This is a genomic window from Pseudomonas sp. FG86 (assembly GCF_057808775.1).
In genome coordinates, this window is record NZ_JBMDIS010000010.1 from 1 (window position 1) to 57,671 (window position 57,671).

General features: G+C 62.2%; 46 protein-coding genes and 3 pseudogenes (1 of these 49 running past the window's edge). 18 read left to right on the forward strand and 31 right to left on the reverse strand.

The genetic code is table 11. The features are described 5' to 3' along the window. Positions 1–43: 43 nt before the first annotated feature. Positions 44–2,506: a penicillin-binding protein 1A gene (locus tag ACODSV_RS09265; RefSeq protein ID WP_370531104.1), complete on the reverse strand. Its 2,463-nt coding sequence runs from the start codon at positions 2,504–2,506 to the stop codon at positions 44–46. Between the two features lie 221 nt (positions 2,507–2,727). Here ACODSV_RS09265 and pilM point away from each other — a divergent pair, with 221 nt between their 5' ends. The 11 genes and pseudogenes from pilM to ACODSV_RS09320 form a co-directional block, all read left to right on the forward strand. After that, positions 2,728–3,384 carry a type IV pilus biogenesis protein PilM gene (gene pilM / locus ACODSV_RS09270; RefSeq protein ID WP_150054585.1) on the forward strand — a complete coding sequence of 219 codons (657 nt, stop codon included), beginning with the start codon at positions 2,728–2,730 and terminating at the stop codon, positions 3,382–3,384. After that, positions 3,381–3,932 carry a PilN domain-containing protein gene (locus ACODSV_RS09275; RefSeq protein ID WP_150054586.1) on the forward strand — a complete coding sequence of 184 codons (552 nt, stop codon included), beginning with the start codon at positions 3,381–3,383 and terminating at the stop codon, positions 3,930–3,932. Before pilM ends, ACODSV_RS09275 begins: the two co-directional genes overlap by 4 nt. Further along, positions 3,929–4,909, forward strand: a complete 981-nt coding sequence (locus ACODSV_RS09280; RefSeq protein ID WP_102625308.1) for a pilus assembly protein PilP — start codon at positions 3,929–3,931, stop codon at positions 4,907–4,909. Before ACODSV_RS09275 ends, ACODSV_RS09280 begins: the two co-directional genes overlap by 4 nt. A gap of 135 nt (positions 4,910–5,044) precedes the next feature. Beyond that, positions 5,045–6,301 (forward strand): annotated as a pseudogene (locus ACODSV_RS09285) (type IV pilus secretin PilQ); the annotation flags it as partial. A 4-nt stretch (positions 6,302–6,305) separates the two neighbouring features. Next, positions 6,306–6,824: a shikimate kinase AroK gene (gene aroK, locus ACODSV_RS09290; protein WP_024072964.1), complete on the forward strand. Its 519-nt coding sequence runs from the start codon at positions 6,306–6,308 to the stop codon at positions 6,822–6,824. A gap of 125 nt (positions 6,825–6,949) precedes the next feature. Continuing rightward, entirely contained in the window at positions 6,950–8,050 is a 1,101-nt protein-coding gene (gene aroB, locus ACODSV_RS09295) for a 3-dehydroquinate synthase (RefSeq protein ID WP_024072965.1), read from the forward strand. Between the two features lie 10 nt (positions 8,051–8,060). Beyond that, positions 8,061–9,617, forward strand: coding sequence for an SPOR domain-containing protein (locus tag ACODSV_RS09300; RefSeq protein WP_102625307.1), 1,557 nt, complete (start codon positions 8,061–8,063; stop codon positions 9,615–9,617). A gap of 349 nt (positions 9,618–9,966) precedes the next feature. Next, positions 9,967–14,412 carry a glutamate synthase large subunit gene (gltB, locus tag ACODSV_RS09305; RefSeq protein ID WP_024072967.1) on the forward strand — a complete coding sequence of 1,482 codons (4,446 nt, stop codon included), beginning with the start codon at positions 9,967–9,969 and terminating at the stop codon, positions 14,410–14,412. 32 nt (positions 14,413–14,444) lie between these two features. After that, positions 14,445–15,863 carry an FAD-dependent oxidoreductase gene (locus ACODSV_RS09310; RefSeq protein ID WP_024072968.1) on the forward strand — a complete coding sequence of 473 codons (1,419 nt, stop codon included), beginning with the start codon at positions 14,445–14,447 and terminating at the stop codon, positions 15,861–15,863. Positions 15,864–16,103: 240 nt separating this feature from the next. Beyond that, positions 16,104–17,171: a uroporphyrinogen decarboxylase gene (gene hemE, locus ACODSV_RS09315; protein WP_069075057.1), complete on the forward strand. Its 1,068-nt coding sequence runs from the start codon at positions 16,104–16,106 to the stop codon at positions 17,169–17,171. Positions 17,172–17,366: 195 nt separating this feature from the next. Beyond that, positions 17,367–17,855: pseudogene (locus tag ACODSV_RS09320) on the forward strand (cytochrome b/b6 domain-containing protein); the annotation flags it as partial. A 32-nt stretch (positions 17,856–17,887) separates the two neighbouring features. Here ACODSV_RS09320 and ACODSV_RS09325 read toward each other — a convergent pair. Beyond that, complete coding sequence (locus ACODSV_RS09325) at positions 17,888–19,156, reverse strand: MFS transporter (RefSeq protein WP_041161085.1); 1,269 nt, start codon at positions 19,154–19,156, stop codon at positions 17,888–17,890. Between the two features lie 124 nt (positions 19,157–19,280). On the opposite strand from ACODSV_RS09325, the gene ACODSV_RS09330 reads away from it, so the two are divergent. Continuing rightward, a complete protein-coding gene (locus tag ACODSV_RS09330; RefSeq protein ID WP_024072985.1) occupies positions 19,281–20,174 on the forward strand; it encodes a LysR family transcriptional regulator in 894 nt (297 codons plus the stop codon). A 248-nt stretch (positions 20,175–20,422) separates the two neighbouring features. Here the strand turns inward: ACODSV_RS09330 and ACODSV_RS09335 are convergent, their stop codons facing one another. From ACODSV_RS09335 to ACODSV_RS09430, 20 genes are all read right to left on the reverse strand, one after another. After that, positions 20,423–20,839 (reverse strand): hypothetical protein, encoded by a 417-nt coding sequence (locus ACODSV_RS09335; RefSeq protein WP_150095486.1) that lies wholly within the window; start codon positions 20,837–20,839, stop codon positions 20,423–20,425. A 26-nt stretch (positions 20,840–20,865) separates the two neighbouring features. Then, positions 20,866–22,092, reverse strand: a complete 1,227-nt coding sequence (locus ACODSV_RS09340; RefSeq protein ID WP_024072987.1) for a beta-ketoacyl-ACP synthase — start codon at positions 22,090–22,092, stop codon at positions 20,866–20,868. Beyond that, a complete protein-coding gene (fabG, locus tag ACODSV_RS09345) occupies positions 22,092–22,820 on the reverse strand; it encodes a 3-oxoacyl-ACP reductase FabG (RefSeq protein WP_024072988.1) in 729 nt (242 codons plus the stop codon). The genes ACODSV_RS09340 and fabG overlap by 1 nt, the downstream gene beginning before the upstream one ends. Continuing rightward, positions 22,817–23,278, reverse strand: a complete 462-nt coding sequence (locus ACODSV_RS09350) for a hotdog family protein (protein ID WP_024072989.1) — start codon at positions 23,276–23,278, stop codon at positions 22,817–22,819. The genes fabG and ACODSV_RS09350 overlap by 4 nt, the downstream gene beginning before the upstream one ends. Continuing rightward, positions 23,275–24,441 (reverse strand): beta-ketoacyl-[acyl-carrier-protein] synthase family protein, encoded by a 1,167-nt coding sequence (locus ACODSV_RS09355; protein ID WP_024072990.1) that lies wholly within the window; start codon positions 24,439–24,441, stop codon positions 23,275–23,277. The genes ACODSV_RS09350 and ACODSV_RS09355 overlap by 4 nt, the downstream gene beginning before the upstream one ends. Beyond that, the gene (locus tag ACODSV_RS09360; protein ID WP_150054005.1) at positions 24,438–24,920 is read right to left on the reverse strand and encodes a hypothetical protein; all 483 of its coding nucleotides are present in this window, start codon (positions 24,918–24,920) and stop codon (positions 24,438–24,440) included. The genes ACODSV_RS09355 and ACODSV_RS09360 overlap by 4 nt, the downstream gene beginning before the upstream one ends. Beyond that, complete coding sequence (locus ACODSV_RS09365; RefSeq protein ID WP_150054006.1) at positions 24,917–25,651, reverse strand: class I SAM-dependent methyltransferase; 735 nt, start codon at positions 25,649–25,651, stop codon at positions 24,917–24,919. The genes ACODSV_RS09360 and ACODSV_RS09365 overlap by 4 nt, the downstream gene beginning before the upstream one ends. Then, positions 25,648–26,895 (reverse strand): NAD(P)/FAD-dependent oxidoreductase, encoded by a 1,248-nt coding sequence (locus ACODSV_RS09370; RefSeq protein WP_150054007.1) that lies wholly within the window; start codon positions 26,893–26,895, stop codon positions 25,648–25,650. Before ACODSV_RS09370 ends, ACODSV_RS09365 begins: the two co-directional genes overlap by 4 nt. Positions 26,896–26,928: 33 nt before the next feature. Next, on the reverse strand, positions 26,929–29,241 hold the full coding sequence (locus tag ACODSV_RS09375) for an MMPL family transporter (protein WP_024072994.1): 2,313 nt from the start codon (positions 29,239–29,241) through the stop codon (positions 26,929–26,931). Then, positions 29,231–29,914, reverse strand: a complete 684-nt coding sequence (locus tag ACODSV_RS09380; RefSeq protein WP_411741571.1) for an outer membrane lipoprotein carrier protein LolA — start codon at positions 29,912–29,914, stop codon at positions 29,231–29,233. Before ACODSV_RS09380 ends, ACODSV_RS09375 begins: the two co-directional genes overlap by 11 nt. Then, the gene (locus ACODSV_RS09385; RefSeq protein WP_024072996.1) at positions 29,911–30,336 is read right to left on the reverse strand and encodes an acyl-CoA thioesterase; all 426 of its coding nucleotides are present in this window, start codon (positions 30,334–30,336) and stop codon (positions 29,911–29,913) included. Before ACODSV_RS09385 ends, ACODSV_RS09380 begins: the two co-directional genes overlap by 4 nt. Then, complete coding sequence (locus ACODSV_RS09390; RefSeq protein WP_150054008.1) at positions 30,329–31,870, reverse strand: HAL/PAL/TAL family ammonia-lyase; 1,542 nt, start codon at positions 31,868–31,870, stop codon at positions 30,329–30,331. Before ACODSV_RS09390 ends, ACODSV_RS09385 begins: the two co-directional genes overlap by 8 nt. Beyond that, complete coding sequence (locus ACODSV_RS09395) at positions 31,854–32,789, reverse strand: lysophospholipid acyltransferase family protein (protein WP_069075109.1); 936 nt, start codon at positions 32,787–32,789, stop codon at positions 31,854–31,856. Before ACODSV_RS09395 ends, ACODSV_RS09390 begins: the two co-directional genes overlap by 17 nt. After that, entirely contained in the window at positions 32,786–33,520 is a 735-nt protein-coding gene (locus ACODSV_RS09400; protein WP_150054009.1) for a glycosyltransferase family 2 protein, read from the reverse strand. Before ACODSV_RS09400 ends, ACODSV_RS09395 begins: the two co-directional genes overlap by 4 nt. 89 nt (positions 33,521–33,609) lie before the next feature. Next, on the reverse strand, positions 33,610–35,280 hold the full coding sequence (locus tag ACODSV_RS09405) for an ApeI family dehydratase (RefSeq protein ID WP_150054010.1): 1,671 nt from the start codon (positions 35,278–35,280) through the stop codon (positions 33,610–33,612). Then, entirely contained in the window at positions 35,277–35,822 is a 546-nt protein-coding gene (locus ACODSV_RS09410) for a COG4648 family protein (RefSeq protein ID WP_024073001.1), read from the reverse strand. The genes ACODSV_RS09405 and ACODSV_RS09410 overlap by 4 nt, the downstream gene beginning before the upstream one ends. Continuing rightward, positions 35,819–36,073 carry an acyl carrier protein gene (locus ACODSV_RS09415; protein ID WP_003187949.1) on the reverse strand — a complete coding sequence of 85 codons (255 nt, stop codon included), beginning with the start codon at positions 36,071–36,073 and terminating at the stop codon, positions 35,819–35,821. The genes ACODSV_RS09410 and ACODSV_RS09415 overlap by 4 nt, the downstream gene beginning before the upstream one ends. A gap of 9 nt (positions 36,074–36,082) precedes the next feature. Continuing rightward, positions 36,083–36,352, reverse strand: coding sequence for a phosphopantetheine-binding protein (locus tag ACODSV_RS09420; RefSeq protein ID WP_024073002.1), 270 nt, complete (start codon positions 36,350–36,352; stop codon positions 36,083–36,085). Beyond that, entirely contained in the window at positions 36,330–37,142 is an 813-nt protein-coding gene (locus tag ACODSV_RS09425; RefSeq protein ID WP_150054011.1) for a lysophospholipid acyltransferase family protein, read from the reverse strand. The genes ACODSV_RS09420 and ACODSV_RS09425 overlap by 23 nt, the downstream gene beginning before the upstream one ends. Further along, positions 37,118–37,837 (reverse strand): beta-ketoacyl synthase chain length factor, encoded by a 720-nt coding sequence (locus ACODSV_RS09430; protein ID WP_024073004.1) that lies wholly within the window; start codon positions 37,835–37,837, stop codon positions 37,118–37,120. The genes ACODSV_RS09425 and ACODSV_RS09430 overlap by 25 nt, the downstream gene beginning before the upstream one ends. Positions 37,838–38,174: 337 nt before the next feature. Here ACODSV_RS09430 and ACODSV_RS09435 point away from each other — a divergent pair, with 337 nt between their 5' ends. Then, complete coding sequence (locus ACODSV_RS09435) at positions 38,175–38,945, forward strand: ParA family protein (protein WP_489045142.1); 771 nt, start codon at positions 38,175–38,177, stop codon at positions 38,943–38,945. A 215-nt stretch (positions 38,946–39,160) separates the two neighbouring features. On the opposite strand, the gene trxC is transcribed toward ACODSV_RS09435, so the two are convergent. Continuing rightward, positions 39,161–39,595 (reverse strand): thioredoxin TrxC, encoded by a 435-nt coding sequence (trxC, locus tag ACODSV_RS09440; RefSeq protein WP_024073006.1) that lies wholly within the window; start codon positions 39,593–39,595, stop codon positions 39,161–39,163. Between the two features lie 236 nt (positions 39,596–39,831). On the opposite strand from trxC, the gene ACODSV_RS09445 reads away from it, so the two are divergent. Both ACODSV_RS09445 and ACODSV_RS09450 read left to right on the forward strand, forming a co-directional pair. Then, positions 39,832–40,119 (forward strand): type II toxin-antitoxin system HigB family toxin, encoded by a 288-nt coding sequence (locus tag ACODSV_RS09445; RefSeq protein WP_024073007.1) that lies wholly within the window; start codon positions 39,832–39,834, stop codon positions 40,117–40,119. Between the two features lie 6 nt (positions 40,120–40,125). Beyond that, entirely contained in the window at positions 40,126–40,527 is a 402-nt protein-coding gene (locus ACODSV_RS09450; RefSeq protein WP_024073008.1) for a helix-turn-helix domain-containing protein, read from the forward strand. 18 nt (positions 40,528–40,545) lie between these two features. Here the strand turns inward: ACODSV_RS09450 and selO are convergent, their stop codons facing one another. The 5 genes and pseudogenes from selO to ACODSV_RS09475 all read right to left on the reverse strand — a co-directional run. Further along, the gene (gene selO / locus ACODSV_RS09455; RefSeq protein ID WP_150054340.1) at positions 40,546–42,009 is read right to left on the reverse strand and encodes a protein adenylyltransferase SelO; all 1,464 of its coding nucleotides are present in this window, start codon (positions 42,007–42,009) and stop codon (positions 40,546–40,548) included. 48 nt (positions 42,010–42,057) lie between these two features. Further along, the gene (gene mscK / locus ACODSV_RS09460; protein WP_024073010.1) at positions 42,058–45,441 is read right to left on the reverse strand and encodes a mechanosensitive channel MscK; all 3,384 of its coding nucleotides are present in this window, start codon (positions 45,439–45,441) and stop codon (positions 42,058–42,060) included. Between the two features lie 50 nt (positions 45,442–45,491). Beyond that, positions 45,492–47,234, reverse strand: a complete 1,743-nt coding sequence (locus ACODSV_RS09465; RefSeq protein WP_024073011.1) for a potassium/proton antiporter — start codon at positions 47,232–47,234, stop codon at positions 45,492–45,494. A gap of 232 nt (positions 47,235–47,466) precedes the next feature. Beyond that, positions 47,467–48,339: a methyl-accepting chemotaxis protein gene (locus tag ACODSV_RS09470; RefSeq protein ID WP_404940606.1), complete on the reverse strand. Its 873-nt coding sequence runs from the start codon at positions 48,337–48,339 to the stop codon at positions 47,467–47,469. Then, positions 48,322–49,314, reverse strand: a pseudogene (locus ACODSV_RS09475) (MCP four helix bundle domain-containing protein); the annotation flags it as partial. The pseudogene ACODSV_RS09475 and the gene ACODSV_RS09470, both read right to left, overlap by 18 nt. 55 nt (positions 49,315–49,369) lie before the next feature. On the opposite strand from ACODSV_RS09475, the gene ACODSV_RS09480 reads away from it, so the two are divergent. After that, positions 49,370–49,600 (forward strand): hypothetical protein, encoded by a 231-nt coding sequence (locus ACODSV_RS09480; protein WP_024073014.1) that lies wholly within the window; start codon positions 49,370–49,372, stop codon positions 49,598–49,600. After that, positions 49,597–49,890, forward strand: coding sequence for a cell division protein ZapA (locus tag ACODSV_RS09485; protein WP_024073015.1), 294 nt, complete (start codon positions 49,597–49,599; stop codon positions 49,888–49,890). Before ACODSV_RS09480 ends, ACODSV_RS09485 begins: the two co-directional genes overlap by 4 nt. Before the next feature lie 123 nt (positions 49,891–50,013). Here the strand turns inward: ACODSV_RS09485 and ACODSV_RS09490 are convergent, their stop codons facing one another. From ACODSV_RS09490 to putA, 3 genes are all read right to left on the reverse strand, one after another. Then, on the reverse strand, positions 50,014–50,445 hold the full coding sequence (locus ACODSV_RS09490; RefSeq protein WP_150056273.1) for a hypothetical protein: 432 nt from the start codon (positions 50,443–50,445) through the stop codon (positions 50,014–50,016). Positions 50,446–50,576: 131 nt separating this feature from the next. Continuing rightward, positions 50,577–52,379: an acyl-CoA dehydrogenase gene (locus tag ACODSV_RS09495; protein WP_069075115.1), complete on the reverse strand. Its 1,803-nt coding sequence runs from the start codon at positions 52,377–52,379 to the stop codon at positions 50,577–50,579. Between the two features lie 229 nt (positions 52,380–52,608). Further along, on the reverse strand, positions 52,609–56,562 hold the full coding sequence (gene putA / locus ACODSV_RS09500; protein ID WP_150056166.1) for a trifunctional transcriptional regulator/proline dehydrogenase/L-glutamate gamma-semialdehyde dehydrogenase: 3,954 nt from the start codon (positions 56,560–56,562) through the stop codon (positions 52,609–52,611). Positions 56,563–57,023: 461 nt separating this feature from the next. On the opposite strand from putA, the gene putP reads away from it, so the two are divergent. Then, positions 57,024–57,671, forward strand: the beginning of a protein-coding gene (gene putP / locus ACODSV_RS09505; RefSeq protein ID WP_024073019.1) for a sodium/proline symporter PutP. Its footprint extends 837 nt past the window's final position; the window shows 648 of its 1,485 coding nt (coding positions 1–648); the start codon lies at positions 57,024–57,026; the stop codon falls past the right edge of the window.

Consider the following 57,671-nt stretch of genomic DNA (forward strand, 5'->3'; position numbering starts at 1 on the left):
AGCCCCCTCCCACATTGGGTTCTGCGTAGGCTTGAGGCCCAGGTCAGAACAAATCGATCGGCGCCGCCTCATCCGCTGGCAGCGGGCTGCCCGGTGCAACGCCATTGCCCAGCTCGTTGACCGAGGGCGGGGTGTCTTCGCTCTTGAACAGCTCGAAGTACGCATTCGGGGTGCTCGGCGATGCCGCACGGCCACTCACCGGGTCGATCCGCAGGCTCAGGATGCCTTCAGGTTCCGGTTGGGTATGCAGCGGTTTGTCCTTCAATGCCGCGCCCATGTAGCTCATCCAGATCGGCAATGCGACGGTGCCACCGAACTCGCGGCGGCCAAGGCTTTCCGGTTGGTCGAAGCCCGTCCAGACGGTGGTCACGTAGTCGCCGTTGTAGCCGGAGAACCAGGCATCCTTGGATTCGTTGGTCGTACCGGTCTTGCCTGCGATATCCGCGCGGCCCAGGGCCAGGGCGCGGCGGCCGGTACCCTTCTTGATCACGTCTTCGAGGATGCTGTTGAGGATATAAGTGGTGCGACCGTCGACCACGCGCTCGGCCACGGCGGGTACCTGTGGGTCGGTGGCGGCGGCGCCCGGTGCTACGGGGGCGGTGCCTGGGGTCGGCTCGATGGTGATACCACCGTGGCTCGGCGCCGCAATGCCATCGCTGGCTGCCACGCCGTTGACCACGTCACCCGGCACGCGTGGCGGGTTGGCGGTGAACAGGGTATCGCCATTGCGGCTTTCGATCTTGTCGATCAGGTAGGGCGTGATCTTGTAGCCGCCGTTGGCGAAGGTGCTCCAGCCGGTGGCGATTTCCATCGGCGTGAGGGTCGCGGTACCCAGGGCCAGGGACAAGTTGGGTGGCAGGTCCGACTTGGCGAAACCAAAGCGGGTGATGTAGTCGATGGTCTTGCCTACGCCCATCGCCTGCAGCAGGCGGATCGACACCAGGTTGCGCGACTTATACAGCGCCTCGCGGATACGAATCGGGCCGAGGAACGTGTTGGTGTCGTTCTTGGGGCGCCAGACCTTGTCCAGGTACTCATCGACAAACACGATCGGCGCGTCGTTGACCAGGCTGGCGGCGGTGTAGCCGTTATCCAGTGCGGCGCTGTAGATGAACGGCTTGAAGCTCGAACCCGGTTGGCGCTTGGCCTGGGTCGCGCGGTTGTAGTTGCTCTGCTCGAAGGCAAAGCCGCCGACCAGGGAGCGGATTGCGCCGTTCTGTGGGTCGAGGGACACCAGGGCGCCCTGGGCCACGGGGAGCTGGCTGAATTTGAGGCTGTCGTCTTTCTGGCGTTGCACGCGGATCAGGTCACCCACCTGCGCCACGTCTGACGGCTGCTTGGGCATTGGGCCCATGCTGTTGGTATTCAGGAATGGGCGTGCCCATTTCATGCTGTCCCACGCGACATGGGCTTCGCCGGTACGGGTCAGTACCTGCAGGCCATCCTTTTGCACCTGGATGACGATGGCCGGCTCCAGGCCGCTGATCGCGCGCTGCTTGCCCAGCTCGGCGGTCCAGGCGCTCAGGGTCTTGCCCGGCAGGCGCGACTCAGGGCCGCGATAGCCGTGGCGCTGATCGTAGGTGATCAGGCCGGAATGCAACGAGGTATTCGCAATTTCCTGCAAGTCGCTCGACACCGTGGTCGTGACGCGGAAACCTTCGGTATAGGCATCGCTGCCATAGCGGCCGACCATCTCGGCCCGCGCCATCTCGGCGATATACGGGGCGTTCACTTCCGGCGTCGGCACGTGGTAGCTGGCGTTCAGCGGCTCGGCAACCGCACTTTCATAGGCGGCCTGGTCGATCTTGCCCAGCTTGTACATGCGGCCCAGGATCCAGTCGCGGCGTTCTTTACTGCGCGCCGGATTGGCCAGGGGGTTAAAACGCGATGGCGCCTTGGGCAGGCCGGCAATCATCGCCATCTGCGCCAGGCTGGCGTCACGAATCGACTTGCCGTAGTACACCTGGGATGCGGCTTCGATGCCGTAGGCGCGGTTGCCCAGGTAGATCTTGTTGACGTACAGCTCGAGGATTTCGTCCTTGGTCAGCTGACGTTCGATCTGCAAGGCCAGGAGAATCTCGGTGGCTTTACGCGAAAAACTGCGTTCGCTGGTGAGGAAGAAGTTCTTCGCCACCTGCATGGTGATGGTGCTGCCGCCGGATTGAATGTGTCCGCTTTTGACCAACTGCGTGGCGGCCCGTACCAGGCTGCTGGGGTCGACACCGTAGTGGTTGGCGAAATTATCGTCTTCAGCCGACAGCAATGCGCTGATGAAATTGGGCGGGATGTCGGCGAAACGGATCGGGGTACGGCGCATTTCGCCGAACTCCGCGATCAGTTTTTCATCGCTGCTGTAGACCCGCAAAGGAATCTGCAACTGGATGCTTCTCAGGGCCTCTACAGAGGGCAAACCCGGACTAAGGTAGAGGTAGGCCCCGCTGAGTACGAGCAGCAGCCCGCAGACGATCGCGATGATGGAGTACCCGAAAAACTTCAGCAGACGAATCAAGGCTTTTGGATTTCCAGAGAAAAGAATGAGTTAGGCGCCGGGGTATGCATGGGAAACGATGGATCGACCCGACCTGCAGATAAAAAGCGGGAAAAAACGCTGGGCATTAAAGCATTTTTCGCCTTGGGGCGTCATTCGCGCCTCTTAAACAAGCCGACCGAATGCAGGGTGCCCGGCCACAATCAGGCGGTATGACAGGGAAAGCAATGAGGAGTTTTATGGTAAAGGGATTTTTCAGGCGAAAAGTCGACACCGTCCTGGGGGTCGATATCAATGAAGCGGGGATCAAACTGGTCGAGCTGGGGCGTTCAGCCAGCGGCTACACCGTTCAAGGCTATGCCACGCAGGCCCTGCCGGCCCGCGCGGTGGTCGATGGCACGTTGCTCGACCTTGAGGGCATCGGGCTGGCGCTGCAGCAGGCGTTGTCCCGGCTGCATACGTCGTCCCGGCAGGCGGCGATTGCCGTGTCTGGGTCCTCGGTGATCACGCGGGTGATCGAAATGGAGGCAGGGCTCAGTGACGATGAAATGGCCAGCATGATCCTGGTGGAGGCAGACCAATACATTCCCTACCCATTGGAGGAGATGGCCCTGGACTTTCAGGTGCGCGGTCCATCGGCCGCGGACCCGAAGCGGGTCGAGGTGTTGCTGGCGGCATGCCTCAAGGAGCAGGTCGAGGCGCGTGAGGCGGTTCTGGCCTTGGCCGGGTTGGTGCCGCGAGTGGTCGATGTGGAAGGGTTTGCATTGGCGCGCGCAAGCAGTCAGGATTTCGCCAGCTTCACGCCGGGCCGTCGAGTCGATGGCGCACAGTGGGCCGTGGATGCCCAAGGGATGGGAGTAGCCTGCGGGTTGGCCCTGAGGAGTTTCGCTGGATGACACGAATCAATCTTTTGCCCTGGCGCCAGGCACTGGCGGAGCGGCGGCGCAAGTATCTCCTGATGCTGTTGCTGGCGTTTGCCTGCGTGGCTCTGGCGGCGGTATGGCTGGCGGACCAGGTTATCGACCAGGCGATCGACCGGCAGGTGACGCGTAACAATCACCTGGGCAAGGAAATCACTGTCCAGGACGCGCGCATCAAGACCATCGACGACCTGCAGGTGCAAAGCCAGCAACTGGCGGAGCGCATGAAAGTCGTGCAGGACCTGCATGACGCCCGTTCCGGCAGCGCGCGGTTGTTGGATCAACTGGCCCGTGCGGTGCCTGATGGCGTACATCTGCATGAGGTCGTGGCAAAGGGCAATACGGTGAGCATCAGCGGCAGCGCTGATTCGAGCCAGGATATCGCCCAGTTGATGCGCCGCCTGGACGCCTCCGAAGGCGCCCACGCGACGCGTCTGCAACAGGTGCGGTCGGAAGGCGAGCGGGGCAGCAACGGGTTTCAATTGATGGTACGCCAGGGAGCGTCCACCGAGGCCCAGCCATGAGCCTGCCCAGGCTCGACTTTTTTGCACTCTCTCACCACGCTGCGAAATGGCCCTTGCCTGGCAAGGTCCTGCTCGGCTGCGCGCTCGCCGGCCTGGTGCTGGTAGTGGGCGAGGCTGCATGCCTGAGTCCGTCGCGGGACCGGTTGAAGGTACTCGAGGTGCAGGAAGGAGGCTTGCGGCAGCAGCTCGCCGAGAAGGTTGGGCTGGTCGCCGCGCTTGAACAGCAAACCCAACAGTTCCAGGCGATGCAACAGCGCTTCGCCGGGCTTTTGCAGGCGTTGTCCCAAGAGGCTGAAGTGCCAAGGCTGCTTGAAGACATAGCCCGGTTGGGCGTCGCCAATGGCTTGGCAGTCGAGGGCATCGTCCTGTTGGATGAGCAGGCGCACGCCTTGTATATCGAGCAGCCCGTGCAAATGGCTGTCACCGGGGGGTATCACGACCTGGCGACATTCCTGAGCGCTCTGGCCGGGTTGTCGCGAATCGTCACGGTACACGATCTGGCGCTGCGATCTGATGGGCCACTGCTGCGCCTCGACCTGCAGGCCAGGACCTATCGGCGTACGTCGCCAGGTGTCCGGTCGGTAGAGCTCGGCCAGGGCGTCGAGCCGCGGCCGCACTTTGTCTACGACGCTTCGTCCTTGCGCGATCCCTTCCAGCCGCCCGCGTTGCAGGTACATCACACGCCAGGCCGGCCAACCCAGGCCCCCGACTTCGCGCGGCCACGAGGCGCGCTCGAAGCTATCGCTATCGACCAGTTCGAAATGGTCGGCACGCTGTCCCGTGGTGTGCAGCGCTTTGCCCTGCTGCGGGCGGCCTCCGCGGTGCATCGGCTCGCAGTGGGTGACTACCTGGGGCCCGACCATGGTCGGGTGACCGCCATTCATGATGGTCATGTCGAACTGGTCGAGCTTTTCCCGAATGAACAGGGTGCCTGGCTGGAGCGCCCGCGAACCCTCGTACTCAACGTCAACTCATAACGGAATCAAACAATGAAAAGGACTTTCTCGTCCTTCGGTGTGGCGCTATGGATAGCGTTCACGGCACCGATGGTTTTCGCTGTGCCCAATCGTGTGGACCTGATCCAGCTGCCGCCACCTGAAAGCGCGTCGCCGAGCTACTCCGGCGACAAGCTGAGCCTCAATTTCCAGAACATCGAGCTACGCGCGGTGCTGCAACATATCGCCGATGTGGCGGGCCTCAATCTGGTGGCCAGCGACGAAGTGCAGGGCGCGATCACCCTGCGGCTCAGGGACGTGCCCTGGGATCAAGCCCTGGACCTGGTGTTGCAAAGCAAGGGCTTGGACAAGCGCATCAAGGCCGGTGTCTTGCTGGTGGCGCCTGCCGACGAGCTGGCCGCCCGCGAACTGCTGACCCTGGAGTCGCGGCGGCAGATGGCCGAACTCGCGCCACTGCGCCGCGAACTGTTACAGGTCAACTACGCCAAGGCAGCGGACCTGGCCAAGCTGTTCCAGTCGGTGACGGGGCACGAGGGCGCGACCGATGAGCGCGGTTCGGTGGCGGTGGATGATCGCACCAATAACATCATCGCCTACCAGACCGGCGAGCGCTTGGAGGAGCTGCGGCGGATCGTGGCGCAGTTGGACATCCCGGTGCGCCAGGTGATGATCGAGGCGCGGATTGTTGAGGCCAACGTTGACTATGACAAAAGCCTGGGCGCGCGTTGGGGCGGTCGATTGAGTCACGGCAAGTGGGGCGCAGGGGGTATCAGCAAACCCTTGGCGAGCGGCGAGGAACTGCCGGATAACCCGCCCAGTTCGCCCTTTGTCGACCTGGGCGCGGTTACGGGCACCTCAGGGCTGGGCGTCGCGTTTATCACCGATAACCTGCTGCTGGACTTGGAACTGACGGCCATGGAGAAGACCGGCAATGGCGAAATCGTCTCGCAACCCAAGGTAGTGACGTCCGACAAGGAAACCGCGCGCATCCTCAAGGGCACCGAGATCCCCTACCAGGAATCCAGCTCCAGTGGCGCCACCTCGGTGTCCTTCAAGGAGGCCTCGCTGTCACTGGAGGTCACCCCGCAAATCACGCCTGACGACCGCGTGATCATGGAGGTCAAGGTCACCAAGGACGAGCCCGACTACCTGAACAAGCTCAACGACGTACCGCCGATCAAGAAAAACGAGGTGAACGCGAAGGTGCTGGTCAAGGATGGCGAGACCATCGTCATCGGCGGGGTTTTCTCGAATACCCAAAGCAAAGTGGTAGATAAAGTGCCATTTTTCGGCGATGTGCCGTATCTTGGCCGCCTTTTCCGGCGCGATGTGCTGGCGGAGAAAAAATCCGAGCTGCTGGTATTCCTGACTCCGCGTATTATGAATAACCAGGCGATTGCTGTGAGTCGTTGATTCTGTGCGAAATTTGATTCTTGTAGGACCGATGGGCGCTGGCAAAAGCACCATCGGCCGTTTGCTGGCCAAAGAGCTGCGCCTGCCATTCAAAGATTCCGACAAGGAAATTGAATTGCGCACGGGCGCCAATATCCCATGGATCTTCGATAAGGAAGGCGAGCTGGGCTTTCGCGACCGCGAGCAGGCGATGATTGCCGAGCTGTGCGGCTGCGATGGCGTGGTATTGGCGACCGGCGGTGGCGCGGTGATGCGCGAGGAAAATCGCCGGGCCCTGCATGCCGGTGGTCGGGTGGTCTATCTGCATGCGTCGGTCGAGCAGCAGGTGGGCCGCACTGCTCGCGATCGCAATCGCCCATTGCTGCGCACCGCCGACCCGGCGAAAACCTTGCGGGATCTGCTGGCGCTGCGCGATCCGTTGTATCGGGAAATCGCCGATCTGGTGGTGGAAACCGATGAGCGGCCGCCTCGTATGGTGGTCCTCGACATTCTTGAGCGCCTGCAACGGTTGCCACCCCGTTAAAGCCAGGCCCGAAATGCGTTATTCTCGGCGGCGCGTTATCACCCTGCGGGGTGTGGCGTAGAGCCATCAGGTGGCGTCGGATTTCGACGTTACCGGTCGTCAAAACATCTTCAACGCGGGGACACATGCAGACACTTAAGGTCGATCTAGGCGAGCGCAGCTACCCGATCCATATTGGCGAAGGTCTGCTGGACCAGCCCGAGTTGCTCGCACCGCACATTGCCGGGCGGCAAGTGGCGATCATCTCCAACGAAACGGTCGCGCCGCTGTATCTTGAGCGTCTGAGCCGCAGCCTGGCGGCTTATTCGGTGATCTCCGTGGTATTGCCCGACGGCGAAGCCCACAAGAACTGGGAAACCCTGCAACTGATCTTCGATGGTCTGCTCACCGCACGCCATGACCGCCGCACCACCGTGGTCGCCCTTGGCGGCGGCGTGATCGGTGACATGGCCGGCTTTGCGGCCGCCTGTTACCAGCGTGGCGTGGACTTTATCCAGGTGCCCACCACCCTGTTGTCCCAGGTTGATTCGTCGGTGGGCGGCAAGACTGGCATCAACCACCCGCTGGGCAAGAACATGGTGGGTGCGTTTTATCAGCCTCAAGCCGTGCTGATCGACACCGCGACCCTCAACACATTGCCACCGCGCGAGCTGTCGGCGGGGCTGGCCGAAGTCATCAAGTACGGGCTGATCTGCGACGAACCGTTCCTGACCTGGCTGGAAGAACACGTCGACGCCCTGCGCGCCCTCGACCAGGTGGCGCTGACCGAAGCGATTTCCCGCTCCTGCGCCGCCAAGGCGCTGGTGGTGAACGCCGACGAACGGGAGTCCGGCGTACGGGCCACCTTGAACCTCGGGCACACCTTCGGCCATGCGATCGAAACCCACATGGGCTATGGTGTGTGGTTGCATGGAGAGGCCGTAGCGGCTGGCACAGTGATGGCATTGGAGATGTCGCAACGCCTGGGCTGGATCAGCGCCCAGGAGCGTGATCGCGGTATCCGCCTGTTCCAGCGCGCCGGCTTGCCGGTTATCCCGCCTACCGAGATGACCGAGGCAGACTTCCTCGAACATATGGCGATAGACAAGAAAGTGATCGACGGTCGACTGCGACTGGTGCTGCTGCGCCACATGGGTGAAGCGGTAGTGACCGACGATTATCCGAAAGAGATTTTACAGGCCACGCTGGGAGCGGATTACCGCGCCCTGGCCCAGCTTAAAGGTTAATAAGATCCCGATGACTAGTTTGCATGCCGACGAGGCGTTCCTCGGCCATTACCAGTTAAGCCACGACCCTTTTGCTCCACGGGTGCCTGGTTTCAAATTTTTCCCGGCCCAGCGCAAGCCGGTGCTCGGCCAGTTGCACCATCTCGCGCGCTACAGCCAGTTGCTGCTGGTGGTCACCGGCCCGCTGGGCAGTGGCAAGACCCTGTTGCGCCAGGCGCTGGTCGCCAGTACCAACAAGCAATCGGTACAGAGCGTCGTAGTATCGGCTCGCGGTGCCGGTGATGCGGCGGGTGTACTGCGCCAGGTGGCCCAGGCTCTTGATGTGCCCACTGCCGAGCCGAACGCGATTCTCAAGCAGGTGGTGCAACTGGGCCTGACCGGCCAGGAGGTCTACCTGCTGGTGGATGACGCCGAGCAGCTTGACGAATCCGCCCTGGAAGCGCTGTTGGCGCTCGCCGCCGGTACGCCTGAAGGTCGCCCGCATGTGTTCCTGTTCGGTGAGTCGTCGCTGATCGCCGATCTGGAGCAGATCAGTGGCGAACAGGAGCTGTTCCACGTCATTGAGTTGCAGCCTTACGAAGAGGAAGAAACCCGTGAATATCTGGCCCAACGCCTCGAAGGCGCCGGGCAAGGCATCGAACTTTTCTCCGCTCAACAGATCTCTGATATTCACGAAAGCTCCGACGGCTGGCCTGGCACCATCAATCAGGTCGCCCGCGATGCAATGATCGAAGCCATGATTGCCAGCCGCTCTGCGGTCAAGCGTCCAAAGATGGGGTTCACTATGCCTAAGAAGCACGTATTGGCCATTTCCGCCGTGGTCGTGGTCGCCGTTGCCGCCGCCTGGTTGATCCCGGGCCGCAGCAAGGCACCGACGACCGCCGGCGCGCCAACCGAACAGGCGCAGTTGCCACTGGGCAAGCCCACGCCAAACGTAGAATTCGCCAACTCCGGTCAACCGACCAGCCTGCCGATGGTGGGCCAGCCGGTCATGCGCGGCCCGCTTGCCGAAGAAGCCGGTGGCATCTCCGAAGGCGACGACGGCGTGCCGGTAGAAGGCTCCAGCGCCACGCCGCCGACCGTGACCACCACCGCGCCACCTGCGGGCGTGCCAGCCGGTCAGCCGGCGGCAAAACCGACACCAGCGCCGACGGTCGCGACCGCCAAGCCTGCGCCTGTCACCAAGCCCGTCGCAGCTGCACCGGTCGCCAAGCCAGCCCCGGCGCCGGCCGCCAAGCCTGCTGAAAAACCCGTGACCGTTGCCAAGGCCGGTGCCGCCGGCAGCAGCTGGTACAGCAGCCAGCCTACCGGTAACTTCGTGGTGCAGATTCTCGGCACCAGTTCCGAAGCCAACGCCCAGGCGTTCGTGAAAGAGCAGGGCGGCGAGTACCGTTATTTCAAGAAAGTGCTCAACGGCAAGCCTCTCTACGTGATCACTTACGGCAACTTCTCCAGCCGCGCAGCAGCTGAATCCGCTATCAAGGCCTTGCCAGCGAAGGTTCAGGCTGGTAAACCTTGGCCTCGCACTGTCGCCAGCGTTCAACAAGAACTGGCAACAACTCGCTGAAGATCCGGCGGCCTTACCCAGGCCGCCCTCTCGGCACCTCAAAAAAACAACAAAGCGTGCAGCCCTGAAGGCCGCGCGCTTTGTGGTGTCTGCGTCACAGTAGCTTTTGAGTCGTAGCGGTCAGAATTAAAAAAGTTTTGACTAGCACAGCATATCGCTTTAAACCTTTCATAAATGCGACATAGATTTGCGACATTTCGTCGCTAAATTTGTGGGCGTCTGTGTCGGTGTGTACAATGACCTCCCTTTTGCCCCCGCAAAGCCGGCGTACGTTCGGCGTGGAAGGTAACCGGTTGAATTGAAAAGAAATTTGCCTCGATATAAGAGGCAGCCTGGTGAGAAAGTGTCTATGAAAGCAGGTCTGTACCAACCCGATGAATTCAAGGATAACTGCGGTTTCGGCCTGATTGCCCATATGCAGGGCGAGCCCAGTCATACCCTTTTGCAAACGGCCATCGAGGCCCTGACCTGCATGACCCACCGCGGTGGGATCAACGCCGACGGCAAGACCGGTGACGGTTGTGGCTTGCTGATTCAAAAGCCCGACCTGTTCCTGCGCGCCGTCGCCAAACAGCATTTCGCTGTCGACCTGCCCAAGCAGTACGCCGTGGGCATGGTGTTTTTCAACCAGGACCCGGTCAAAGCCGAAGCCGCTCGCGAGAACATGAACCGCGAAATCCTGGCTGCCGGCCTGCAACTCGTCGGCTGGCGCAAAGTGCCGATCGACACCAGCGTGCTCGGCCGCCTGGCCTTGGAGCGCCTGCCGCAGATCGAACAAGTGTTTATCGCGGGCGATGGCCTGAGCGACCAGGACATGGCGATCAAGCTGTTCACGTCCCGTCGTCGTTCGTCCGTGGCCAACGCTGCCGACACCGATCACTACATCTGCAGCTTTTCCCACAAGACCATCATTTATAAAGGCCTGATGATGCCGGCGGACCTCACCGCCTTCTATCCAGACCTGAGCGATGAGCGCCTGCAAACCGCAATCTGCGTGTTCCACCAGCGCTTCTCCACCAACACCCTGCCGAAATGGCCGCTGGCCCAGCCATTCCGCTTCCTCGCCCACAACGGCGAGATCAACACCATCACTGGCAACCGTAACTGGGCCGTGGCCCGTCGCACCAAGTTCGCCAACGATTTGATGGACCTCGAAGAGCTCGGCCCGCTGGTCAACCGCGTCGGTTCCGACTCCTCCAGCATGGACAACATGCTCGAGCTGATGGTCACCGGCGGCATCGACCTGTTCCGTGGCGTGCGTATGATCATTCCGCCAGCGTGGCAGAACGTCGAGACCATGGACCCCGATCTGCGGGCGTTCTATGAGTACAACTCGATGCACATGGAACCCTGGGACGGCCCGGCCGGCGTGGTGATGACCGACGGCCGCTACGCGGTGTGCCTGCTCGACCGTAACGGCCTGCGCCCGGCGCGTTGGGTGACCACTACCAACGGTTTCATCACCCTGGCGTCGGAAATCGGCGTGTGGAACTACCAGCCGCAAGACGTGATCGCCAAAGGCCGCGTCGGCCCTGGCCAGATCCTGGCCGTGGACACCGAAACCGGGCAGATCCTCGACACCGATGCGATCGACAACCGCCTGAAGTCCCGTCACCCGTACAAGCAATGGCTGCGCAAGAACGCCCTGCGCATCCAGGCGACCATGGAAGACAACGACCACGGCTCGGCGTTCTACGACATCGACCAGCTCAAGCAGTACATGAAGATGTACCAGGTCACGTTCGAAGAGCGCGACCAGGTGCTGCGCCCGCTTGGCGAGCAAGGCTACGAAGCCGTCGGCTCCATGGGTGACGACACGCCGATGGCCGTGCTGTCCCAGCGTGTGCGCACGCCGTACGACTATTTCCGCCAGCAGTTCGCCCAGGTGACCAACCCACCGATCGACCCGCTGCGCGAAGCCATCGTGATGTCCCTGGAAGTCTGCCTCGGTGCCGAGCGCAACATCTTCCAGGAGTCACCTGAGCACGCCTCCCGCGTGATCCTCAGCTCGCCGGTCATTTCCCCGGCCAAGTGGCGCTCGTTGATGACCCTGGAGCGTCCGGGCTTCGACCGCCAGATCATCGACCTGAACTACGACGAGAGCCTCGGCCTTGAAGCCGCTGTGCGCAACGTCGCCGACCAGGCCGAAGAAGCTGTGCGCGCCGGGCGTACCCAGATCGTGCTGACCGACCGCCATATCGCGCCGGGCAAGTTGCCGATCCACGCCTCCCTGGCCACTGGTGCAGTACACCATCGCCTGACCGAAAAAGGCCTGCGCTGCGACTCCAACATCCTCGTGGAAACCGCCACCGCCCGTGACCCGCACCACTTTGCGGTGTTGATCGGCTTCGGCGCCTCGGCGGTGTACCCGTTCCTTGCTTATGAAGTGTTGGGCGACCTGATCCGTACCGGTGAAGTACTGGGCGACCTCTATGAGGTGTTCAAGAACTACCGCAAGGGCATCACCAAGGGCCTGTTGAAGATCCTGTCGAAGATGGGCATCTCCACCGTCACCTCGTACCGCGGTGCTCAATTGTTCGAAGCGATCGGCCTGTCCGAAGAAGTCTGCGAACTGAGCTTCCGTGGCGTGCCGAGCCGCATCAAGGGTGCGCGTTTCGTCGATATCGAAGCCGAACAGAAAGCCCTGGCCGCCGAAGCCTGGAGCGCGCGCAAGCCGATCCAGCAAGGTGGCCTGCTCAAGTTCGTCCACGGTGGCGAATACCACGCCTACAACCCGGACGTGGTCAGCACCCTGCAAGCCGCCGTGCAGCAGGGCGATTACGCCAAGTTCAAGGAATACACCGCGCTGGTGGATAACCGCCCGGTGTCGATGATCCGCGACCTGTTCAAGGTCAAGACCCTGGACACGCCGCTGGCCATCAGCGACATCGAACCGCTGGAATCGATCCTCAAGCGCTTCGACTCCGCCGGTATCTCCCTGGGCGCCTTGTCGCCTGAGGCCCACGAAGCCCTGGCCGAAGCCATGAACCGCCTGGGTGCGCGTTCCAACTCCGGTGAAGGCGGTGAAGACCCGGCGCGCTACGGCACCATCAAGAGCTCGAAAATCAAGCAAGTGGCGACGGGCCGTTTCGGGGTGACCCCGGAATACCTGGTCAACGCCGAAGTGCTGCAGATCAAGGTTGCCCAGGGCGCCAAGCCCGGCGAAGGCGGCCAGCTGCCAGGCGGCAAGGTCAACGGTTTGATCGCCAAGCTGCGTTACGCAGTGCCGGGCGTGACCCTGATTTCGCCGCCGCCGCACCACGACATCTACTCGATTGAAGACTTGTCGCAGCTGATTTTCGACTTGAAACAAGTCAACCCGCAGGCGCTGGTCTCGGTGAAACTGGTAGCAGAAGCGGGCGTCGGTACCATCGCCGCTGGCGTGGCCAAGGCCTATGCCGACCTGATCACCATCTCCGGCTACGACGGCGGCACCGGTGCTTCACCGCTGACCTCCATCAAGTACGCCGGTGCGCCGTGGGAACTGGGCCTGGCTGAAACCCACCAGACCCTGCGCGGCAACGACCTGCGTGGCAAAGTGCGCGTGCAGACCGACGGCGGCCTGAAAACCGGCCTCGACGTGATCAAGGCCGCGATCCTCGGCGCCGAAAGCTTCGGCTTCGGCACCGCGCCAATGATCGCCCTGGGCTGCAAATACCTGCGCATCTGCCACCTGAACAACTGCGCCACCGGCGTCGCCACTCAGAACGAGAAGCTGCGCAAGGATCACTACATCGGCACCGTCGACATGGTGGTGAATTTCTTCACCTACGTCGCCGAAGAAACCCGTGAGTGGCTGGCCAAGCTGGGCGTGCGCTCCCTCGAAGAGCTGATCGGTCGTACCGATCTGCTGGACGTCCTCGAAGGCCAGACCGCCAAGCAACAGCACCTGGACCTGACGCCACTGTTGGGCAGCGATCACATCCCGGCAGACAAGCCTCAATTCTGCCAGGTGGACCGCAACCCACCGTTCGACAAGGGCCTGCTGGCCGAGAAGATGGTCGAGATGGCTGCTTCCTCGATCAACGATGCCAGCGGTGGCGAATTCGCTTTGGATATCTGCAACTGCGACCGTTCCATTGGCGCCCGCATCTCCGGCGAAATCGCGCGCAAGCACGGCAACCAGGGCATGGCGAAAGCGCCGATCACCTTCCGCTTCAAGGGCACTGCGGGCCAGAGCTTCGGCGTGTGGAACGCCGGTGGCCTGCACATGTACCTGGAAGGTGACGCCAACGACTACGTGGGCAAGGGCATGACCGGCGGCAAGCTGGTCATCGTTCCGCCCAAAGGCAGCGTCTACAAGACCCAGGACAGTGCCATCATCGGCAACACCTGCTTGTATGGCGCCACGGGCGGCAAGCTGTTCGCCGCCGGTACGGCCGGTGAGCGTTTCGCCGTGCGTAACTCCGGTGCCCACACCGTGGTGGAAGGCACTGGCGATCACTGCTGCGAGTACATGACCGGGGGCTTTGTCGCGGTACTGGGCAAGACCGGCTACAACTTCGGTTCGGGCATGACCGGCGGTTTCGCCTACGTGCTGGACCAGGACAACACCTTCGTCGACCGGGTCAACCACGAGTTGGTCGAGATCCAGCGGATCAGCGGCGAAGCGATGGAATCCTACCGTAACCACTTGCAGCACGTGCTGGACGAGTACGTCGAGGAAACCGGCAGCGAATGGGGTCGTAACCTCGCCGAGAACCTCGATGATTACCTGCGTCGTTTCTGGCTGGTCAAGCCCAAGGCTGCCAACCTGAAATCGTTGCTTTCCAGCATCCGTGCCAACCCGCAGTGATATGCGCCTGAAGAGTTTGATGAGGTTTTAACATGGCTGAACGTCTGAATAACGACTTCCAGTTCATCGATGTCGGGCGCAAAGATCCGAAGAAGAAACTGTTGCGTCAACGCAAGAAAGAGTTCGTGGAAATCTACGAACCCTTCAAACCCCAGCAGTCGGCCGACCAGGCCCACCGCTGCCTGGGTTGCGGTAACCCGTATTGCGAATGGAAGTGCCCGGTGCACAACTTCATTCCCAACTGGCTCAAGCTGGTGGCCGAGGGCAACATCCTCGCCGCCGCCGAGCTGTCGCACCAGACCAACACCTTGCCGGAAGTCTGCGGCCGGGTGTGCCCGCAAGACCGTCTGTGCGAGGGTGCCTGCACCCTTAACGACGGCTTCGGCGCGGTGACCATCGGTTCGGTGGAGAAGTACATCACCGACACCGCGTTCGCCATGGGCTGGCGTCCGGACATGTCCAAGGTCAAGCCGACTGGCAAGCGCGTGGCGATCATCGGTGCGGGCCCGGCGGGCCTGGGCTGCGCCGACGTGCTGGTGCGTGGCGGCGTGACCCCGGTGGTGTTCGACAAGAACCCGGAAATCGGCGGCCTGCTGACCTTCGGTATCCCCGAGTTCAAGCTGGAAAAAACCGTACTGAGCAACCGTCGTGAAGTGTTCACCGGCATGGGCATCGAGTTCCGCCTGAACACCGAAATCGGTAAAGACGTGACCATGGAGCAACTGCTCGCCGAATACGATGCCGTGTTCATGGGCATGGGCACCTACACCTACATGAAGGGCGGCTTTGCCGGTGAGGACCTGCCGGGCGTGTATGACGCCTTGGATTTCCTGATCGCCAACGTCAACCGCAACCTGGGCTTTGAAAAGTCGCCGGAAGATTTCGTCGACATGAAGGGCAAGAAGGTCGTGGTGCTGGGTGGTGGTGACACCGCGATGGACTGCAACCGCACCTCGATTCGCCAGGGCGCCAAGTCGGTGACCTGTGCCTACCGTCGTGACGAAGCCAACATGCCTGGCTCGCGCAAAGAGGTGAAGAACGCCAAGGAAGAAGGCGTGAAGTTCCTCTACAACCGCCAGCCGATCGCCATCGTGGGTGAAGACCGTGTCGAAGGCGTGAAGGTGGTCGAGACCCGTCTCGGCGAACCGGACGCCCGTGGCCGTCGCAGCCCCGAGCCGATCCCGGGCTCCGAAGAGATCATCCCGGCCGACGCCGTGGTCATTGCGTTCGGCTTCCGCCCAAGCCCGGCCCCCTGGTTCGAGCAGTTCGAAATCCAGACCGACAGCCAGGGCCGCGTCGTCGCCCCGGAACAAGGCCAGTACAAGCACCAGACCAGCAACCCGAAAATCTTCGCCGGTGGCGATATGGTGCGCGGCTCTGACCTGGTGGTAACCGCGATCTTCGAAGGCCGTAACGCCGCCGAAGGGATCCTGGACTACCTGAACGTCTAACCCATTTCAGGCTGAAATGCGGTCAAAAATGTGGGAGGGGGCTTGCCCCCGATAGCGGTGGTTCAGTTACAGATACTGAGACTGACACACTGCAATCGGGGCAAGCCCCCTCCCACATTTGATTTGCGCAGGTTCAAGAGATTGTCGTAAATCAACCCGATAGATAAAAGGCACGCCTCATCCCGTGCCTTTTGCGTCGCGCTCTGAGAAAATGCCCGCACTTTTTTTGCGGATGCCGACATGACTGCCCTCAAGAACGACCGTTTCCTTCGTGCCCTGCTCAAGCAACCTGTAGACGTGACCCCTGTGTGGATGATGCGTCAAGCCGGTCGCTACCTGCCGGAATACCGCGCCAGCCGCGCCCACGCCGGTGACTTCATGAGCCTGTGCATGAACCCGGAGTTCGCCTGCGAAGTCACGATGCAGCCGCTGGACCGCTACCCGCAACTGGACGCGGCCATCCTGTTCTCCGATATCCTCACCATCCCCGACGCCATGGGCCAAGGCCTGTACTTTGAAACCGGCGAAGGCCCGCGTTTCAAGAAAGTCATCAGTACCCTGGCCGATATCGAAGCCCTGCCGATTCCCGATCCCCACAAAGACCTCGGCTATGTGATGGACGCCGTCAGCACCATCCGCCGTGAGCTCAATGGCCGCGTGCCGCTGATCGGCTTCTCCGGCAGCCCCTGGACCCTGGCTACCTACATGGTCGAAGGCGGCTCGTCGAAAGACTTCCGCAAGACCAAGGCCATGCTCTACGACAACCCGCAGGCCATGCACCTGCTGCTGGACAAGCTGGCGCAGTCGGTCACTTCTTACCTCAATGGCCAGATCATGGCCGGCGCCCAAGCGGTACAGATCTTCGATACCTGGGGTGGCAACCTGTCGGCGGCGGCGTACCAGGAGTTTTCCCTGGCCTACATGCGCAAGATCGTCAGCGGCCTGATCCGTGAACACGAAGGCCGTAAAGTGCCGGTGATCCTGTTCACCAAGGGCGGCGGCCTGTGGCTGGAAAGCATCGCCGACGCCGGCGCCGATGCACTGGGCCTGGACTGGACCTGCGACATCGGCGAAGCCCGCCGTCGTGTCGGTGGTAAGGTCGCGCTGCAAGGCAACATGGACCCGACCGTGCTCTACGCCAAGCCGGAAGCGATCCGCAGCGAAGTCGGCCGCATCCTGGCCAGCTACGGCAAAGGCACCGGGCATGTGTTCAACCTCGGCCATGGCATCACCCCGGAAGTGAACCCGGACCATGCCGGCGCGTTCCTGCAAGCCGTGCACGAGCTGTCTGCGCAATATCATCAGTAATACTCCCGCCTGAATCGAATCCCCCTTTGCCTGGCAAAGGGGGATTCGCTGCGCTTCAGCGTTCGTTAAGTCCTGCCTTGGTAGCTTGGGCGCCTTGGGATTTCTCCTACAGCCTTCGGTAACTCGCCTCGGTAAAAATCCTACCCGACTCTTCCTCTCGCCAGTGCATGGCGTTCATTGTCAGGTGATATCAGGATGAACACTTCAGCGTATTCAACGAGCCAGAAACTGCTGCATTGGGTTTCGGCTGTCATTATTGTGTGGGCGTTACTCTCAGGCTTTTTTGTGGCCGTATTCAGCGTGCCTGCGTCGGTCAAGGCGTGGGTGGCGTTCTTCAATGTATCGTTGACCACCCTCTATATCCCGGTGTTTGTCTTGCGGGTTTATTGTTCCTTTGCCCACGGCCTGGACTTTTCCATCAAGCGAACACCGCAGGAATACATGGCGTTGCTGGTCCACAAAGCCATGTACCTGGTGCTTGCCTTGGTATTGGCGACGGGCGTGCTGATGATGGATCGTCCGATCAATGTTTTTAACCTGGTCTCCTTCGGCCCGTTTGAGAGCGATCCGGCCCGCATCGCCTTGTATACCCGTACGCATGTGCTGTCCTGCGTAGGGTTGTTGCTGATGCTGGTCCTGCATATCGGCGCCGTAGTCATGCACGAGCGCCGGGGTAAGCGGGTGCTGGCGCGAATGTCGTTCAAGGTGGCGGCCCCTCAAGCCGAGGCCAGTGGCGGCAGCTTCGCCAGCTTCAACGCCACCAGCAGCGCGCCGACCAACAGCGCCACGATGAAGGCACCGATGCCGTTCCACCCGGCAAAGTGCCAAAAGAACCCGCCCGCCGTACCGGCGATACTCGACCCTACGTAGTAGCAGAACAGGTACAACGACGACGCTTGCCCCTTGGCCTTCACCGCGCGGCGCCCGATCCAGCTGCTGGCCACCGAGTGGGCGCCGAAGAAGCCGAAGGTGAAGATCAGCATGCCGGGCACCACCAGCCAGAGTGGGGTGAACAGGGTCAGGGCCATGCCGGCGAGCATCAGTACGATGGTGCCCCACAGCACACGGCGGCGGCCGAGGCGGTCGGCCAGGGAGCCGATCTTGGCCGAGCTGTAGATGCCCGACAGGTACACCAGCGACAGCAGGCCGACCACGGCCTGGCTCAGGTCATACGGGTCGGCCAGCAGGCGGTAGCCGATGTAGTTGAACATCGTCACGAATGCACCCATCAGCAGGAAGGCTTCAAGGAATAACCACGGCAGGCCCGCGTCCTTGAAGTGCATGACAAAGCCGTTCACCAGGCTACGCGGCTTGAGGCTGCTGGCGCGGAAGTTGCGCGATTCGGGGAGGATCTTCCAGAACACGGTCGCGGCGATCAGGGCCAGGCCGCCGATGATCAGCATTGCGGTGTGCCAGCTGACGAAGTCGATCAGCACGCCGATGATCAGGCGCCCGCTCATGCCGCCAATCGCGTTGCCGCCGATATACAGGCCCATGGCCAGGCCGATGTGTTGGGGGTGGATCTCTTCACTCAGGTAAGTCATGGCCACGGCGGCCAGGCCGCTCAAGGACAGCCCCACCAGCGCGCGCATCAACAGGATCCCTTGCCAGGTCGGCATCAAGCCGCTGGCGATGGTGGCCAGGGCTGCGCAGAACAACGCCGCGACCATCACCGGCTTGCGCCCCAGGGTGTCGGAGATCGGCCCGGTAATCAGCAGGCCCAGGGCCAACATGGCGGTGGACACCGACAGGATCAGGCTGCTCTGGGCCGCGTTGATGGAAAATTCCTGGGACAGCGCCGGCATCATGGGCTGCACGCAATACAACAGGGCAAAGGTGGCGAAGCCACCGGAGAACAGCGCCAGCACCGTGCGCATGAACATCGGCGTGCCTTTTTCGATGTACGCGTCGTTGAGCTGGGCTACCACCTCATCCAGGGCGGTCGGCGGGGCTTCTTGAGGGAGTGGAGCGACAGCAGATTTCACGGGGACCTCGGGGAGCAAGAGCGTGCCAGGACCGGCAATGCAAAAAAGCATATAGCTGCCTAATGATTCTTTCCAATATATTGTTCGACCTGTTTGATAGCTTTTACGACCTAATGAGGTTTGCATGGAATTACGTCACCTGCGGTACTTCATCGCCGTCGCCGAGGAACTGCATTTTGGCCGTGCGGCGCAGGTGCTGGGCATCTCGCAGCCGCCGCTGAGCCAGCAGATCCAGGCGCTGGAGCAGGAGGTGGGGGCGCGGTTGTTTGAGCGGACCAATCGTCGGGTCGAACTGAGTGAGGCGGGGCGCCTGTTCCTGCACGAGGCGCGGTTGGTGCTGGCCCAGGTCGACAAGGCGGCGGATGTGGCGCGACGGGCGCAGTTGGGTGAGCTGGGGGAGTTGAAGATCGGCTTTACCTCGTCGGCCCCCTTCAACTCCAGCATCCCCCAGGCCATCTTTGCCTTTCGCCAGGCGTTCCCGGCCGTGCACTTGAATCTGCAGGAAATGAGTAGCACCGAGGTGGCGGAGTCGCTGGTGGACGAGTCGATCCAGGTGGGTTTGATGCGCCCGCTGCCTTTGCCCGATTCGTTGAGTGTCATCGAGCTGATGCGTGAGCCCCTGGTCGCGGTACTCAACGCCGGACACCCGTTGGTGGACGGCAGCGAGCGCGGCCTGCACCTGGCGCAACTGGCGCAGGAACCGTTTGTGTTTTTCCCGCGCACCTACGGCAGCGGTCTGTATGCGCAACTGCTCAACCTGGCCCGCGACGCCGGTTTCAGCCCGCACTTCGCCCAGGAGGCGGGGGAGGCGATGACGATCATCGGCTTGGTGGCGGCGGGGCTGGGGGTGTCGGTGCTACCGGCGTCGTACCAGCGCATACGTATCGATGGCGTGGTCTATCGCACCTTGCTTGATCAGGAAGCGGTGACAGCGGTGTGGCTGGTGCAGCGCAAGGGCGCGCAAACACCGATGGCGAAGGCGTTTGTGGCGTTGTTGGTGGCGAGCGGCTTGCCCTGATGCCAGTCAGTTCAGGAGGAACACTGCAACCGTGGCGAGCGGGCCGGTCTGTGGCGAGCGGGCTTACTGTGGCGCGCGGGCTTGCCCCGCGTTGGGGCGCGAAGCGGCCCCATTACAGGCGATGTGTTTTTAACTGACACACCGCGGTGCCTGGTTTTGGGGCTGCTGCGCAGCCCAACGCGGGGCAAGCCCGCTCGCCACAACAAGCCCCCTCGCCACAGGTTACTGTTGCCCGTTCTATCTCTTAACTACTGTCCGGTCGTATTCGCTTCATTTACGCCATACACCCGCAACCCCGCCAGGATATCGCGGTCCAGCATGCTCACCCAACGGTTGTAGTTGCGGTGGATCTTGCCGTCCTTGTAGCCCAAGTCGCGGCTGTCGCGGTAGGTGATGGCGTAGCTGTTGCGGGTGTAGCGGATGTCGATGGCGGCATAGAACTGGTTACGCACGGTGATCTCTGCCTGTACCAGTTGCGGGCTCAAGCGTTGTACGCTCCATTCGCGTTTTTGCAGGGCGGCAACGATCACCTGCTTGATTTTTTCTTCGCTGACCTGGGCATTCGCCGGGAGGTCGTGCTGGGTGTTGAGCACCGGTTTGCTGGTGCAACCGGCAGTGGTCAGCAGGGCCAGGGTGATCAGGGTCGCGCGTAGCAAAGAAGACATTCCGTTTTCTCCAGTCGATTAAAAAGTCAGGACCAGCGGCGGAAGATCAACGAGGTGTTGACGCCGCCAAAGGCAAAGTTGTTGTTCATCACGTAGTCGTGGTGCATCTCGCGGAATCCACCTTGCAGGTAGTCCAGCTCGCCACACTGTGGGTCGACATGGTCGAGGTTGAAGGTGTGCACGTACTGGTCGCGGTTCATCATCTCGATGCTGAACCACGACTCCAGCGCGCCACAGGCGCCCAGGGTGTGGCCGAGGAAGCTTTTCTGCGAACTGATGGGCATGCGGCTGCCGAACAGGCTGCTGGTGGCCAGGGTCTCGGCGATGTCGCCCTGGTCGGTGGCGGTGCCGTGGCCATTCACGTAACCGATGGCCGCTGGCTCAAGCCCGGCGTCTTCCAGGGCCAGCTCCATGGCGCGGCGCATGGTTTTCTGTTCCGGGCGGGTGGTGTGCTGGCCGTCGGCGTTGCTGCCAAAGCCGACAATCTCGGCGTGGATATGTGCACCCCGCGCCAGGGCGTGTTCCAGCTCTTCGAGCACCAGCATGCCGCCGCCTTCGCCGATCACCAGGCCGTCGCGGGCGCTGTCATACGGGCGCGGGCTGGTCTGCGGTGCGTCGTTCTTCAGGCTCGTGGCGTACAGCGCATCGAACACCATGGCCTCGGTGGGGCACAGTTCTTCAGCGCCGCCGGCCAGCATCAACGGCAGGCGCCCGAATTTGATCGCCTCGTAGGCATACCCAATGCCCTGGCTGCCGCTGGTGCAGGCGCTGGACGTGGGGATCAAGCGCCCGGTGAGGCCAAAGAAGATGCTGATATTCGCCGCCGTGGTGTGGGGCATCATTCGCACGTAGGAGTTGGCGTTGAGCCCTTCGGCCACCGAGTTGAGCAGCATATTGCCGAACGCCTTGATCTCGTCGGTGCTGCCGGTGGACGAACCGCAGGCCACACCCATGCGTCCGTCCTTGATCGACTCATCGCCGAGCAGGCCCGCGTCCTTCAAGGCCTGCTCCGCCGCCCACACGGCCAGGCGCGACACGCGGCCCATGCTGCGCAACTGCTTACGGGTCCAATGGGCAGGCACGACGAAATCATCGATCGGCCCGGCCAGGCGCGTGTTCAGTTCGGTGAAGCGGTTCCACTCGTCCATGCGACGGATACCGCTGCGGTTGGCGCGAAAGTTGGCGGCGATGGTCTCCCAATCGCTGCCCAGGGAGGTCATGCCGGCCATGCCGGTGACTACGACGCGCTTCATCAGCACAGGCCCCCATTCACGGCCAGGACCTGGCGCGTGATATAGCCGGCTTCGGCCGACATCAGGAAATTCACCGCGCTGGCCACCTCTTCCGGGGTCCCCATGCGCTGCGCCGGGATCATTTTCATCAGTTCTTCGACCGGTACGTTCTCATCGAGCATGGCGGTGTCGATCAAGCCGGGGGCGACGCAGTTGACGGTGATCTTGCGCTTGCCCAATTCGATGGCCAATGCCTTGGCCGCGCCGATCAGGCCGGCTTTCGAGGCACTGTAGTTGACCTGCCCGCGATTGCCGATCAGGCCCGATACCGAAGTGATGCACACGATACGCCCGGCCGCGCGCCGCCGAATCATCGGCATCATCACCGGGTGCAGTACGTTGTAGAAACCATCGAGGTTGGTACGCATCACCACGTCCCAGTCCTCTTCGGACAAGGCCGGGAACGCACCGTCACGGGTCAGGCCGGCGTTGAGCACCACGCCGTAGTAGGCACCCTGTTGCTCCACATCTGCCTCAAGGATGGCCTTGCACGCCGCGCGGTCCGCCACGTCGAATTGCAGCACCCGCGCCTTGCGGCCCAGGGCTTCGATCTCGACCTGCACTGCGTCGGCTTCAGCGCGACCACTGCGGCAATGCAGCACGATGTCATGGCCGGCCTGGGCCAGGCGCAGGGCAATGGCGCGGCCGATACCACGGCTGGAGCCGGTGACCAGTACGGATTCAGTCATGGCGTTTCGTCCTTCGATTCTTCTAAATAGTTGGCCGCCTGGGGCGGTCGAAATACGTTCAGGCGCGCGGTGGCCTGGATACCGTCACCGGTGAGGTGGCATTCGAACACACCCATGCCGTTGTCGTCTTCCAGGGAGCGCAGGCCGTGGATGCGTAACTCGGCGCCTGCCGGGAAATGCGCCACGTTGCACTCGAACTTGCGTGTGCCCAACAGGAAACCCAGTTCCACGGCCTGGCCTTTTTGGCGGGCACGACAGCCGGCATAGGCGGCGACACTCTGCGCCATCAATTCGATGCCGACCCAGGCCGGCAGGCTGCCGTCGGGGCGATTGAACAGGCCGCCTGGCTTGACGGTGGCGCGGGTGTGTATCTGCTCTTCATCGAACGACAGCACCTGGTCGATCAGGATCATGTCGCCCGCATGGGGCAGCAGTTCGGCGAGTGGCCAATCGATCATGGGGCCTCTGCGATAATCAGGCTGACGTTATTACCGCCGAAAGCAAACGAGTTGCTCATCAGGCAGCGTTTTTCCAAGGCGTCACCGGCCTGCGCCCAGTGCAAGGCCGGCAGCGTCGGGTCGGCCTGGCCGTCCCACACGTGCGGCGGCACCCGGCCATGGGCCAGGCTCAGCCAGCAGAACGCCGCTTCCAGTGCGCCGGCGGCGCCCAGGGTGTGGCCGCTCATGGGTTTGGTCGAGGAGCAGGCCACCCCGGCAGGGAACAGGCTGGCGACGGCCAGGCTTTCCATGGCGTCGTTGTGTTGGGTGGCGGTGCCGTGCAGGTTCAGGTAACCGATCTGCTCGGGCTGCAACCCGGCACTGGCCAGCGCCTTGCGCATCGCCTGCAACGCGCCTTTGCCCGTCGGCTCCGGCGCAGAAATATGGTGCGCATCGCAACTGGCGCCGCTGCCCAACAGGGCGATCGGGGCGGTCTCGCGACTCATCAGGAACAGCACCGCCGCTTCGCCGATATTGATGCCGTTGCGGTTCACTGAAAAGGGGTTGCAACGTTCGTTGGATACCGCCTCCAGCGCCGTAAAGCCGTTAAGCGTCAACTTGCACAGGCTGTCGACGCCGCCGCAGATCACCGCGTCGCACACGCCCAGATCCAACAGGCGCCGAGCACTCATCAGCGCGCGTGCGCTGGAGGTGCAGGCGGTGGAGATCACGTAGGCCGGGCCGCTCAGTTGCAGCCAGTCGGCGAGGAAGTTCGCCGGGGCGCTGAGTTCCTGTTGCTGGTAGTCGTAGTCCCTGGGGAAGTGCTTGTCGCGCAGGTAATGGGCGATGCTGCGGCTGGCCTCGTCAATGCCCGAGGTGCTGGTGCCCAGCACGATGCCGACCCGTGAGGCGCCGTAGGTCAGGATCGCCTGGCGGATATCCGCTTCGATCTGCAACGCGGCTTCCAGCAACAGTTGGTTATTGCGGCTGTTCTGCCGGCCCAGTTGCGCAGGGATGCTCGCCAATTCGCCGGGTACGCTGCCCACCGGCAACACTCGTTCCGGCACCCAGCCGCTTTCGGCGCGCATCCCTGTGCAGTCGCCGGCAAACAGGCTGCGGCTGACTGCGTCCTGGCCGCGCCCCAGGGCGCAGATCACGCCGAGGGCATTGAGGTAGGCGGTCATCGGGCGGCCCCAAGCGGTGTGATGCGATAACTCAACGGCTGCCCGCTGATGTTCACACTGAACACTTCTGAAGACTGATAGACGATTTGCCAATGGCCCGGAAGCGTGCGTGTCAGGTCCATCGCCTGGGCGTTGGGGTAAAGGCTGCGCACGTCATCCGCCGAAGCCAGGGCAAACAGCAACGCGGCAAACAGCTCGCGCGCCTGGGGGTTGGGCGGCAGCAAGCCGTCGGCCTGCCACTGGCCATCGATGAGTTTCTGCCGGGCCAGGGGGATGCCCAGCGGGTCCATCATCGACCAGCGGATGGCGTTGCCCTCGCGTTGGATCACCAACAGCCAATCCTGGCTCTGGCCACGTTCCATGCGCTGCACATGCAATTGCAGCGGCAACGCCAGGGTCGGGGTTTTCTCCGGCAGCGGTGGCTGGCTGGCGCAGGCGCTCAGCAGCAACAGGCAACCGATCAACAACAGGCGCATCATGCCGCGACGCTCGCCAAGGGTTTGCGCGCCACGCAGTTGACCAGGGTTTCTTCCCGCTGGCCCACCGGGGGCGCCTTGCGCAGGCCCCAGCGCTCGAGCAGGCCGAAATCGCGGGCACGGCTCCACCACAAGTACGGGTAAGAGACATTCCGTGCGTCGAATTCAAAGCCCTGCTCGCGGAGCATGTCCAGGTACTGCTCGGCGCTTTTTTGCACGTGCATCGGGTGGCGGAACAGCCAGCGAATGACCCAGGTGTCGATATAGGCTTCGGTGGACTCGGCAAACAGCAGGTAGCCACCGGGCTTGAGGACCCGGTAGAACTCGTTCAGCGCGCGATGCTGCTCGACCAGATGATGGAAGGTCTGGTGGCAGAACAGGATGTCGACGCTGGCATCCGCCACATCGAGGGTGGCGCAGTCGCTGCCGATCAACTCGACGGCCAGGCCCTGGCGCGTGGCTTCTTCACGGCTCCGTTCCAGGCTATGGGGGTCGGCGTCCAGGCCGATCAGGCGCGAGGGCGCGAACACCTGCTGCAACAGCTTGAAGGATTTCCCCTGGCCGCAACCGGCGTCGAGCAATACCGGCGCGACGGGCAACGGCTCGCTGAACAGGCTGCGCAGGTCGTTGATGGCCACGCGCAACACATGATGCTGCCAGGTGTGGCTGCGCAGGAACCAGAAGCCGAACCTGGTTTCTTCGACGTAGTGCTTACTTAAGTACTGACTGCTCACGCGGCATCCCCCGCACAAATCTCCGACAACATCCGCAGCCGCCGCTTGGGTTCGCTGACGAATGGGTTGCGCTCATCCCAGGCATAACCGGCGAGGATCGAGCTGATCATCCGACGAATCTCTGGCGAGCTGCCCGCATGGAAAATCACATCCTGGAAGGTCCCGGCGTACCAACCTTCGACGTAGCAACGGAAGGTGTCGACACCGCGCTTGAGCGGCTCGGCAAACTCAGTTTGCCAATCCACCGTCTCGCCCTTGAGCTGGCGGTGCAGCACACCGGCCGCCATGCTCGCCGAACGCATGGCGATGGTCACGCCGGACGAGAACACCGGGTCGAGGAATTCCGCAGCGTTGCCCAGCAGCGCAAAGCCCGGGCCATGCAGGGTTTTGACGTTGGCCGAATAACCGCCGATGGTCCGTGCAGGTGTATCCCATACCGCATTTTTCAGCACGCCGGACAGGCTTGGCGTCTCGTCGATAAAACCGCGCAGGCAGGCATCGAGGTCACTGTCGCGGCCGTCGAAATGCGCCTTGGCCGCGACCACGCCCACCGAGCAGCGGCCGTTGCTGAACGGGATGGTCCAGAACCAGATATCGCGCTGGGTCGGGTGGGTGGTCACGAGGATCTTGGTGCGGTCAAAGCCCGGGTGTTCGATGCGGTCTTCGACATGGGTGAACACCGCCTGGCGCAGTGGGAAGTTCGACGGCGCTTCCAGGTCCAGCAGGCGCGGCAGCACGCGGCCGTAGCCGCTGGCATCGAGCACGAACTTGGCTTTGACGTGGTACTCGCTGCCATTCTCGCGGCGCACATGCAGGTAGCGACACTCGCCGGAAAAATCCACGCCGACGATGGTTTGGCCGTAGCGGATGTCCACCCCTTGCAACGCCGCCTGGTCTGCCAGCAGCTTATCGAACTCGCCGCGCTGCACCTGGAAGGTGGTCGGCTTGCCCTGGCTGAAGGTATCGCCAAAATCGAACGCGCTGTAGCGCTCGCCCCAGGCAAACGCGGCACCGGTTTTCACCTGGAAACCCGCCGCCTGCACAGCGTCGAGCATGCCCGCTTCTTCGATAAAGTCGATGCAGTGGGACAACAGGCTTTCGCCAATCGAGAAGCGCGGGAAATGCTGGCGCTCGATAATCAAGACATCATGCCCCTGGCGCTTTAGCAGCGTCGCGGCGATGGCACCGGATGGGCCGGCACCGATCACCACCACCTGGCGACGTTCCATTTCAACTATGGGCACGAGGGCTCCTTGCCACATTGGCGATAATCACATTCATAAGGCGTGCTTCTGTTGGCCGGCCCAGGGCGCCAGCATAAAGCTGAACGCCAGGCCCAGGCTGACCGACAGACCGAAATTACTCACTGCCGGCGTGCTCGACACCGCCAGCAGGCCGAACGACAACCAGGTTGTCAGTGCCGCCAGCAGTGTTCCTAAAAGGCTGACCGCGGGCCCGCCGATCTGTTCACGCATCAGGATCGCGTAGTCGACACTGATGGCCGTGACCAGCAGCAGGCCGAACAGGCTGAACAGCGTCAGTGGCTGGCCCAGCCAACCCAGGCTGGCCAGGCTGCACAGCGCCGCCAGCAACGGCAGGGCAACGATACGCAATGCACCGCCCAAGCCGAACGGCAGGACCAGCAGTAGCACGATCAGCCCGCACGACATCAACTTCAATTCAGCCGCGCTGATCTGGGTCGCGGCGAAAACGCGATTCAAGTCACCCAGGCGATCGACCAGTTGCACGCCGGGCAAATCCACGGCCTGCACCTGCAGCAGTGCCGGGTTGTTCAAGCCTTGCAGGCTGACCATGGCCGCCACGCCGCCGTCCACCGGGCCCAGCCACAGCGTGCGCCAGGGTTCTGCCAGGGGGCCGACCAGCGCAGCGTCGATGTCTTCGGTGGGCAGCGCCTGCAACTGCGCGACTTCGGCTTGCAGCGCGCTGGCCGGCACACCGAGGTCCAGCAGCGGTTGCCAATGTTCCGGCAGTTTATTCAATGCCTCGCGCAGCCGTTGTTGCTCGGCCGGCAGGTTGACCAACTGGTTCAGCGCCAGGTAGCCCTGGAGCTTGTCCATATTCACCAACTGTTCCAGGCGCTGGCCCAGGGCGGCTTGGCGTTCCAGTAACTGCTGCTGATTGTCCGCGCGCACCAGGAAGAACTGGCTGGTGGGCTGGAACCCGGTAATACGCGCCACGGCCTGGGCCTCTTGCAGCAATTGCGGCGGTGCGCCGATCCACTGGCGAATATCGTTTTTGCTGTTCAACTGCCACAGGCCAGCGGCGCAGAACAGCAGTACCCACACCAGCAGCACCGCGCTCGGCACGCGCTTGACCAGCGAGGCGCGCATGCGCCACAGGCCCTCGGCGATGCGCAGCGGCCATTGCGCCGGGCGCAGTTCCACGCCCTTGAGTAACGCCGGCAACAGGCAGACGGCCGACAGATAGGCGCCGACCAGCCCCGCCGCGGAGAACACCGCGATTTGCGTCAAGGCCGGGAAGGGGGTCCAGGCCAGCGCCAGGTAACCGATGCAACTGGTGGCCAGGCTCAGGGTTAGCCCCGGCAGGGTCAGGCGTAATGCCGGCCAGCTGCGCCACGGCTGCATGCTCCAGCTTTTGGACAGGTAGTGCAGCGGGTAATCCACGGCCACGCCGATCAAGCTGGAGCCGAGTACCAGGGTCATCACGTGCATATGGCCAAACAGCGCCACACAGGCCACCGCGCCAAACAGCATGCCCACCAGCACCGGCACAAACGCCAGCAACACGCGCCAGCGGCGGAACGCAAGCAACAGCAGCAACAGGATGCCAACGGTCGCGCCGCCGCCGACCCAGGTGATTTCCCGGCTGGCCTGCTGCTGCCCGTTGGCGGCGTAGAGCAGGCCGCTGGCGGCGAGCAACTGCGCGCCTTGTTCACTGGCCTGCGTGCGGCTGGCCTGGAGCAAATCCGCCACTTGCAACGGCAGTTTCATATCGAAGGCATTGCCGGTGGTACGCGCGCGCAGCAGCACCCAACTCTTGCCGTCGGCCTCGGCGATCAGCGCACCGCTGCCGATATCCAGCTGCACCGCGCCTTGTTGCGGCTGGCTGTTCTGGATGCGCCCGGTGAGGCCCAGCCAGTCATCCTGGCTCGGCACCAGGCTGAACCCGGTGAAGGGGTCGAACAGTGATTGCACACGCTGCTGGATGAACGCGTCGGGATGGTCGATCAATTGCTCGCGGTCTTTGCCCGACAGCATCGCCAAGCGCCCGCGCAGCAATTGCTCACGCAGTGCCGGCAAGTCGGCTTGCAGGTTCCATTGCACCTTCTCGAACAACCCGCTGGCCTGCCAGCGCTCGCCCAATTGTTGGGCCACGGCCACCGCCTGCTGGCGATCGGCATGCCCGACCAACACCAGCATCTCGCGATTCAACGGCTCCTGCATGCGCTGTTCGGCTTGCTGCTCCAGGGCGTCCGGCGCGCCGCCCGGCACCAGTTCCATCAGGTTGGCCGACAGCGGTGCACCGTGGCGCCACTGCCAGCCGGCCAGGGCCAGCACGGCCACCAGCAGGATCAGGAACAGGCGCGGTAACTGGCGCTCACTGGGCAAAGTCGTGTTGCTCCGCGTCGCTCAAGGGTTGGCTCGCCGTGCTGTCTTGCATGCGCAATACGGTGCTGTCGCCCTGGGTTTCCAGCAGTTCGATGGTATGCACCAGCTCGCCGCCGTCGATATTGATCTGGGTGAACACTTGTTTGAGCAGCAGCGAACGCGGGATCAGCGTCAGCTTCCACTGCGTGGCCTCACCTTGCAGTTGCAGTTCGAAATCGCGTTGCAAACCGCTGCTGTCACCCTGCAGCACGGCGAGGAACAGACGGTTCTGCTCGGCCCCGGCGCTCTTGTTCGGCAGGGTTTGCCAGCCATTGGCGTCGCGGCGGGCAATGCCTTGTGGGCTGATGCGGTAGTCCTGCTGCAACGGGGTTTTCAGCAGCCAGAGCAGGCCGTGGTCCTTGGCCAGCACAAAGGTGCCTTTGCTGACCAACGGTTGCGGCAGTGCACGCAGGTGTTTTTCCTGGATGAAACTGCCGTGGATCACAGACGGTTTGGCCAGTTGATCGCTCAGTTGCTGCAAATCGAAAGCGTGAGCGCTGAAGCTCAGCAACAACCCGGTCAGGGTGGGAGCGAGCTTGCTCGCGAAAAAACGCAGGGCGCTGCGCAGTGTCAGGCGGGTCGCGTTATCGTTGACGTCCATCGGGGGCAAGCCCTCTCCCACAGGGGATCTCATTTCAAGGCTCTCTCTACGGCGTCGGTAAAGACTTTGGGCGAGGCCAGTTGCATTTCGCGAGTGGCAATTTCCACCGCCACTTGCACGGTGCTGGCTCGGGTCAAACGCTCGCCGCTGGCCAGATCGGTGATCAGGTAATTGACCTTCAAACGGTTCTCCCACTCCACCAGGCTGGCGCGCACGTTGATCGTCTGGCCGAACACCGCACCGCGCACATAGCGCAGTTGCATGTCGATCACCGGCCAGGCGTAGCCGGCTTCGAGCATCGCCGCGTAGTTATGGCCGATCTTGTCCAGCAACGCGCAGCGCGCCACTTCCAGGTACTTCACGTAATGCCCGTGCCACACCACGTTCATGGTGTCGACGTCGAAAAACGGCACGAGGATTTCGGTGTCGCTGTGCAGTACGCCAGGGCTACGCATGCAGCCCCCAGTGTTGCTCGGCGATGCGTTGCAGGCACAGGCGCAGTTCGCCTTCCAGGGCACGGTCTTCGATGACCGGCGGGAAGTCCTTGGCCAGTTCTTCGTGCATGGCGGCCAATGCCGGTGGCAGTGGGCGTGCATCCTCGGCCTGGGCGCGCAGCCACACACCCTGGTTGGCCGCGAGCAAGGTGGCGGCGGCCACCTGTTCGGTCAGCTCCAGCACGCGGATCGCGTCGCGGGCGGCAATGGTGCCCATGCTCACCTTGTCCTGGTTATGGCATTCGGTGGAGCGCGAGAACACGCTGGCCGGCATGGTATTTTTCAGCGCTTCGGCGGTCCAGGCGCTGGTACCGATCTGCACGGCCTTGAACCCGTGGTTGATCATCGCGCGGTCCGCCGGCGCGCCGGACAGGTTGCTCGGCAGGCCATGGTTGTAACGCACGTCCACCAGCAGCGCGAGTTGCCGGTCCAACAGATCAGCGACGTTGGCCACCAGGGTCTTGAGGCTGTCCATGGCGAACGCGATATGCCCGCCGTAGAAATGCCCGCCGTGCAGCACGCGCTCTTCTTCGGCGTCGATGATCGGGTTGTCGTTGGCGCTGTTGAGCTCAATCTCGATAAACGAACGCAGCCAGCTCAGGCTGTCGGCCAGCACGCCGAGCACATGGGGCGCGCAACGCAGTGAATAACGATCCTGCAAGCGGTGCAAAGGGGCTGTCGGCGCATCAATCGCCAGGTCCTTGCGCAGCCAGGCCGCAACTTGCATCTGCCCAGGGTGCGGCTTGGCGGCGAACAGGCGCTCGTCGAAGTGCTCCGGGTTGCCTTGCAGCGCCACCACGTTCAGCGCGGTAATGCGCGTGGCCAGTTGCAGCAGGTAATCGGCGCGGGCGAACGCCAGGCAGGCGAGGCCAGTCATCACCGCAGTGCCGTTCATCAGCGCCAGGGCTTCCTTGGGGCGTAGCACCAGCGGCTGCCAGCCCAATTCGCGGTGTACGTCGATGGCCTGGCGGCGTTCGCCACGGAACAGCACGTCACGTTCGCCGGACAGGGTTGCAGCCACATAGGACAGCGGCGTCAAATCACCGCTGGCCCCCACCGAGCCTTCTTCCGGGATCAGCGGCAGTACATCGTGTTCCAGGAATGCATGCAGGCGCTCGAGCAGCTCCACACGCACGCCGGACACGCCGTGGCACAGCGACTGCAAACGCGCCGCCAGCACGGCACGGGTGGCTTGTGCGTCGAGCAACTTGCCCAGGCCGCAACCGTGGAAGGTGTACAGGTGACGCGGCAGCGCTTCGACGTGCTGCAATGGCACCGCCACCACGCAGGAGTCACCGTAGCCGGTGGTCACGCCGTAGATCACGCCTTCCTTGTCGAGCAGCGAGTCGAGGAACTGCGCGCCTTTGGCGATGCGCTGGCGATAGGCGGCGTCATCCTGCAAGTGCGTGGGCACCTGACGGTTGGCCAGGGCCAATACGTCTTCAATGCGCAGAGGGCGTTCGCCAAAGGTTACCGGCTCAAGATGCGTCGTCATCGGTCTTCCAGAAGGGATAAAAGTTGAACCATTGTTGGGGCGCTTCCAGGCAGAACTGGCCCAGGCGTGCGGCGTAGCGCGCGGTCCACTGCGCGATGACCTGCTCGCGGGTGCTGCGCTTCCATTCGATCGATTGCGCGAAGGGCTCGATGGTCAGGCGATAGCGGCCCTGGTGTTTGAGGCACATCAGCAGGTTTACCGGGCATTTGAGCAGGCCCGCCAGCAGCCACGGGCCCTGGGGGAAGGCGGCGTCATGGCCGAGGAAGTCCACGCGCACCGTGCGCCCGCCATGCAGCGGTACGCGGTCGCCGGCAATTGCCAGCCATTCGCCTTCGTCCAGGCGCTGGCTGAGCAGCAGCATGGTGGCCGGGTCCAGCTCGCTGACCTGGATCAGGCGTAAATGGGTCGCGCCGGCTTCGCCCAGCAGGCGGTTGAAACGCTCGGCATGCTTGGTGTGCACCAGCACGTTCATGGTGACGCGTTCGCCGATTTCCGCCAGCGCACGGCACACTTCGAGGTTGCCCAGGTGCGCACCCACCAGCATCTGTCCGCGTTCGCCACGCAGTTGCCCGCGCAATTGCGCCGGGTCGTTGATCTCGATCTGTTCCAGGCGCAGCTTGCCGTTCCAGACGTCGAGCTTGTCGAGCAAGGCGTCGGCAAAGGCCATGAACTGGCCGAAGACTTTGCGCTGGCTCGGACGCAGCTCATCCCGACCGCTCCACTCAGCCAGGCGCTGCTGGTACTGCCAGGCGCTCTGGCGCGCCGTGCGGCCGAACAGGAAGAAGTACAACACGATGCCGTACAACAGCGGGCTCAGCAGGCGTCGGCCAAGCACCTTGGCGGCGACGGCGGTGAATTTCATCAGCCAGTAGCTGCCGCGCTCCTCGCGATCGGCCCAGTGTTTGCTGCTGTCGCTCATGCCTGCCACCGTCGCCACAGGATCATCGGCGCGCGCACCAGCATGCCGAAGAACAACCGGGTGTGCATGGCCGAAATGCGCACGTTGTCACGGAACAGGCGGAAGTGTGACAGCCCGTCGGCGGGGTAATGCACCTGGGTCGGCAGCCAGCGCATCGGCTGGTTGCGCCAGGCCAGGCGCACCAGGATGTCGGAGTCGAAATCCATGTGTGTGCCGATGTAGGCCGAGTCCATCAGGGCCAGCGTGGGCGCCAGCGGGTATACGCGAAAGCCGCACATCGAGTCGCGAATCTGTAGCGACAGGGTATTGATCCATACCCACACATGGGTCAGGTAGCGCGCATACAAACGAGCCTTGGGCACGCTGTCATCGTATTCGGGGTAGCCACAGATCACGGCCGTGGGGTGCCGGCGTGAGGTGTCGATAAAGCTTTCGACTTCGCGCAGGTCATGTTGGCCGTCGGCGTCCACTTGCAGGGCGTGGGTGAAGCCCAGGCGCGCGGCTTCGCGAAAACCGGCCATGACCGCACTGCCTTTGCCCTGGTTGTTGGGCAGGGTCAGCAGGGTGACGTTATCGAGGTTCGCCAGTTGCGCCAATACCGCCGCGCACGCCGGGTTGCTGCCATCGTCCACCAGCAGACAGGGCAGGCCGCTGTTCAGCAGGCTATGGACCACGGCCGGCACGGCGGCTTCGTGGTTGTAGACCGGGATCAGGGCGCAGGGGTTATGCATGGTGTCCCTCATTGATAGGAAAACACCCTGTGGCGCGCGGGCGCGCCCCCCCCCCCCCCCCCCACAGGAAGCCGATTTGCCACAAAAGCTTATGCATGGGCGGCTTCCAATTGGATCCGGCCGCTGGAGCAGGTGGCGACGCCGTTGCGGTAGGCGAAATACAGCTTGCCGCGTTCCTGGTCGAAGCGCAGGTGCAGTTCGATACAGTCGCCCGGACGCACCAGTTGCTGGAACTTGAGCACTTCCATGCCGGCGAAGGTCGGCGGCAGGTCCAGGCACTGCTGGCCGAGGTTGAATGCCCACTCCACTTGCACCACGCCCGGCAGCACCGGGGTGACCGGGAAGTGGCCGCTGAAATAGGCCAGGTCCGGCGGGACGCTCAGTTGCAAGGTCCATTCGCCATCGACTTCGACGTGTTCCAGCACCTCCGGCGCTTTTGGCCGGGGGGCCAGCAGCAGTGCTTCGACATCCGCCTGGGGCAGCTTGCCTTGGCTGTTCAGTGGCAACTGGCGCAGCAAGCGCCAGCGCCGAGGCAGGGCCAGGGCTTCGCAGTGTTGGCTCAGGTGCTGGCGCAGGGTTTGGGTCACGGTGCGTCGGCCCTGGTTGCGCAGGGCATGCAGGCCCTCGGCGCTCAACACCACCAGCGCGCCGAGTGACGCACGGTTTTCCTGGACCACGCCCAGGCGGGTTTCGGTGACCCACGGGTGGGCCATCAGCGCGTGTTCAAGCATGGGCAGGGAGATGCGTTTTTCTTCCAGCTTGACGATGCGGTCCAGGCGGCCGAGCAGTTCGAAGCGGCCATCGGCGTGGATGCGGGCGGCGTCGGCGGTCTGCTCGATATGCCCGGCGGGCAAGTACGGCGAGGCGATGCGCAGGGCGCCGTCGCCGTCCTGGCTCAGCTCGACACCGGCAAACGGCTGCCACGGCTGTGCGCCTTGGCGCCAGGCAATACCACCGGTTTCCGAGCTGCCGAGGATTTCTGTCGGCCATTGCTGCAGGCGATCGTAAAGGCTGCCGGCGGCCTCGATGGGCAGCGCGCCACCGGAAGAGAACACCCGCGACACTTGCCTCAGCGCCGTCCAGTCGAGGTTATCGCCCATGCGCTTGAGCAGCGCCGGGCTGGCGACCCAGGCAAAATGCGCGTGTTCGCGGCTGGCGCGCTGTAAATCCTCGGGGAAGGCCAGTTGGTGGCGCACAAAGGGACGGCCGGCGCACAACGGCCATAGCACCCGGAACAGCAAACCGTAGATATGTTGGGTGGCGACGCTGCCGATGATGCACGCGTCTTCAAGGTCTGGACCCCATAGGGCTTCCAGGGCCTCAACTTCGTTGGCCAGCTGGCGCAGGGTCTTGTCGATGCGCTTGGGTTCGCCGCTGGAACCGGAGGTACACAGGCTCAGTTGGCAAGTGTCCAGATCCAGTGTCGCCGGGTCCAGCGGCGCTTGGTCGAGCGCGTCGAGGTCATCGGCGGCGATCAACCAGGCGTCGACGGCATCGGCCCAGCGTAGGCGGGTTTGCGGTTGCAGGTCGGCGGGCAGCAGCACGCTGGCCCCGGCGCGCCAGGCAGCCAGCAAGGCGACGGCCAATAGGCCGGCATCTTCCAGATGGACAGCCACGCGCTTGATGCCATGTGCCTGCAAACCTGCCGCCAGGCGCAGGGATTGTTCCCACAGCTGGGCGTGATTCATCGCAGGTTCGGTGGTGACCAAACGCTGTTGCAGCGGCTCAAGCAGCAACTGCTCAAGTTTCAACCCATTCATACGCGGCCTCGAACCCTTTGTCGTACCAGCCATTCCACGGCAAACAACAGCCCCATCAGCCCGTAGGCGATCAGGCCGTTGTACAACGTCCACCAGCTCAGCGGCGCCCACAGGGTGAGGGCGGCGGCGAGCAGGCCATTACATAGAAAAAACACACTCCACACCACGGTGACCTGGCGCGTATACACGACGGCGTGGGTTGGCAGCTGAGGGTCGCTCATGCGGGCCAGGCGCTCGACCATCGGCGGGCCGTATTTCAGGCTCAGGCCGAACAGCGTGAGCATGAATGCACTGACCAGGCTCGGGTACCAGCGCAACAGGCGAGGGTTGTCGAACCAGGCCAGCAGCAGGCAAAACACGATGACCGCCACGGCCATCCAGCGGCTACCGGGGCGCCGTGCAGCGGTCAGCGCGCGCAACAGCCACAGGCTGCCCAGCAGCAAGCCAAATTGCCACGGCGCAAAGTGCTCGGTGCCGTAATACACGGCAAAAGGGTACAGCAGCCCCGCCAACAACAGGCCAAGGCTAATCAACCGGCTCATGCGGCCGGCTGGACCAGACGGTACACCGCCTCAACCACATCGTTCACGGTGCGTACTGCCTTGAATTCCTCAGCGGCGATCTTCTTGCCGGTCTGGCGCTTGATATGGTCGATCAGGTCCACGGCGTCGATGCTGTCGATTTCCAGGTCCTGGTACAGGTTGGCGTCGAGGGTGACGCGTTCCGGGGGCAGTTCAAACAGTTCCACCAAGGCATCGCGCAGGGTGTTGAAAATATCGTCACGAGTTTGCATGGTCCGGTCTCAAGCTGCCTGTCTGGCCGTGACGAACGCCGCAAGGCTGGCCACGTTGGTGAAGTGATTGCGGGTGTCCTTGGCGTCGGCATCGATTTTTATGCCGTACTTTTTCTGGATCGCCAGGCCCAATTCCAGGGCGTCTACCGAATCCAGGCCGAGGCCTTCGCCGAACAGGGTTTGATCGTTTCCGATGTCGTCGGCGCTGATGTCTTCCAGGCCCAGGGCCTCGATGATCAGCACCTTTATGTCGTGCTCAAGGCTGTGTTGGTCGCTCATCTTCGGCGAGCTCCTTAATAAAATAGTGATGCAGGTAATCGTTGAGCTTGCGTGAAGCCTGGGGCGCGGGCCCGAGTGCGGCAAACGCCTGTGGTTCTATATCGGCCCCTACCCGCAAACTGAAGTGCACGCGGCGTTTTGGGATGCGATACCAGGGTTCGGCCTTGGTCAGGGTGGTGGGGCTGACCTTGATCACCACGGGGGTGATGATTGTCGCACCGCGCAGCGCAATGGCGGCGGCGCCGCGATGAAAGGCAGGCGCCGAGCCAGGGGTGGTGCGGGTGCCTTCGGGAAAAATGATCAGGGTCTGGCCGCCGCGCAGGGCATCGGCAGCGGCATCGAGCATTTCGCTGCTGCCGTCGTTGCTGATATAGCCCGCATCGCGCACCGGCCCACGGGTGAAGGGGTTCTGCCACAGGCTTTGCTTGACCACGCAGTTGGCCTGGCGCACCAGGCCGATCAAAAACACCACGTCGATCAGCGATGGGTGGTTGGCGATGATCATCTGGCCTGGGCGCCCGAGGTTTTCCGCACCTTCGACGCTGTAGGTCAGCACGCCGGCGCGCTGCATCACTCGGATAAAGAACCAGAACAGCTTGCTGATGGTATGGCGGGCGCGGCGTTGGTGTTTTTCGGCGCTTCCCGGCAGGCACGCGAGCAACGGGAACACCAGTAAACGCAGGCACAGGCCGCCCACTCCGAACAGCGCGAAGCTGGCGGCGGTGGCGAGCAGGCGCCAGTAGTAGGCGTCCCGTGGTTTGTCGGTCAGGGCTTGCGTTGCCAGTTCCATACGCGGTTCTTCCAGGCATGTTGGCAGGCGACCTGTTCAGTGAGCAGGGTGCGCAGCAGGTTCAGGGCATGGGGCCACTGGGTTTGAGTGGGTTGGACAGTGCCGCGGGTAAGTTCCAGTTGCCACTCGTCGCCTGGGGTCAGCAGCAGGCCGAGGGCATAGGGGAACGGCACGTCCGCGATCCAGTCGGCATAGGCTTCAGGCGGCTGTTCTTCGGTAATCACCAGCAACACGGCCGGGGCGCCTTCATTGAGCAGGGCGGCGGCTTCGAGCAGGCCGTGTTCCAGGCCGTCGCCAGCGGCAGCAAGGGCCGTCATCTCGCTGGTTTCATTGCGTAGGATCGACCACAGGCCAATCACTGCGTTATGTACCGACAGGCTGAACTGGGTCGGCGACAGCGGCTGGTCATTGGCCAGGTCGCTGAGGATGTCGAGGGTGCGCGGGGTTTCGCCGTGACGCGAAATAAACACCAGGGGCAGGTCTTGCCGGCCCTCGGCCAGCGGCCAACCCACGCTGAACGCCATGCGTGCCAGGCGGCTGAGGCGGCGGCGCTGCATGGCGGGCAAGAACGATACGTCGGGGCTGGCTTCGCTGGCGGGCAGCAACACCGGGGCCCGGCACCAGGCGTACCAGTCGTCCGCGCTGTCCAGGCCAGGAGCCCAGGCACGCCATTGGGCGATGTTGAAGTTGATCACTGAGAAGTTATCCCGCCCCTGCGGGCTTCCATGTGCGGCCATTGGCCGAGTTTACCGGGACGGTGAGCAAGAGCCGAATGGCGCGCATTATCCGGGTGCTGTGGGGTTCTAGCAAACTTTGGTAAAGAATTGTTCACGGCTGATTACAAAATTTGCGGAGAGATTTACAGATTGTCCTTTACCGCAGGACGAATTGGATTGTCGGACCCTTCCTATTCGTTTGTACGCGATGAGCCATGGCTCGCGGTTAATGCAGCCGTGCATGGATGAACGAGGTAGCGAACAGGCGCTTTTGCCCTCTACACTCGGACATTCATTGATACACGGAGGTTTTTCCATGCGGCGCGTGGTGTTCAATCAGAAAGGCGGCGTTGGCAAGTCCAGTATCGCCTGCAACCTGGCGGCGGTCAGCGCCAGTGAAGGCTATCGAACCCTGTTGGTGGACCTCGATGCACAAGCCAACTCCACCCAGTACCTTACCGGGCTGACCGGCGACGATATCCCGATGGGCATTGCCGAATTCTTCAAGCAAACCCTGTCTTCCGGGCCTTTTTCCAAGAAAAACCGCGTGGATATCTACGAGACACCGTTCGACAACCTGCATGTGATCACGGCCACCGCAGAGTTGGCGGATTTGCAGCCCAAGCTCGAGGCCAAGCACAAGATCAACAAGCTGCGAAAGCTGCTGGATGAATTGAGCGAGGATTACGACCGGATTTACCTGGATACCCCGCCGGCATTGAATTTTTATGCGGTTTCGGCGCTGATTGCCGCTGATCGTGTATTGATCCCCTTCGATTGCGACAGTTTTTCGCGCCAGGCGTTGTATGGCCTGCTGGCGGAAATCGAAGAGTTGAAGGAGGACCACAACGAGGGGTTGGAAGTGGAAGGCATCGTAGTCAACCAGTTCCAGGCCCGGGCGAGCCTGCCGCAGCAGATGCTCGATGAGTTGATGGCCGAAGGCTTGCCGGTGTTGCCGGTGTACCTGGCCAGCTCAGTGCGCATGCGTGAGTCGCACCAGCAGAACAAGCCGCTGATCCACCTGTACCCACGGCATAAGCTCACTCTGCAATTCGTGGAGCTGCACAACCTGCTGGAAAATGCCTGACCTCAAGCGCTACCCGGACCCAATGTGGGAGCGGGCAAGCCCGAATGCCAGTCAGTTAAGCGTACATCGCCTTCTGTAGGAGCGAGGGGGACGCCTAGTTCTTGCTCGCGAAAAACTCACAGACGCCGCATTCACTCAGGAAACACGCGTTATCGTTGACGTTTTTCGCGAGCAAGCTCGCTCCTACAAAAAAACTTAACTGACTGGCATTCGGGTTACACCCCCTGGCTACGCAACCAACTCATCAACTGCGGCAACGGAAAGGCGCCGCTCTGGCGCGCCACTTCGCGGCCGTTCTTGAACAGAATCAAACTGGGGATCGAACGAATCCCCAACTGCGCCGACAGCTGCTGATTAGCCTCACTGTCCAGCTTGGCCAGCCGGCACTTGCCCGCCAGCTGCGCGGCCGCCTGTTCGAATACCGGCGCGAAGGATTTACACGGCCCACACCAATCGGCCCACACATCCACCAGCAACGGCAAATCGCCCTTGATCTGGCTGGCGTAGTCGCCTTGCTTCAGCTCGAAAGGCTTGCTCAGTAGAACCGGCTGCTTGCAGCGCCCACATTTGGGCGTATCCCCCAGGCGCTCTCCGGGGATGCGGTTGAGGCCGTTGCAATGGGGGCAGGGGATAACGAGAGGTTCGGACATGGTGGCGCTCCGTGGATGTGGCCAATGCTCCCTATCTGGAGTCAGGTAGCCGTTTTATCAAGCTCGAGGGCGACGACGCATGCGCTAACAGATTCGCAAATGTCGATTGGCGCATGCCTATCTAGGCTGGGAGTGCTTGTTCGAAACAGCACCATTGGTCCGTTCGGCGCCATAGCAAATTGCGATAGTCGCGGTTCGGGTTTAACCTCCATAGCAATATGCGATAGGGATGTTGCATGCGCGTAATCAGTGCGAAACAAATCCGCAATGCCAAAGTGAAGTGGCCTCATTCAGCCTGTGCTTTGGATGCGTGGTATCGGAAGGTCAAAGTCCTCAATCCAGAAGACTTCGCGGCGTTGAAATCGATTTTTCCGGCCGTGGATAAAGTGGGGGCGTTACACGTCTTCAACATAGGTGGTAACAAGCTGCGCCTCATTGCGATTGTGCGCTACCGAATGCAGCGGCTCTATATTCGACATGTGCTGGACCATCGGGAATACGACAAGGGTAATTGGAAGGAGTGAGTGGAAATGAGTGTGCTGATCGAGCAGGTGGCCGAGCATTGGCAATTCGTGTCGCCCCTGTTGCGCAAGCCCAAAACCGAGGCTGACTACGATGTGCTGGTGGAGGCGCTCGACGAATTGCTGGATATCGTAGGGGAAGACGAAGCTCACCCGTTGATGGGCGTGGTCGATATCATCGGTGACTGGGTCGAGGCTTATGACTTGGAGCATTGGCCAGTGCCAGAGGCCAGCGGTGTCGACGTATTGCGATCCCTGATGCAGGAGCATGGTTTGACGCAGAGTGATTTGCCAGGTGTTGGCGCTCAATCGGTTGTCTCGGAAATCCTCAGTGGAAAACGCCAGCTCAACGTTCGGCAGATTCGTTGGCTGGCGGATTATTTCAAGGTGCCGGTCGATATGTTCATCTAACCGCGAGCATGGCGCGTATCACGACGAACAGCTGATCTCCAGATGCTTGCCCCAATCCGGCGGCCGCTGCGCGTACTGTTCCATCCCCGCCTGTTCCTCGAACGGCTTGGAAAGCACCTCGTGCAAGCGCCGTACTTCGCTGTAATCGCCTGACTCGGCGGCGGTGATGGCGTTTTGTGCGAGGTAGTTGCGCAGGATGTACAGCGGGTTCACCGCGTGCATTCGCGCACGGCGCTGTTCTTCGGTGCCGTCCCCCTCCCGTTCGACACGGGCCTGGTACAGCTCGGCCCAGGCATCAAACCCGGCTCTATCGACGAAATCATCGCGCAACCGCGTCACGGCCAACGCTGCCGATTCATCCCCCAGCCGTCGGAAGAACAGCGTGTAGTCCACGCCGCTGTTCTGCATCAGCTTGAGCAAACGCTCCACCAGTTTCTGATCATCGTCTTCAGCAGTGGTCAGCCCCAAACGACGACGCATCAAATCCAGGTAGTGCGCCTGGTACAACGGCAGGTACAGGCCCAGGGCTTCCTTCAAGGCATCGACGCTGATAAACGGCGTCAGTGCCTGGGCCAGCGCGCTGAGGTTCCACTGGCCAATCGGCACCTGGTTGCTGAAGGAGTAGCGTCCTTCGTGATCGGAGTGGTTGCAGATGAAGTGCGCGTCGAAATCATCCAGAAACGCAAACGGCCCGAAGTCGAAGGTGATGCCGAGGATCGACATGTTGTCGGTGTTCATCACCCCATGGCAAAAACCATACGCCTGCCATTTGGCGATCAGTTCTGCATTGCGTTCGACGATTTCGCGGAACATCGCCAGATACGGTTCGGGCTGTTCGCGGCACTCGGGGTAGTGCAGGTTCAACACGTGTTCGGCCAGTTCAGCCTGCTGTTCGGGCTTCTTGGTGTAATAAAAATATTCGAAATGACCAAAACGGATATGGCTGCGGGCCAGGCGCAGGACCATGGCCCCGCGTTCCTGCTTCTCACGCCACACCGGGGTGCTGGAGCCGATCACGCACAGTGCGCGGCTGCTGGGAATGCCCAGCGCGTGCAGCGCTTCAGAGGCGAGAAACTCACGAATCGAAGAGCGCAGCACGGCGCGGCCGTCGCCCATGCGCGAGTAAGGCGTCTGCCCGGCGCCCTTGAGGTGCAGGTCCCAATGCTCGCCGGCGGCGTTGTACACCTCGCCCAGCAGCAACCCACGGCCATCGCCCAATTGTGGGTTGTAGGAGCCGAACTGGTGCCCGGAGTAGACCATCGCCCGCGGTTCCGCCTCGGCCCATAGCTTGTGCCCGCCAAACAGCTCGGCGAATACCGGGGTTTCGGCCACCGTCGGGTCGAGGTCGAGCAGGGCCATGGCGGCATCGCTCGCCACGACCAGGCGTGGTTCGTCGAGGGGTTCAGGCAATACGTGGGTCGAGAACGCGTCGCCCAGGCGTGCGAAGCGGTTGTCGAAGGTCAGTTCGTCGAGGGCTTTCACCGGCCATCTCCAGCAGAATGTCCGAGCATTCTGCTGGGGATAGGCGGTTTAGTCGAGCTTGGAGGGTGGCGGCTCGGGGGCATCCGCCACTTTGCCCGGTGGTGGCTCCGGGGTATCCGGGGATTCGACCGGACCGACGATGGTCCTGTTTTCGTCTTCTACCGGCACCAGCTTGTACTCCTGGCCGTGGAGGTTTTTCAGGTAGACCTCCATCTGCCGGAACGAGATGTTGATGTGGTGGTTCTTGAACTCGCGGTTGATAAAGCGGTTCACCTCGTCGATCACCGGGTTGCGGTCGCCCAGGTCGCGCACGTGCATGCGCAATTCGTGGTCGAGGGTGCTTTCACCGAAGTTGAGGAAGTAAACATGGGGTTCCGGTTCCTTCAGCACCCGTGGGTTTTCTCGCGCAGCCTTGAGCAGCAATTCCTTCACCAGGTCCAGGTCGGAGCCGTAGTCCACCCCCAGTTTGAGGGTGACTCGGGTGATGGTGTCGGTCAGCGACCAGTTGATCAATTGCCCGGTGATGAAGGTCTTGTTCGGGACAATGATGTCCTTGCGGTCGAAGTCGGTGATGGTGGTCGCGCGGATGCGGATCTTGCTCACGGTGCCCGACAGGTTGCCGATGGTGATGGTGTCGCCGATCCGTACCGGGCGTTCGAACAGGATCATGATGCCGGAGATAAAGTTGGCGAAGATCTCCTGCATGCCGAAGCCCAGGCCCACCGACAGCGCGGCGACCAGCCATTGCAACTTGTCCCAGCTCACACCGAGGGTGGACAGGGTCGAGACAAAGCCGACGCCGGCAATCACATACGACAGCAACGTGGTGGTGGCGTAGGCGCTGCCCTGGGCCAGGTCCAGCTTGGACAGCACCAGCACCTCCAGCAAGCCGGGCAGGTTGCGCGCCAGGGCGAAGGTGATGCCGATGATGATCAGCGCGCCGAGCAGGTCGCCGATGCTGATTGGCACCATGCTGATATTGGCGCCGGTGCCGCTGGTGTATTCGTAGAGGGTGACGTTGTCCAGGTAGGAGAACACCGAGATCAGGTCTGACCACACCCAGTACAGCGCCGCGATGAAGCCGCCGAGCAAGGCCAGGCGGATCAGGCGCATCGATTGTTCGTTGACCTGCTCGATGTCCAGGGTCGGTTCTTCGATCACCGCCTCGCCGTCGCCGGCTTCCTTGGCTGCTTGGCGCTTGGCCAGGGCGCGGGAGTAGGCCAGGCGCCGTGCGGCAACGCCCAGGCCGCGTACGAAGGTGGCTTCGATGACCAGCCAGAGCATCAGCAGGTACAGGGTATTGATCAACCGGTCACTGAGCTTGAGCGCGGTGTAGTAGTAGCCGAAGCACACGGCGATGAACAGGGCGATGGGCAGCGCGGTAAACACCAGGCCCATGGCTTTGCGAAACAGCGAGGCTTTTTCGTGGGTCGGGCTGTGTAACAGCAGGCGCCCCAGTAGCCAGGCCATCAGCGCATAGCACAACAGCACCACGCCAATGCCCAGCACGTCGTCGGCCAGCGCTGCCGGTTGATGTTCGGCAATCGCCACCACGGCCACCAGGGCCAGAACCACCAGCCCGAGCTTGCGCACCCAGCCTTGCAGGAATTCGACCTGGGGTTTTTCCCAGCGGAAGTGCAACTCCGCCACGCCGCCCGGCGCCAGGATGCGGTAGGCGGTGTAGAACACCAGCCACGCCTGGGCGATCTGCAACAGTGCCGCGCCGAGGTTGGCGTTTTGCCCACGGGCGTCGATCTGCAGTGCATAGCCGCACAGCGCCAGGCCCAGGGCCACCGGCATCGCCAGCAGGATGTTCACCAGGATCGCCTGTGGTGTGTGCCACTGGCTGTCGCGCTTGAAGTGGCCGATATCCAGGTGGACCTTTTTCAGGCGGGCGTACAGGGCGTTACGTCGCCACAGCAGGGCGCCGATCAACAGCAGGAGCGGCAGGAACAGCAGGGGGCGCTGGGTCAGGCCATCGTACAGTTCGCTGACGCTGGAGGCCCAAGGCAGGCTGGTGACTTGCTTGCTCAGGTGCGCCGGTACGGTTTCCAGCCATTCGGTGTCCAGCGGCTTGTTGCTGGGGATCCAGAACATCTGCTCGTCCAACGTCGCACGCAGGGTGGTGGCGGTGCTGAGCAGTTGTTTCTGGTTCAGTTGCAGGGTGATCGATTCGTTAAGCAGTGCGCTCAGTTCTCGGCTCAGGCGCTCCAGCAGGTCGCTGCGGGTGATCGCCAGTTCCAGCAGGGTGCGGCGCAGTTGCGGGGTGATATCGTCCGGCGGCTGGTTGGCCAGCAGGTTGTCTACGTAGGTGCTGGGGGAACTGATCAGCTCGCGCTGCTGGTTGACCTCGAACTGATACAGGCGAATGTTGGCGATATCGTCCGCCAGGTCGCGGTCTACCGTGAGGCGTGGCAGTGCCTGTTTTTGCTTGTAGAGGATCTTGGAGAGCAGCAGGCTGCCCTTGAGGACGTTGATCTGTTCATCCAGCGCCGAGTCGCTCTGGGTCACGGTGTCCAGTTGCTGCTTGGTCTGCAGGTTTTTCTGGGTCAGGTCGTTGAGGCGGTCGGTGCTTTTGAGCAGGTAATCGGACAGCTTCAGGTTGGCCGCGCTTTCCGTGGCCAGCAGGCTGCTGCCACCGGCTTTCTGCGCTTCGATCGATTGTTGGGTAACGGTCTGTTGGGACTGGGCCAGGCGTTTCTGGTTGATCAGGGTTTGCAGGTCCTGGATCTCTTGTTCCAGGCGCGCGGTCTTTTCGACTACCAGGTCGTGCTGGCTGTTGCCCAGGTCTTGCAGTTGGCTGTTGCCGGCCAGTTCCTGGCGGCGCAGGGGGATCAACGCGTTCAGGGCGGCGAGTTCGGCGTTCAACTGGTTGCGCTGGTCGCTGCTGAGGGTCTTGCCATTGTCCTTGCCGGCCTTGAGGGTCGAATTGATCTGCTGGATGCGCGTCTGGCTGTTGCTGATTTCGGTCTGGGCGCGCTCGGGGCGGGTCTGGGCGGCAATGGTCAGGCTGTTGGCTTCGGCCAGGTCTTTTTGCAGGTCGCCTTGCTGGGTGGTGCGCTGCACCAGCAATTGCTCCAGTTGCGGCACCGGCAGCGAGGCGTAGCGCTGGGCTACCGGAATGACCTTGGTGGCCTTGAGCCGGGTCAGTTCGCGCTGGTTCTCGCTGGTCTGGCGCGGCGCGTCTTCCAGTTGGCGCTTGAGGTCCGCCAGGCGCTGTTCGTAATCCTGTTTGTTACCCAGGTAGGTCAGGGTCTGTTGCAGGATCGACTGCAGCGCCTTCATGTCGGCGTCGGGCAGCTTGCGATCAGGCAGCTTGTCCAGGGTTTGCTGGATGGCGTCGGCGCTGGGTGGGTCGGCGGCATATACGCTGCCGACACAAAGAGTCAGGCCCAGCAGGGCAGTGGCGAGAAAAGTGCGCAGGGTTAGCATAGAGACCGGTCGAGCAAGGTGAAGAATCAGGGGCGTTGTCGCCCCGCAGTTTAGAGGAAGAGTCCGGGGCCCGGGCGACTTCCTTCGGGGAATCTGACGCCGACTTTGCCAATCTTGTTCCCGTCCATGACCGCGACGGTCCAGATGGTGTTGTTCCACTCCACCTGGTCGCCGACCACGGGCGCACCGCCGACTTTCTGGGTGATGAAGCGGCTCAGTGGCATGTCCGGGTCGATACCTTCCAGCTTGAGGCCGTACAGGGCGGAAACCGCGCCCAGCTGGGCGTCGCCCTCGAGGACGAAGTCGCCGAAAAAGCGCAGATCCAAGCCGCGTTGCGGCGCCTGGCTGAACAGTTTGCCCAGGGCCGGCAGGTTGTGTTCGTGGCCGATCACGCAGAGCAGATCGCCGACTTCCAACACCGTACTACCCGACGGGTGGAGCAGTTGCTGGCCACGGAACAGCGCGGCGATCCGTGTGCCTTCGGGCATTTTCAGTTCGCGCAGGGCGGCGCCGATGCACCATTTCTCTGCGCCGAGGCGGTAGACGAACAGCTCCCACTCGCTGGTGACGTGGACTTCCAGGGCCGCCCGGGAAATCGGTGCGGGCTCCGGCGGTACGGTCACTTTCAGCAGCTTGGCCACCCACGGCAGGCTGGTGCCCTGTACCAGCAGCGAGACCAGCACGATAAAGAACGCCAGGTTGAAGTACAGCTGCGCATGGGGCAGGCCGGCCATCAGCGGGAACACCGCCAGGATGATCGGCACCGCGCCGCGCAGGCCGACCCAGGCGATAAAGGCTTTTTCGCGGCCGTGGAACGCCTTGAACGGCAGCAGGCCGACCATCACCGACAATGGCCGCGCAAACAGGATCATCCACAGTGCCAGGCCTAGGGCCGGCAGGGCGATGGGCAGCAGGTCATGGGGCGTGACCAGCAACCCCAGCACCAGGAACATGCCGATCTGGGCCAGCCAGGCCATGCCGTCGAGCATATGCAAAATGCCATGGCGGCTGCGCACCGGGCGGTTGCCGATCACCAGGCCGCACAGGTACACCGCGAGGAAGCCGCTGCCGTGCAGGGCGTTGGTCAGGGCGAATACCACCAGGCCGCCGGCGATCACCAGGATCGGATAGAGGCCGGTGGCCAGGTTGATGCGGTTGACCATTTGCAGCATCAGCCAGCCGCCGCCGAGGCCGATGAGGCCGCCGATGCCGAACTCGCGGATCAGGTGGGTCAGCAGGCTCCAGTGCAGGCCGGTCTGGCCGCTGGCAAGCATGTCGATCAGGGTGACGGTGAGGAACACTGCCATCGGGTCGTTGCTGCCGGATTCGATTTCCAGGCTGGCGGTGACCCGTTCGTTGAGGCCCTTGCCGCCGAGCAGCGAGAACACCGCGGCGGCGTCGGTGGAGCCGACGATGGCGCCGATCAGCAGGCCCTGGATGATATTGAGGTTGAACAGCCAGGCGGCGGCCATGCCGGTGAGGCCGGTGGTAATCAACACCCCCACCGTGGCCAGCGATAGCGCCGGCCAGAGCGCCACGCGAAAACTCGCCACCCGCGTGCGCAAGCCGCCGTCGAGCAGGATTACGGCCAACGCGAGGTTGCCCACCAGGTAGGCGGTCGGGTAGTTATCGAAGATGATACCGCCGCCGTCGACGCCGGCGACCATGCCCACGGCCAGGATGATCACCAGGATCGGGATGCCCAGGCGGGACGACAGGGAACTCACCAGAATGCTTGCACCCACCAGCAACGCGCCGATCAAGAACAGGCTGTTGATGGTCGTCGCATTCAAAGGCAGTACTCCATGAGCATATAAGACGGGCACAAACTGACCATGCAGTCTACGTGCCAGCGATTCTAACCTGTTGAATTGCCGCGCTGTCAAAAAGCTTTTTCTGATTCATATGGATCCAAATGTGGGAGGGGGCTTGCCCCCGATTACGCTGTATCAGAATCAGATGTGCTGATTGACACACTGCTATCGGGGGCAAGCCCCTCCCACCTTCTTGACCCAGTTGTATCAGTTAGAGGCGGAAGCGCCCGACCATCCCGTTCAAATCCACCGCCAGGCGCGACAGCTCACCGCTCGCCGCACTGGTCTGGCTGGCGCCGGTTGCCGATTGCACCGACAAGTCGCGGATATTCACCAGGTTGCGGTCCACTTCCCGCGCCACCTGGGCCTGTTCTTCCGCCGCGCTGGCGATGACCAGGTTGCGCTCGTTGATCTCGATGATCGCCGTGTTGATGGTGTCCAACGACATACCTGCGCCTTTGGCGATGTTCAGCGTCGATTCCGCGCGCTCGGTGCTGTTACGCATCGAGTCCACGGCGTGCTCGGTGCCGGCCTGGATGCTGCCGATCATGCGCTCGATTTCGCTGGTGGATTGTTGGGTGCGATGGGCCAGGGCCCGCACTTCATCGGCCACCACGGCAAAACCGCGGCCGGCTTCGCCCGCCCGCGCCGCTTCAATCGCCGCGTTCAGGGCCAGCAGGTTGGTCTGGTCGGCCAGGCCGCGAATCACGTCGAGTACCTTGCCGATATCACGGGACTCATTGGCCAGCTCGCCAATCAGCGTGGCAGTGGCTTGCACGTCGCCACTCATGCGCTCGATGGCGCTGACGGTTTCCTGTACCAGGTCGCGGCCGTCACCGGCAGAGGTGGTGGCGTTGCGCGAGGCCTCGGAGGTGCTCACCGCATTGCGTGCGACTTCCTCGACGGCGCTGGTCATCTCGTTGACGGCGGTGGCGGCTTGTTCGATTTCGTTGTTTTGCTGGGTCAGGCCGCGAGCGCTTTCATCCGTGACCGCGTTCAGTTCTTCCGCGGCAGAAGCCAACTGGGTGGCCGAGCCGGCGATGCGTTGCAAGGTGTCGCGCAGTTTGTCCTGCATCTTCGTCATCGCCGCCAGCAGGCGACCGGCCTCGTCGTTGCCGTCGACCTTGATCGGCCGCGTGAGGTTGCCTTCGGCGATCTCTTCCGCGGCATCCAGGGCCTGGGAAATCGGCACGGTGATGCTGCGGGTCAACAGCCAGGCGAACAACAACGTCAGCGCGGTGGCGATCACCAGCAGGCCCACCACCAGGTCAAAGGCCAGGTTGTACTGGTCTTCGGCTTGTTGGTTGGTGGCCAGGGCCATCTTGTTATTAATCTCCAGCAGGCGCGTGAGTACCGCGTTGACCTGCTCGGAGTTGCTCAGCAATTCGGTGTTGAGCAGGCTGCGCAATTCCTCCATCTGGTTGGCGCGCGACAAGCTCTTCATGCGCTCTTCGATCTGATGGTATTGGCTGAGCAAACGTACGTACTCGTCGTAGGTCGAGCGTTCCTCGCTGCTGTCGATCAGTTTTTCGTAGACACCCTGTGCCGTGCGAATCTGCTGGTTGCGCAGGTCAAAGGCTTCCAGGGTCTTTTGCTGCACATCCGGTTCGCGGTTGGTCAGCAAGCGGTATGACAGCACCCGCAGGCGCAGGGTCAGTTGGGTGAATTCATCAAGGGCGCGAATGCTCGGCACGCTGGACAGGGTGATGTCTTCCGCGGCGCCACGGATCTTGCTCATCTGGTTCAGGGCGAATACACCGAGAAACAACATAAGTGCACCAATCAACGCGAAGCCTAGGAAGGCGCGCGGCGCGATATTCATATTACGAAGAGACATGCTGGAGTCCTGGGGGAGGAGCGCGATCCATGCGGCCATGAGACGGGGTGTGCATCGCGTATCGGCCGTACGACTAAAGTCTAAAGGGGCGTGCGCTTTTGTCGCATCTGACGAGGGGTTGCACCGATTCCGGAACCAGATGGGGTAAATGCAGTCACTAAGGCTCGAAAGTGCGGCCCGGCCCTTAACTATCGGGCTGCGCGCCGGGGATAACCCTGGCATCCGAGGTGAATTTTCTTTATCGTCACCGCCCTTTTAAAAAGCCAGAGAAATCAAAATGTTAGAAGCATCCCTCAGCCAACTGGAACAACTGGTCAGCGACCTGGTACAGCAGAATCAAGACCTGCTGGGCAGCAACGAGGCCCTCAAGGCCGAACTGGCCCGCGCCAAGGATGAGAACGACAGCCTGCAACTGAACCTGATGGAGCAGGAAGAAAAGCACGGTGCCACCGCCGCGCGCATTCAAGCACTGGTTGAACGCGTGAGCGCAGGGCCTGTCAGCGCATGAACCAAGGGATAAAGGTCGTTTCGATTCTCGGAGAGGATTACTCGATCAAGGCACCGGCCGGGGAAGACCAAACCCTGATGCACGCCGTGACGATGCTCAAGGCCTCCCTGGCCACCACCAAGAAAAAGTACCCGACCCTCATCGGTGACAAATTACTGGTGCTGGCCGCGCTGAACCTGTGCGCCGAGCAGATCGAAATGCAGCAGCGTCACCAGCAGGAACTCGACCGTTACCAAGAGCAAGTCAGCGCCACGGTCGAGGTGATTTCGAAGGCGATCGGGCAGCCTTGATACTGCCGTTGAACCGATGGCTGCATGCCAGGCGGTATCTAACCGCAAACTCGGCGATACGCTCCCATCTACCGGGAGCGTATGCCTGCTGAACATGGGCGCGTCGCTTTTGAATGTTCAGCCTTAACCCAGGTAATAGCCGATCGTCAGTCGGCCCCCTGACATAGGGCGATAGTATTTTCGAAGCACGGACGCTGTTTGGTTTGATCTGTCGGTCAAGCGATCGCCAATAGCAATGGGGAACATGTACGCGGGGTTGTGTTCTGTCCCTGGTACTTCCGGGAACGCGCGATCATTTTTGACAGTAAAGACCACTTCGACTTTGCGCGCCGAGGCGGGCTCTGTTGTCGCTTTTTCTGCAAATACGGCTTCGACGGTGTAGCGGTTTTTCTCGTCGCCCACGTCAGGCAGCAGCTTGTATGTTTTGTCGGTGCAAACGTAGGTCTTGTCTACGATCCACTCCTCACCGACTCTGATCAAAACATCTTCCGGGGCATCACCGACATAGCTGGATGTGCCGATGTTTTCTTGTTGAAGCATGATTTTCGTTTTCATTGATGTTGATCCTAGGCGTAGTCGCGCTGCAGAAAAAACTGCACTTATCCCGAATACGGCAAGACAACGTTCAGGGCATACGATTCTATCTGCCTCTCGTGTGATCAACACCTGTCAACCTTGACAGGTGCTTAGTACCATTTGTCCTGCATGTTCAGGCAGGTGTCATCCCTGTCCTCCAGCAGGCGCAATTCGTGATGACAACCCGGCACCTCCCACGTCAGGAAATATCGCGCGGCCTGGAGCTTGCCTTTATAGAAGTCGACATCCGCTGCATTGCCCTTGGCCAACCCTTCCTCGGCGCGAATCGCCTGTTCCAGCCAGCGCCAACCGATCACCGTGTGCCCGAATACCTTCAGGTACAGCGCCGAGTTCGCCAGGCTGCTGTTGACCTTGCCTTGGGCGAGATCGGTCAGCAGGCCAATCGTGACGCTTTGCAGGCGGGCCACCAGGTGTTCCAGCGGTTCCCTCAGGGCGGTCAGCGAAGGGTATTTCTGCGCGCGTGCGCCGGTCTCGGCGATCAAGCGAATCAACTGTTTTAGACCAGCGCCGCCGTTCTGTGCGAGCTTGCGCCCGAGCAAATCCAGGGACTGGATGCCGTGGGTGCCTTCGTGGATCGGGTTCAGGCGGTTGTCGCGGTAGTACTGTTCCACGGGGTATTCACGGGTGTAACCGTGGCCGCCGAGGATCTGGATCGCCAGCTCGTTGGCCTTCAGGCAGAACTCCGAAGGCCAGGATTTGACGATGGGGGTGAGCAGGTCCAGCAGTTCGTGGGCTTGCCGGCGTTCGATGTCGGTGGCCAGGGTGGTGGTGTCATCGAACAGCCGCGCGGCATATAGGCCCAGGTCGAAGGCGCCTTCGACGTAGGCTTTCTGGGTCAGCAACATGCGCTTGATATCGGCGTGCTGGATGATGGACACCGGTGCAGTGGTCGGGTCCTTGCTGTCCGGCAGGCGGCCTTGGGGGCGTTCGCGGGCGTACTCCAACGAGTAGAGGTAACCGGCGTAGCCGAGCATCACCGCGCCCATGCCCACGCCGATACGTGCTTCGTTCATCATCTGGAACATGCAGCTCAGGCCCTGGTGGGGTTTGCCCACCAGGTAGCCGACGCAGTGGCCGTTATCGCCGAAATTCAGCGCTGTGGACGTGGTGCCGCGCCAACCCATCTTGTGGAACAGCCCGGCCAGCAACACATCGTTGCGCGCCCCCAGGCTGCCGTCGTCGTTGACGAGGAATTTGGGCACGATAAACAGCGAAATGCCCTTCACCCCGGCTGGTGCGTCCGGCAACTTGGCCAACACCATGTGCACAATGTTTTCCGACAGCGGATGGTCGCCGCCGGAGATGAAGATCTTGTTGCCCTTGAGGCGATAGCTGCCGTCGGCCGCAGGCTCCGCGCGGGTTCGGATATCTGATAGGGAGGAGCCGGCATGGGGTTCGGTCAGCGCCATGGTGCCGAAGAAGCGGCCCTCGATCATCGGCTGCAGGAAGCGTTGTTTCTGCTCCTCGGTGCCGAAGCTTTCGATCAGGTTGGCTGCGCCCATGGTCAGGAACGGGTAGGAAGTAGAGGCAGCGTTGGCGGCTTGGAAGTGGGCGAAACAGGCCTGGGACAGCAGGGTGGGCAGCTGCATGCCGCCGGCTTCAAAACTGCGCGCAGCATTGAGGAAGCCGGCTTCCAGAAAGGCATCCACGGCGGGTTTCACTTCTGGAATCAGAATTGCCTTGCCGTCTTCGTAGCGCGGTTCGTTTTCGTCGTTTTTGCGGTTGTGCGGCGCGAAGTACTTTTCCGCGATGCTGCGCGCGGTGCTGATCGCGGCGTCGAAGGTTTCGCGGTTGTGTTCGGCAAACCGCTCGCGCTGGGTCAGGCCCTCGGCGTCGAGGACTTCGTACAGCTCGAAAGCCAGATTGCGGGAACTGAGGAGCGTCTCGGACATGGCGGCTTACCTATATGGAGTAGGCCGGAGTCTAAGTGCGCGAATAGAGGCTGGATAGCAAGATTGATTTGGGTGATGAAGAGGCAGAACGCGGGGAGGGGAATTGAAAGGCGATCAAATGTGGGAGGGGGCTTGCCCCGATAGCAGTGTGTCAGTATCCGATGGACTGACTGATACTCCGCTATCGGGGGCAAGCCCCCTCTCACATGTTGACCGTGTTTCGTCAGGGTTAGCCGATGGTCATCAGGCTGGCGTTGCCGCCCGCCGCAGCGGTGTTGACGCTCAACGCTCGCTCGATCACCAGGCGCTCCAGGGCAATCGCCGTTTCCCCTTGGGACAGACCATGCACGCCGACAATCGCCCCGCCACGCTGGGCCACTTGCTGGCACACCGCACGCAGTTGGTCGGAATCGCCGTGGTGCAGGACCGCGTCGAACACCACTTCGTCTTTGGTCCAGTCCGCCACGCGTTTGATCTTCGCCTGAATCTCCTTCGGCAGGCGTGTGAACACGGCTTTGGTCAGGTCAGTTTCCGGCCATACCGCTGAACCGCCAACGGCCAAGACCGCCGCGAGCTGGGTCAGCAGATCGCCTTCGACTTCCGCCAGGCACAACACGTGCTCGCGAGGCAGGATGGCGTAGCTGTTGCGCTCGCCGGTCGGGCCGGCCAGTTGGCGAGTGATACCGCTTTGCGATTGCGCGGCGAACTGCGTGCACAGGGCGCTCAGTTCGCTGAACTTATGGCTGTCGGCCCAGGTTTTCAGGGCGTTCAGCGGTTGGCTCATGGCGTCGCGCAGGCGCACATCGGGTGCAGTCAGCTTGTCGCCGCGTACGAAGGATTGCTCGATGGCATCCGTAGGACGGGTCGACAGCAGGCGATACAGGTACAACGGGCCACCGGCTTTCGGGCCGGTCCCCGACAGGCCTTCGCCGCCGAATGGCTGTACGCCGACCACGGCCCCGACGATGTTGCGGTTCACATAGACGTTACCGGCATTGACGTTGTCGATCACCTTGGCGATGGTCTCGTCGATGCGGGTATGCACACCCAGGGTCAGACCGTAGCCGGAGGCGTTGATCTGGCCGATGAGCTGATCGATTTCTTTGCGCTTGTAGCGCACCACGTGCAGTACCGGGCCGAAGATTTCCCGTTGCAGCTCGTCGAAGCTTTCCAGCTCGATCAGGGTCGGCATCACGAAGGTGCCGCGCTTGATCTCTTCGCCATCGGCAATCGCCACCTGGTACACATTGCGGCCTTTGTCGCGCATGGCCTGGATATGTTTCTCGATGCCGGCCTTGGCTTCGGCGTCGATCACCGGGCCGATATCCACCGACAGGCGCTCTGGGTTGCCCAGGCGGCATTCCGCCATGGCGCCCTTGAGCATTTCGATCACGCGGTCTGCCGAATCTTCCTGCAGGCACAGGACGCGCAGGGCCGAGCAACGCTGGCCGGCGCTATCAAACGCGGACGACACCACATCGATGACCACTTGTTCGGTCAGCGCCGAGGAGTCGACGATCATTGCGTTCTGGCCGCCGGTTTCGGCGATCAGCGGGATCGGACGACCCTGGGCATCCAGGCGCCCGGCGACGCTGCGTTGCAGCAGGCGCGCGACTTCGGTGGAACCGGTGAACATCACTCCTTTGACGCGATCATCACCGACCAGGCGTGCCCCCACGCTTTCACCCTGGCCTGGCAGCAGTTGCAGCACGCCTTCCGGGATACCGGCTTCGAGCAGGATGCGCACGGCTTGGGCGGCAACCAGTGGGGTCTGTTCGGCAGGCTTGGCCAGCACTGGGTTACCGGCGGCCAGTGCCGCGGCGACTTGGCCGCTGAAGATCGCCAATGGGAAGTTCCATGGGCTGATGCAGACCACCGGGCCCAACGGGCGGTGGGCATCGTTGGTGAAGTCGTTGCGCGCCTGTACCGCGTAGTAGCGCAGGAAGTCCACGGCTTCACGCACTTCGGCGATGGCGTTGGCGAAGGTCTTGCCGGCTTCGCGTGCCAGCAGGCCCATCAGTGGCTGGATCTCGCCTTCCATCAGGTCGGCGGCCCGTTCCAGGATCGCGGCGCGCTCGGCGGGCGGGGTGGCCTGCCAGATCGGGCCGGCGTTGATGGCGCACTGGATCGCGTTATCGACGTCTTCGACGGTGGCTTCCTGTACGTGGCCGACCACATCGCGCAGGTCGGACGGGTTCAATACCGCTGCCGCTGCTTGATTGCTGGCGGCGCATCCGAGCATCGGCGCGGCTTTCCAGTCGTTGTGCGCAGTGGCCAGCAGGGCGCAGGAGAGCGACGCCAAGCGGTGTTCGTTGGCCAGGTCGATACCGGCCGAGTTGGCGCGGTCGCTGCCGTACAGGTCACGCGGCAGCGGGATACGCGGGTGCGGCAGGCCGAAGCCGCCTTCCAGCGTCGCCATCTGCTCGATGCTGGCCACTGGATCGGCCACCAGCTCCTGAATCGAGATCGATTGGTCGGCGATACGGTTGACGAACGAGGTGTTGGCGCCGTTTTCCAGCAGGCGGCGTACCAGGTAGGCCAGCAGTGTTTCGTGGGTGCCGACCGGTGCATAGACGCGGCACGGACGGTTCAGCTTGCCTTCCGACACCTTGCCCACGACCTGTTCGTACAGGGGTTCACCCATGCCATGCAGGCATTGGAACTCGTACTGGCCGGGGTAATAGTTCTGACCGGCGATATGGTAGATGGCCGACAGCGTATGGGCGTTGTGCGTGGCGAACTGAGGGTAGATGGCTTCCGGCACCGACAGCAGTTTGCGTGCACAGGCAATGTAGGAAACGTCGGTGTACACCTTGCGTGTGTATACCGGGTAGCCTTCCAGGCCTTCGACCTGGGCGCGCTTGATTTCGCTGTCCCAGTAAGCGCCTTTCACCAGGCGGATCATCAGGCGATGGCGGCTGCGGCGCGCCAGGTCGATGACGTAGTCGATCACATACGGGCAGCGCTTCTGGTACGCCTGGATCACGAAACCGATGCCGTTCCAGCCGGTCAGTTGCGGCTCGAAGCACAGGCGTTCGAGCAGGTCCAGGGACAGCTCCAGGCGGTCGGCTTCCTCGGCGTCGATGTTCAGGCCGATATCGTATTGCTTGGCCAGCAGGGTCAGGGACAGCAGGCGCGGGTACAGCTCGTCCATCACGCGTTCGTACTGCGCGCGGCTGTAGCGCGGGTGCAGTGCCGACAACTTGATGGAGATGCCCGGGCCTTCATAAATCCCGCGACCATGGGACGCTTTGCCGATGGAATGAATGGCTTGTTCGTACGACGCGAGGTATTTCTGCGCATCGTGTTCGGTCAGTGCGGCTTCACCGAGCATGTCATAGGAATAGCGGAAACCCTTGGCTTCGAACTTGCTCGCATTGGCCAGGGCTTCGGCGATGGTTTCGCCGGTGACGAATTGTTCGCCCATCAGGCGCATGGCCATGTCGACGCCCTTGCGGATCATCGGCTCGCCGCTCTTGCCGATGATGCGGCTCAGGGACGAGGTGAGGCCGGCTTCGTTGTGGGTGGCGACCAGTTTCCCGGTCAGCAGCAAGCCCCAGGTGGCGGCATTGACGAACAGCGACGGGCTGTTGCCCAGGTGCGGCTGCCAGTTGCCGGTGCTGATCTTGTCGCGGATCAGCGCGTCACGCGTGCCTTTGTCCGGGATACGCAGCAGCGCTTCGGCCAGGCACATCAGTGCCACGCCTTCCTGGGATGACAGGGAAAATTCCTGCAACAGACCCTGGACAATGCCGGCACGGCCGCCGGCGCTCTTCTGGTTGCGCAGTTTTTCGGCAATCGAAGCGGCCAGCTTGTTGGTGGCTTCGGCCATCTGCACTGGCAGGCGAGCCTGCTCGATGAGCATCGGCACCACTTCTGGTTCGGGGCGACGGTAAGCGGCGGTGATCGAGGCGCGCAGTACCGATTGCGGCAGGATGCTCTCGGCGAACTCCAGGAAGCATTGGTGGGCGTGGTCGGCCTGAACCTCACCGGCATCATCGGCATCCTTGCTGCTCAAGCCATTGAGCTCGGTCAGGGTTGCACCACCCTCGAGTTTCTCCAGGTAATTGAAAATCGCCTGCTTGATCAGCCAGTGCGGCGTGCGATCAATGGAGGTCGCGGCGGCCTTCAGGCGCTCGCGGGTCGGGTCGTCGAGTTTGACCCCAAGGGTGGTCGTAGCCATTTTCTTATCCTCATGGGTGCCACTACCGAGTGGCATCAGCTGGCGGCAAGATTAGCTTTGCGCATGAAGAGGTGCAACCGGGTGCAACCCTTTTTGTTCAGGAAATTTTCGATGCTTCATCGGAAAAAAACCGGCCTTCGACGGAATCGGCTTGGTATTGGTGCATTTGCTTCTGAGATCGGCTGTTCTTGCTCCGAAAAGGAGCAAAAACACGCTGTTTTCTCGAATTTACACCTGGGTGCAACTTATTCCCCAGAAACTGGTTGCACCTTATTTGCTTTGTTGAATAGCATTCGCGCCCAAGGTGCAACCGCCTTCAGGGTTCGGTTCATCGGCTGGCGGCTTTCCTGGGGAAACGCCAGTCATAAATGCACGGCACGCCGGTTCGTCTACCCCACTATCCACGGGTGGCCGTCCGACAGACCGTCGCTACATAAAAACAAAGCCAGGGCGTCACTCTAATGAGCGTTAGCAATCCCACCCTGATCACGTTTGTGATCTACATCGCAGCAATGGTACTGATCGGCCTCATGGCCTATCGCTCCACCAACAACCTTTCCGATTACATCCTGGGCGGCCGCAGCCTCGGTAGCGTGGTGACGGCCTTGTCGGCCGGAGCTTCCGACATGAGTGGCTGGTTGTTGATGGGCTTGCCGGGCGCAATCTACATGTCCGGCCTGTCGGAAAGCTGGATCGCCATCGGCCTGATCGTCGGTGCCTACCTCAACTGGCTGTTCGTGGCCGGTCGCCTGCGGGTACAGACCGAACATAACGGCGACGCCTTGACCCTGCCGGACTACTTCTCCAGCCGTTTCGAAGACAAGAGTGGCCTGCTGCGGATCATCTCCGCGGTGGTGATCCTGGTGTTCTTCACCATCTATTGCGCCTCCGGCATCGTGGCCGGTGCCCGTCTGTTCGAAAGCACCTTTGGGATGTCCTACGAGACGGCCTTGTGGGCGGGTGCTGCGGCGACGATTGCCTACACCTTCGTCGGTGGTTTCCTGGCGGTGAGCTGGACCGACACCGTACAAGCCACCCTGATGATCTTCGCGCTGATCCTGACGCCGATCATCGTGCTGTTGGCCACCGGTGGCGTCGATACCACCTTC

Bases quoted from the DNA above. Each gene is read 5' to 3' on its own strand.
- pilM (WP_150054585.1), top strand. From the start codon at position 2,728: ATGGTAAAGGGATTTTTCAGGCGAAAAGTCGACACCGTCCTGGGGGTC.
- ACODSV_RS09275 (WP_150054586.1), top strand. From the start codon at position 3,381: ATGACACGAATCAATCTTTTGCCCTGGCGCCAGGCACTGGCGGAGCGG.
- ACODSV_RS09280 (WP_102625308.1), top strand. From the start codon at position 3,929: ATGAGCCTGCCCAGGCTCGACTTTTTTGCACTCTCTCACCACGCTGCG.
- aroB (WP_024072965.1), top strand. From the start codon at position 6,950: ATGCAGACACTTAAGGTCGATCTAGGCGAGCGCAGCTACCCGATCCAT.
- ACODSV_RS09300 (WP_102625307.1), top strand. From the start codon at position 8,061: ATGACTAGTTTGCATGCCGACGAGGCGTTCCTCGGCCATTACCAGTTA.
- gltB (WP_024072967.1), top strand. From the start codon at position 9,967: ATGAAAGCAGGTCTGTACCAACCCGATGAATTCAAGGATAACTGCGGT.
- ACODSV_RS09310 (WP_024072968.1), top strand. From the start codon at position 14,445: ATGGCTGAACGTCTGAATAACGACTTCCAGTTCATCGATGTCGGGCGC.
- hemE (WP_069075057.1), top strand. From the start codon at position 16,104: ATGACTGCCCTCAAGAACGACCGTTTCCTTCGTGCCCTGCTCAAGCAA.
- ACODSV_RS09330 (WP_024072985.1), top strand. From the start codon at position 19,281: ATGGAATTACGTCACCTGCGGTACTTCATCGCCGTCGCCGAGGAACTG.
- ACODSV_RS09335 (WP_150095486.1), bottom strand. From the start codon at position 20,839: ATGTCTTCTTTGCTACGCGCGACCCTGATCACCCTGGCCCTGCTGACC.
- ACODSV_RS09340 (WP_024072987.1), bottom strand. From the start codon at position 22,092: ATGAAGCGCGTCGTAGTCACCGGCATGGCCGGCATGACCTCCCTGGGC.
- fabG (WP_024072988.1), bottom strand. From the start codon at position 22,820: ATGACTGAATCCGTACTGGTCACCGGCTCCAGCCGTGGTATCGGCCGC.
- ACODSV_RS09350 (WP_024072989.1), bottom strand. From the start codon at position 23,278: ATGATCGATTGGCCACTCGCCGAACTGCTGCCCCATGCGGGCGACATG.
- ACODSV_RS09355 (WP_024072990.1), bottom strand. From the start codon at position 24,441: ATGACCGCCTACCTCAATGCCCTCGGCGTGATCTGCGCCCTGGGGCGC.
- ACODSV_RS09360 (WP_150054005.1), bottom strand. From the start codon at position 24,920: ATGATGCGCCTGTTGTTGATCGGTTGCCTGTTGCTGCTGAGCGCCTGC.
- ACODSV_RS09380 (WP_411741571.1), bottom strand. From the start codon at position 29,914: ATGAGATCCCCTGTGGGAGAGGGCTTGCCCCCGATGGACGTCAACGAT.
- ACODSV_RS09385 (WP_024072996.1), bottom strand. From the start codon at position 30,336: ATGCGTAGCCCTGGCGTACTGCACAGCGACACCGAAATCCTCGTGCCG.
- ACODSV_RS09390 (WP_150054008.1), bottom strand. From the start codon at position 31,870: ATGACGACGCATCTTGAGCCGGTAACCTTTGGCGAACGCCCTCTGCGC.
- ACODSV_RS09395 (WP_069075109.1), bottom strand. From the start codon at position 32,789: ATGAGCGACAGCAGCAAACACTGGGCCGATCGCGAGGAGCGCGGCAGC.
- ACODSV_RS09400 (WP_150054009.1), bottom strand. From the start codon at position 33,520: ATGCATAACCCCTGCGCCCTGATCCCGGTCTACAACCACGAAGCCGCC.
- ACODSV_RS09405 (WP_150054010.1), bottom strand. From the start codon at position 35,280: ATGAATGGGTTGAAACTTGAGCAGTTGCTGCTTGAGCCGCTGCAACAG.
- ACODSV_RS09410 (WP_024073001.1), bottom strand. From the start codon at position 35,822: ATGAGCCGGTTGATTAGCCTTGGCCTGTTGTTGGCGGGGCTGCTGTAC.
- ACODSV_RS09415 (WP_003187949.1), bottom strand. From the start codon at position 36,073: ATGCAAACTCGTGACGATATTTTCAACACCCTGCGCGATGCCTTGGTG.
- ACODSV_RS09420 (WP_024073002.1), bottom strand. From the start codon at position 36,352: ATGAGCGACCAACACAGCCTTGAGCACGACATAAAGGTGCTGATCATC.
- ACODSV_RS09425 (WP_150054011.1), bottom strand. From the start codon at position 37,142: ATGGAACTGGCAACGCAAGCCCTGACCGACAAACCACGGGACGCCTAC.
- ACODSV_RS09435 (WP_489045142.1), top strand. From the start codon at position 38,175: ATGCGGCGCGTGGTGTTCAATCAGAAAGGCGGCGTTGGCAAGTCCAGT.
- trxC (WP_024073006.1), bottom strand. From the start codon at position 39,595: ATGTCCGAACCTCTCGTTATCCCCTGCCCCCATTGCAACGGCCTCAAC.
- ACODSV_RS09445 (WP_024073007.1), top strand. From the start codon at position 39,832: ATGCGCGTAATCAGTGCGAAACAAATCCGCAATGCCAAAGTGAAGTGG.
- ACODSV_RS09450 (WP_024073008.1), top strand. From the start codon at position 40,126: ATGAGTGTGCTGATCGAGCAGGTGGCCGAGCATTGGCAATTCGTGTCG.
- mscK (WP_024073010.1), bottom strand. From the start codon at position 45,441: ATGCTAACCCTGCGCACTTTTCTCGCCACTGCCCTGCTGGGCCTGACT.
- ACODSV_RS09470 (WP_404940606.1), bottom strand. From the start codon at position 48,339: ATGACGAAGATGCAGGACAAACTGCGCGACACCTTGCAACGCATCGCC.
- ACODSV_RS09480 (WP_024073014.1), top strand. From the start codon at position 49,370: ATGTTAGAAGCATCCCTCAGCCAACTGGAACAACTGGTCAGCGACCTG.
- ACODSV_RS09485 (WP_024073015.1), top strand. From the start codon at position 49,597: ATGAACCAAGGGATAAAGGTCGTTTCGATTCTCGGAGAGGATTACTCG.
- ACODSV_RS09490 (WP_150056273.1), bottom strand. From the start codon at position 50,445: ATGAAAACGAAAATCATGCTTCAACAAGAAAACATCGGCACATCCAGC.
- ACODSV_RS09495 (WP_069075115.1), bottom strand. From the start codon at position 52,379: ATGTCCGAGACGCTCCTCAGTTCCCGCAATCTGGCTTTCGAGCTGTAC.
- putA (WP_150056166.1), bottom strand. From the start codon at position 56,562: ATGGCTACGACCACCCTTGGGGTCAAACTCGACGACCCGACCCGCGAG.